The following is a 57671-nucleotide window of genomic DNA, read 5'->3' as shown; positions in this document are numbered from 1 at the left end:
GTAATTACTATAAGCTGGACGGCAGTGATGCTCATGCGGAAGAGGGTTGGTTTGAAACGGGCGATGTGGCGACCATAGACCAGCATGGGTATATGGCGATTACCGATCGCACCAAGGATGTGATCAAGTCTGGCGGTGAGTGGATCAGCTCGATTGAAGTAGAAAATGCTGCGGTGGGGCACCCGCTGGTAGCCGAGGCTGCGGTGATCGGACGGTTTCATCCAAAGTGGAGCGAGCGGCCGTTGCTGATCATAGTGCGTGACAAAGGTGGTGAGCACCTCACTGCGCCTGAAGTCCTGCAGTTTATGGAGGGGAAAATTGCCAAGTGGTGGATGCCTGAAGCGGTTGAGTTTATCGATGCCATTCCGCACACGGCCACCGGTAAGATTCAGAAAACCGAGTTGCGGGAAATCTTTAAGGACTTTGAATTCCAGTAAGCTGGCCGCTCAGGCCGACGCGCCCGGCACCCGTGCGGGCGTTGCTGGCCTCGAATAGTAGGGCCACTTAAGGGCGGCTGAATCGCGCACTATACACGCGGACTACCTGCGTGTTTCTCAAACCTGCTTTATTTGCATAAAAGCTAATCCCGATATAATAATTGGCACTATTCGTAGAATAGTACGCATATTTCTACGCATTTCTATTGTAATGCCCGTTACCAACCCCTACTATTGTCGCTCAATTTTGCCGACGGCGGTGCCGTCGTGCGGGCGGATAGCCAGCGGAGTGACAGCATGTCCCGGGTGCAGACCACAGACAGAACCATGGCGCAGGTAGTGCAGGCCGCGGCTGACCAGTTTGGCGGCCAGGTTGCTATCAAAGACGGCGCAGTTGCGCTGACCTACAACGAGCTCAACGCTGCGCGATTGCAGGTGTCAGCGGCCTGTCACGCGGCCGGATTGGTGCGTGGCGATCGTATAGCGATATGGGCGCCCAACGTATACCAGTGGATTTTGGCGGCTATCGGTGCCCAGAGCGTGGGCATTGTCTTGGTCCCAATCAATACACGTTGGAAAGGCTCTGAAGCGGCCTATGCTTTGAATACGAGCCGTGCAAAGTTGCTGTTTACCGTTGGCGAGTTCCTCGGTCAGAGCTATACCAAAATGCTCGAAGATGAGGATCTTCCTCATCTGGAAACTACCGTGCTGTTGCAAGGCGAGGCCGTGGGCTGTCTCAGTTGGGATCATTTTGTGGCGGCTGGGGCGACGGTTGCGGAAGCAGAAGTACTGGCCTTGAGTGCTGCGGTTAGTCCCGAAGACCCCCTCGATATAGGCTTCACATCGGGTACCACCGGCGCACCCAAGGGTGTGGTCACCGGGCATGCGCAGAATATTCGCGTTTACGAAACCTGGAGTGCGACGGTCGGGCTGCGCAGCACTGACAATTACCTGATTATCAGTCCGTTCTTCCATTCCTTTGGCTACAAAGCCGGTTGGTTGGCGGCGATTATTCGCGGCGCCCGGATCCTGCCGGTACTGACCTTTGACCTTGATGAAGTGTTGGCGCAGATCGAGCGTGACAAAGTAACCATGTTGCCCGGCGCGCCCACTATCTACCAATCGATTCTGGCGCATCCGCGACGGGAGGAGTATGACCTTTCCAGCTTTCGGCTGGCGGTAACCGGCGCTGCGCCAGTGCCGGTAGAACTGGTCAACCAGATGCGCAGCGTGCTGCAGTTTGAGACCGTAGTGACGGCCTATGGGCTTACGGAGTCCTGCGGTACTGTCAGCATCTGTGAGGCGGACGATCCGGCTGAAGTTATCTCGAGTACCTCTGGCAAGCCAATAGCCGGGGTTGAGGTCATTATTGTCGATAGTCAGGGTGACGAATTACCGCGCGGTGAGGCCGGGGAAATCTGGGTGCGCGGTTACAACGTGATGCAGGGTTATCTGGATAATCCCGAAGAAACTGCTAAAGCCATCAACAGCGACGGTTGGCTGATGACCGGTGACGTTGGTGTCATGGATGCAGCGGGCTATATCGATATCACTGATCGTATCAAGGACATGTTTATTGTCGGCGGTTTTAACTGTTATCCGGCAGAAATTGAGAATGCATTGTGCTCACTGCCCGGAGTCGCGCAGGCGGCGGTTATCGGCGTGCCCGACGAGCGCATGGGTGAGGTCGCCAATGCCTGGATTATTGTGCATCCTGATGCGGAGCTTGATTCTGCCGCAATCATAGCCTGGTGCCGCGAGAAAATGGCTAACTACAAAGTGCCGCGGGTGGTGCATTTGGTCGACAGCTTGCCGACCAATGCTTCCGGCAAAGTATTGAAGACCGAATTGAAAGCGATGGTTGCCAGCGCATGAGTCCGGTGGAATCAGCTGACAGCCTGGCCAGCCATATTGAGTTGGATGACGTGGATCAGCGGATTATTGAATTGCTGCGCGAAGATGGTCGTATGTCTTACCGGGCTATTGCGGCGGAAGTCGGTCTTACCGAAGCTACCACGCGTGCGCGCGTCAAACGTCTGGAAGAATCCAACACCATGAAGGTGGTAGCGGTCACTGATTTTGAAGCCGTTGGTTACGAAATGTTGCTGGCGGTGGGGGTGCAGGTAGAGAACCGTTCCCCGGCGGAGGTAGCGCATGATCTGGCACAATTCCCAGAAGTATTTTCCGTGAATGTGGTCATAGGTACCTACGATGTTGAGGCCTTGGTGGTAGCTGCAGACCAGACCGCGCTGGCGGACTTGATCAACAATAAGCTGGCGCGGTTGGAGGGTGTACGTTACCTAACTACTGCATTGGCGTTGGATGTACTGAAGAACCAGCCAGATTGGGTGCCTTTTCATGAGACCCCGGACAGCATTGGTTTCGACAGCAGTGAGTTTATACAGTGAGTAAGCGTCGTCTGGATGCAGTCGACAAACGTATCGTCGAGTGGTTGTCGCGGGATGCCCGCACTAGCAATCGGCATATAGCGGCTGAGTTGGGTGTCACCGAAGGTACGGTGCGGGCGCGCATCAAGCGTATGGAAGAGGAAAAGTTGATCCGGATTACCGCGGTCACCAACATTGACCGCTTTCGTGATGCAGCGCTGGCCTATATCTGGATTGAAGTAGAGCGTAGCAGCCAGGCGCGCGAAGTTGCCGAGCAATTGGCTGCGATGAAGGAATTGGGGTTTGTTGCCTTAATGATGGGTCGTTTCGATATTCTGGCTATCACTATGGTGCGCAACTACGAAGACCTGGCAGAGTTTGTTCATGCGCGTATTACCGGACTGGAGGGTGTGCGCCGTACGGAGAGCACGCTCGGTGTTAATTTTGTAAAACACGACTACCGCATGGCGCGGATAGTCGGCTAGAGGAGAGAAAATGGATAAGCAGATGACGGCAGCGGAAGTTGTCTCCCAGCTTGAAGATGGGATGACCATCGGTATTGGAGGCTGGGGGCCGCGACGCAAGCCCATGGCGCTGGTGCGAGAAATTCTTCGCTCGGATCTCAAGGACCTGACCTTGGTCTCATATGGTGGTGCTGATGTAGGCATGCTATGCGCCGCTGGCAAAGTTAAGAAGCTTGTCTTTGCTTTTGTATCGCTGGATTTTATTCCGTTGGAAGCGCATTTTCGCAAGGCGCGTCAGAGCGGCTCCATTGAAGTGATGGAGATCGATGAAGGCATGATGTTGTTGGGTCTGCGGGCAGCGGCCTGGGGCTTGCCTTTCATTCCTACGGAAATAGGTCTGGGTACTGACATTGTCACCAAGAACCCGGATATAAAGTTGATCGACAGTCCCTATGACGACAAGGAGTGGGTGGCTATGCCGGCGTTAAATCTGGACGCTTCGCTGATTCATGTCGATCACGCCGATGCGCGCGGTGTATGTCAGATCTCTGGCCCTGACCATTACATGGACGACATGTTTGCCCGTGCTGCCAAGAAGACCTATGTCAGCTGTGACGAACTGGTAGACAGCAGTTATTTCAATTCACCGGAGCAGGCGCGATTGGTGTTCTGGGAGCGCGCTGCCACAGCGGGCGTGGTGCACATACCCGGCGGGGCGCACCCGTCATCTTGTTCGCCACTGTATGGTTTTGATGTGCCGCACTTCAAAGAGTATTCGGCAGCGGCCAAGGATGAAGCAGGCTTTGGCGGTTACGCTGACAAGTATCTCGGCGCCAGCGAGGCAGACTATCAGACTGCTGTAGGCGGTCTAGACGCCATTCGTCAAATACCACTTCCCACTTACTGATTAGCCAAGGAGAACACGATGAGTAATGAATATACCCTGGCTGAGCTTTGCATTTGTGCGTCAGCTGAAGCCTTTCGTGATGACGGTGAAGTATTAGCGACCGGCATCGGAGTGATTCCACGTTTGGCCGCGAGTCTGGCCATGCAGAGTTTTAACCCGGACCTGATGATGACGGATTCAGAAGCCTGGATCCTGTCTGCGCCAAATCCGATTGGGCCGCGCGGTGATGATTTTGTGCCCGCGACAGAAAGTTGGATGGGCTTCTCGCGCATCTTCGACAATGTTTGGAGCGGCCGGCGTCACGCTATGCTGGGGCCAACTCAGGTAGATCGCTGGGGACAGTCAAATACCTCGGCTTTGGGCGGCACCTACGATGCACCCAAAACTATGATGCTGGGTGCCCGCGGCTTTCCCGGTAACTCCATCAGTCACCAAAACAGCTTTTTTGTTCCCGGTCACAGCGCTCGCGTTTTCATTGAAGGCGAGTGTGATTTCGTTTCTTCTATTGGCTATAACCCGGAGCGTTTACCCAAGGGACGTTCGCTGGATGATGTTGATATACGCCTGATTATCACTGATCTGTGTGTGATGGACTTTGGCGGCGCTAATCATCAAGTGCGGCTGCGTAGTCTGCATCCGGGCATTGCGCTGGAGCAGGTGCTTGAAAACACTGGCTTCCCGATCGAAGTGCCTGACTCTGTGCCGACTACTGCAGCCCCCACGGCTGAGCAGCTGGCGATTATTGCGGCGCTGGATCCACACAATCAGCGTGCTATGCAGATCAAGGACAATCCTGCGGGAGACCGTTCCTAGTGCTGAAGACACGGCTGACAGAGAAGCTGGGATGCCAGTACCCTATAGTGCAAACCGCTATGGGGTGGGTGGCCGACCCGAATCTGGTCGCGGGTAGTTGCAACGCCGGTGCCTTTGGCTTTCTTGCCGGCGCCACTATTCCGCCTGAGGAAATGGAGCGGGATATCCTGCGCGTCAAAGAACTGACGGATAAGCCTTTTGGAGTTAATTTCCACATGTACCAGCCCAATGCGGCGGCAATTGTGGATATGGTGATAGAGCACGGCGTGCGGGCAGTCAGTTACTCGCGCTCGCCGGGCAAGGAGATGATTACCAAACTCAAGGACGCCGGAGTGTCCTGTATGCCCACCGTGGGTTTGCCCAAGCATGCTATCAAAGCGGTAGAGTTGGGCGCGGATATCATCACCGTGCAAGGCGGAGAAGGTGGTGGTCATACCGGTGCTATTCCTACCACATTGCTGTTACCGCAAGTTGTTGCCGCGGTTGGTGACAAAGTACCCGTGGTTGCCGCTGGTGGTTTCAAAGATGGCGCTGGACTGATAGCGGCTATGGCGTTTGGCGCTGAAGGTATCGCTATGGGTACGCGCTTCTTGATGACCAAAGAAAGCCCGGTGCCCGAGCAGACGCTGCAACGTTATATAGACTGTAAAGACCCCGGCGTCATCATTCGCTCCGAAGCGATGGATGGTCTGCCCCAGCGCATGATTATGAATGAGCTACTGGGTGAACTGGAACGGGCGGGCAATTTGAAGAAACTGATACTTGCCGTACGCAACGGCTTGGCTTTCCGCAAATACACCGGAGCCAGTCTAATCGGTCTGCTTAAATCAGCGGTTGCCATGCAACGCGATGACGGGTTAACCGCGGCTCAGGCGATCATGTCAGCCAACGCCCCCATGATTATTCAGAAGGCTATGGTCGACGGTGAACCCAGTTTTGGTGTTCTGCCCAGTGGGCAGGTCGCTGGTGTAATTGATGAATTGCTGAGTTGCCAAGATCTGGTCAGCGCTATTGTGCTGCAAGCCGAACAACGTTTAACCGAGTTAGCGCAGCGCGCTAACCCCGCCTAGAGGACTTACAAAATGTCTAAGCCATTCAAGATCAGTGTTAACGAGGGCATCGCCGAGATGATTCTCGACCACCCGCCGGTCAATGCCTTCGATAGTCAGGGCTGGTTCGATATAGCCGCTGAAATCGATACGCTGGGTGCGCGCGAAGATGTGCGTGTGATCGTGATTGCCGGTGAGGGGCGCGGCTTCTGTGCCGGCGTTGATATCAAGGAATTGGCCGCTGATGGCAGCAAAATTCTGGATGTGAATCGGGGTAACTACGCTACCTTCAAAGCTATTCACCTCAACCCTGTCCCCGTGATCATTGGACTGCACGGCTTTGTGCTGGGTGGCGGCATTGGAATGGCGGGGGCTGCTGACGTTGTAGTGTGCTCAGAGGACGCCACGTTTGGTGTGCCTGAAATTGATCGCGGTGCGATGGGCGGCGGTGCCCACCTGCAGCGTTTGTTTCCGGTACAGAAGGTGCGCTACATGTATTTCACCGGTGATTTCATTGACGCCCATGAAGCCTATCGCCTGGGCTCGATTGAAAAAGTGGTACCACGTGATCAGCTGCTGTCCGCCTGTCGCGAGATCGCTGCCAAAATCGCCGAGAAGTCACCGGCTATGGTGATGCTGGCCAAAGAGGCTTTGACTGGTATTGAAGATGGCAATCTGGAAGACAAGTATCGCTGGGAACAGGGTTTTACGTTTGAAGCTTACACCATGGAAGATTCCCAGGAAGCCCGCGATGCGTTTGTAGACAAGCGGGACGCCAAGTTTGATTCCTGAGTTTTTTTGAGAGCAGGTTTTAGTGAACATTGATTGGCCGGAGTTTTCTGGTCGCGACAACTACGGTACAGATACTTTTGAGGCCCGCTGTGAATACATCCATGTACGCTCGCCGGGTTCATCCCTGAAACCGACGGTCTCAAAAGCACTGTTAGTTGTCGGTCGCGGATTGAACACTAGTTAGTTTGGCTGTCACCGGTCGCGTCCAGGCAGAGTACTGAAGTAAGAAGTTAGGAAGTAGTGGTTTTTCAAGAGGCAAAACAGCAAGACAAAAGCTGAGATACAAATTATGGATCTAAATTATACAGAGCAACAAAACGCCTTCCGTCAGGAAGTGAAGACCTGGTTGGCCGCCAATGCGCCGGCCCAGCCCCTGCAGAGCTTCGACACCGCCGAAGGGTTCCAGCAGCATCGGGACTGGGAGGCAAAACTCAATGAAGGTCGCTGGGGCATGGTCACCTGGCCCGAAGAACTCGGTGGCCGCGCCTGCGACTTGATCGAGTGGCTGATCTTCGAAGAAGAATACTATCGGGCACGAGCGCCGCTACGGGTCAACCAAAACGGCATCTTCCTGCTGGGTCCTACCCTTATGGAGTACGGCACCGAAGAACAGAAGGCGCGTATTCTGCCGAAAATGGCCAACGGCGAGGAAGTCTGGTCACAGGGCTGGTCGGAGCCCAATGCAGGGTCCGACATGGCTGCGATTCGTGCCAAAGCCGAATTGCAAGGTGACAAGTATATTATCAATGGCCAAAAAACCTGGTCGACGCGTGCCGTGTGGGCCGACTGGTGCTTCGGAATGTTTCGCACCGACCCCGACTCAGAGCGTCATCGCGGATTGACCTTCATACTCGTGCCGTTAAACACCCCCGGGATCACCGTGAGGCCTATTCCGCAGCTAGACGGGCTGCCGGGGTTTGCCGAAATATTCTTCGACAATGTAGAAGTGTCCGTCGACAACCGCCTCGGTGGCGAGGGCGAAGGCTGGGCGGTTGCCATGGCTACTGCAGGCTTTGAACGCGGCTTGATGCTGCGCTCGCCGGCACGGTTCCAGGAAACCGCGCGGCGTCTGGTAGAGCTGTATCGCGAGAATCAGGCCAGTGCCGATGCTGATCCATCGATCAAGAATGCGGTACTGCGTGCGTATATGGACGCAGAAAGCTATTGCCTGACCACCTACCAGACTGCCTGCCGGATTAATAAGGGCGGTAAAATTGGTGCCGAGTCATCTACCAATAAAATCTTCTGGTCAGAACTCGATCAAGCCATGCATGCGACGGCTATGAGCATCCTGGGTGCCCGCGCCGAGCTACTACCGCATGCGCCGGATGCGGCTGGTGTTGGTACCTGGTTGGACGGTTGGCTGTTTGCCCAGTCCGGTCCTATTTATGCTGGTACTAACGAAATACAGCGCAATATTATTGCCGAGCGCATGCTCGGAATGCCGAGGTAGCTGCAATGGATTTTACCTTTAGTGAAGATCAACTGTTGTTTCAGGAATCAGTACGCGACTTTCTGGTCAATGAAGTGACACCCGAGAAGATCCGGGAGTCTTGGGAAAGCGAGACGGGCCGGAGCCCCGAGCTGTGGGCGCAACTGGCAGAGCTAGGTTTAACCGGTATTACCGTGCCTGAAGCGTTGGGCGGGCTGGGTATGAGCGCGCTGGATTTTGTATTGCTGGCGCAGGAATGTGGCTATGTAGCACTGCCTGAGCCTTTAGTGCATACAGCACTGGTTGCCGTGCCACTGTTGACTGACATTGGTGGCGAACTGGCAGCGCAGTGGTTGCCCAAAATCGCCTCCGGTGAGGCGCGGGTAGTCGTGGGCCTGAGCCAAAATCTGTTAGTCGAAGATGCACATACCGCCGACCTGATTTTGCTGCAGCAGGGCGATGATATTCATGCGCTGACGCCGGGACAGTTCAATCTGCGTCACAACGAGTCGGTGGATCCTTCACGTAAGCTGTATGCCGTAGAAGCGACCGCCAGCAATATTGTCTGCAGTGATGTTGCAGTGATAACCGCTTGTCTGAACAGAGGTGCGTTAGGCAATGCAGCTCAGGCCCTGGGCCTGGCTCAGCGCATGGTTGATCTGGCGGTGCAATACACCAGCGAGCGTAACCAGTTTGGTAAGCCTATTGGTTCCTTTCAGGCGGTTAAGCATCATATGGCCAATGTGGCAGTGCAGCTGGAATACGCTAAGGCGCCAGTACACCGCGCCGCCTATGCGGTTGCCAATGACCTGAACTCGGCCAGTGAAAATGTTTCCCACGCTAAAGTGGTGGCTTGCGAAGCCGCTAATCTCGCCGCTAAAAACTGCATCCAGGTGCACGGGGCTATGGGTTATACCTGGGAAGTGGATTTACATATTTTTATGAAGAAGGCCTGGGCGCTCGCCAACAGTTGGGGCGATGCCGGTTTTCATAAGAACCGTATCAACGACTTTATTTTACGTGCAGACACTCCACTAGGGGCTGGCAACACGTTCCTTAATTAACTACAGAGGAAATACTCATGGCAGAAGCCTATATTGTAGACGCCCTGCGCACCCCGACCGGTCGCCGCAGAGGTGGTTTGGCCCATGTGCACGCCGCCGATCTTGGTGCACACGTACTCAAGGCGCTGGTAGAACGCAATGATATTCCCGATGTGGATTACGATGACGTGATTTTTGGCGCCGTCGATACCATCGGGCCACTGGCGGGTGATATTGCCCGCACGTGCTGGTTGGCTGCAGGATTGAGTCAGGAAGTGCCCGGCACGACTATTGATCGCCAGTGCGGTTCTTCGCAGCAGTCGGTGCACTTTGCTGCACAGGCGGTTATGTCTGGTATTAACGATGTCGTTGTTGCCGGTGGCGTACAGACCATGAGCTCGGTGCCTATATCCTCAGCGATGTTGGCCGCCGAGCCGCTGGGTTTTAGCGATCCGTTCTCCGGTTCACAGGGTTGGACTGCGCGTTACGGTGATACCCCCGTATCGCAGTTTAATTCTGCACAGATGATTGCGGATAAGTGGAATTTGTCGCGGCAAGATATGGAAGCGTTTGCCCTGGAGTCACATACCCGCGCGCTGAAGGCTATTGCGGAAGGTCGATTCAGTCGTGAAATCGTCCCCCTGGAGGGCGTCGACATGGATGAGACGCCGCGCGAAACCTCGCTGGAAAAGATGGCGGGCCTGGCACCACTGATGGAGGGCGGTACCATAACTGCCGCTGTCAGTAGCCAAACCTGTGACGCTGCGTCTGCCATGCTGATCGTTTCCGAGGATGCCCTGAAGCGTTACAACTTGACTCCCAGAGCACGTATCCATCATTTGAGTGTGCGCGCTGAAGACCCCATCTGGATGCTGACTGCGCCAATTCCAGCGACTGAGTACGCGTTGAAAAAGGCTGGCATGCGTATGGATGATATGGACCTGGTAGAAATCAATGAAGCGTTTGCGTCGGTGCCGATGGCCTGGCTGAAAGAGACGGGTTTCGACCCTGCCAAGACCAATGTTAACGGCGGTGCGATTTCGCTGGGTCACCCACTGGGTGCGACCGGTACCAAGTTGATGACAACCTTGTTACATGAGCTGGAAAGAACCCAAGGTCAATATGGCTTTCAAACAATGTGTGAAGGTGGCGGGCAAGCCAACGTCACTATTATTGAGCGCCTGTAACAAGACGGCAGCAGCCTAACCTTGTTGAGGTTCGGGTGACAAAGAATGGAATATGAGGAAAGTAGCATGAGTGGAATACTTGACGGAAGAGTGGCGATTATTACGGGTGCCGGTGGCGGCCTGGGCGCGGCGCACGCACGCGTGATGGCTGCCGAAGGCTGTGCGGTTGTGGTTAACGACATTAACACCGAGGCTGCTCAGGCAGTGGTTGATGAAGTCATAGCGGCGGGCGGTAAAGCTGCGGTGAACAGTTCTGACATCACCAACTACGATGACAGCCTGAATGCGGTAAAGCAGGCCATAGCTGAGTTTGGCGGCCTGGATATAGTGGTCAATAACGCGGGAGTTAACCGCGACCGTATGTTCGCGTCGATGACTGAGGCGGAGTGGGACACCATTATGTCCGTGCATTTGAAAGGGCACTTCTGTATCTCCTCACATGCGGTGCACTACTGGCGCGGTCAGGCCAAAGAAGGTCACACGGTAGACGCTCGTATTATCAACACCACTTCAGGCGCTGGCTTGCAGGGCTCTATTGGTCAGTCCAATTACGCCGCCGCCAAGGCTGGCATTGCTGCGCTGACACTGAATCAGGCAGCAGAACTGGGACGTTACGGTATTACTGTCAACGCGCTGGCGCCCAGTGCGCGCACGGGTATGACTACAGCAGTAGAAGTGATGGCCGAACGCATGAAGAAGCCCGACGACGGCAGCTTCGATCATTTCGCCCCGGAAAATGTTTCGACACTGGTGGCCTGGCTGGCGTCTGCGGAATCTGCTGAGGTGACGGGTCGAATCTTTGAATCTGAAGGTGGACGCATCTGTATTTGTGATGGTTGGCGCACCACCGAAGGTGTAGACAAAGATTCCCAGTGGGCACCTGCTGAGATTGGTGAGGCCATGAAAACCCTGTTGGCAAAAGAAGTTCCGGCCCAGAGTGTCTGGGGAAGCTGATTTAAACACGAGCACTTGAGTGATGGACTTTACGTTTACTGAAGAACAATTGATGATCCGCGATACGGCGGAAGCGTTTCTAGCTGAGGTTTCAACCAGCGCTGCGGTACGAGCGGCAATGGCGACTGAGCTGGGCTATGACGCTGAGCTGTGGCAGAAGATCTGCGATGAGATGTTTTGGCAAGCGATTCATATTCCTGAAGAATACGGGGGTATGGGGCTGGGCTACGTTGAGCTGGTTGCTATGCTGGAACAGATGGGGCGCTACCTATTGTGCTCACCCTTTTACTCTACCGTGTGTCTGGGTGTGAACAGCTTGCTGATCGCAGGAACGCCGGAGCAAAAAGCGGAATACCTGCCGCGGATTATTGAAGGCGCTACCGCGACGCTGGCCTATACCGGCAGCAATGGTCGTTGGGACGCAGAGGCGGTAACCGCTACTTACGTCCGCAGTGGTGACGAATATGTTCTCAATGGCAGTTGGCGTTATGTGCCAGATGGCCACAGCGCGCAGCTGTTGGTGGTCGCTGCGCGGGAGGAGGGCAGTAGCGGTACTTCAGGTATTACTCTGTTTATCGTCCCGGCTGACAGTCAGGGCATCACTCGCGAGTGGCTGCCGACCATGGACCAAACCCGCAAGCAGGCGCAGATTGTGATGGCCGATGCGGTTATGGCGCCAGAGTCGGTGATGAATGAGCCGGGTAATGCCTGGCAGCTGCTAGAGCGCATTATTGGTCTTGCCACGGTGGCGGTTGCTGCCGAGCAGGTGGGCGGTGCCCAGCAGGCCCTGGATATTACGGTCGCTTATACTCAGGAACGAGTGCAGTTTGGTCGCGTCATAGCCGGCTACCAGGCCATTAAACACAAAGCAGCAGACATGATGGTCAAAGTGGAGGCGGGACGTTCGGCAGCTTACTACGCGGCCTGTGTTGCCGATGAGACGTTACGCGGTGGCAGCTTGGCGTCAGAGTTGGGTGATGCGGCGAGTGTAGCTAAAGCCTGGTGCAGTGATGCCTTCTTTTTCAATGCGGGGTGCGGCATTCAGTTGCACGGCGGCGTTGGCTTTACCTGGGAGTACGATATTCAGTTGTACTTCAAACGGGCCAAGTCCAGCGAAACCTTTTTGGGCACTGGCGCCTGGCATCGCGATTCTATCGCCGCCAGTTTGCTTGATTAAGCCGGCGCGGGAGAGCAAAAGATGAAGTTAAGTTTCAGCGCAGAAGACGAACAATTTCGCGGCGAGATTGCGACCTGGCTAGAGCAGAACCTGTGCGGCGAATTTGAGCAATTGCGCGGCCGTGGCGGGCCGGGTGACGAGCACATGTATCCGGACGAACGCAAAGCCTGGGAGCGCAAGTTGGCTGAAGGTGGCTGGACCTGTATCGGGTGGCCACAGGAGTACGGCGGTCGCGGTGCCAGTATTGAGCAGCAGGTGGTGTTTCACGAAGAGTACGCACGGGCCGGTGGCCCTGGCCGCATGGGGCATATCGGTGAAGGCCTGACGGGTCCGACCTTGATTGCTTTTGGTAGCGAAGAACAGAAACAGCGCTTTCTGCCTGGTATTCTTGCGGGCACAGAGTTCTGGTGTCAGGGCTATTCAGAGCCGAGTGCCGGGTCTGACCTTGCCAACGTTAAGACGAAAGCGCATTTTGATGAGACAGCAGGTCAATGGCTGATTAACGGTCAGAAAGTGTGGACCTCCAATGCCCACGAATCTGAATACTGCTTTGTGATTGCCCGCACTGATCCAGAGAGTGTCGGCCACAAGGGGCTGGGGTTCTTTTTGTTGGCGATGGATCAACCCGGTATTGACGTGCGGCCGATCGAACAGTTGACCGGCACCAGCGAATTCAATGAAGTGTTTTTTGATGATGCTCACTGTAGCGCTCAGGATATTGTCGGCGCTCCAGGCGAAGGCTGGAAAGTGGCGATGGGGCTACTGGGCTTTGAACGCGGCGTGTCCACGCTGGGACAGCAGATGCTGTTCCAGAACGAACTGGATGAGATCATCCGCGTTGCCAAACTGAACGGTGCCGCCACCGACCCTGTGATAAGGCAACGCATTGCTGATGCCCATGTGGGTTTACGTATTATGCGCTTCAATAGCATGCGCACTCTGTCGGGCGGCGGTGATGATGGCACTTTGCAAAAGGAAGCCATGATCTACAAACTGTATTGGTCAACCTGGCACCGTAATCTGGGCAAGCTGGCCATGGATGTGCTGGGGCCGGAGTCAGAAGTGCTGGAAGCTGGACCTTACGAACTTAATCGTTTGCAGTCGATGTACCTGTTTACCCGCGCCGATACGATTTACGGTGGCACTAATCAGATTCAAAGAAATATTATTGCGGAACGGGCGCTGGGTATGCCCCGTGAACCGCGTGGATAATCAACCAGGCGCCGCTAGCGGTCGCAAGAGGAAGCACTCATGGCTCTAAAAGAACCACCACCCTATGTTGCAGGACACAATTTGCTGGCCGGTAAAAGCGTGCTGATTACCGCCGCTGCTGGTGCGGGTATTGGCTTTGCCGCTGCCACCCGTGCCGTTGAAGAGGGCGCGCGCGCAGTAATGATTAGCGATATACACGAGGGACGTCTGGAAAAAGCAGTCGCCGCTTTGAAATCTGAAACCGGTTTGGAGTCAGTCTATGGCAAGCTCGCCAATGTGACCGATGAGGCCGACGTACAGGCTCTGGTGGACGAGGCTGAAGCGACGATGGGTGGGGTGGACGTACTGATTAACAATGCCGGCTTAGGCGGCACCAAGCTGTTGGTCGATATGGAAGACGATGAATGGAGCCGGGTGCTGGATGTGACACTGACCGGAACCATGCGTATGTCTCGTGCCATGCTGAAGAAGATGCAGCCGCGCGGAACGGGTGTGATTGTTAACAACGCCTCTGTATTGGGCTGGCGGGCACAGAAAGAGCAGTGTCATTATGCTGCGGCTAAGGCCGGAGTTATGGCATTGACGCGTTGCTCTGCGTTGGAGGCCGCTGATCATGGGGTGCGTATCAATGCCGTTTCTCCCTCGATTGCGTTTCACGATTTCTTGAAGAAGACGTCTCCCATGGAACTGCTCGAAGAGCTGGCAGCGAAAGAGGCTTTTGGCCGCGCTGCCGAAGTCTGGGAAGTGGCTAACGTAATGATGTTCCTGGCATCGGATTATTCCGGCTATATGACTGGCGAAGTGTTGTCCTGCTCCTCTCAGCACGCCTGATTCCATAGCATTTATAGCGCGGTAGCGGTCATGGCCGTATACTGCGTTGATGCCTCCTATAGCGCTCCGCAAGAGTTACCCCGCCTTTGACTGATATCGATTGGCGCCAGGCTATTCTAAATCGGCGCATGCTGATTTGCGTGTTCACCGGGCTTGCCTCCGGAATGCCCTTGTATGTGCTGATACAGCTCATTCCCGCCTGGCTGCGGGACTCCGGCATTAGTCTGGTAGACATTGGGTTATTGTCACTGGTCACCATTCCTTACACGTGGAAATTTGCCTGGGCGCCGCTGCTGGATCGTTATGTGCCGCCATTTCTAGGGCGGCGTCGCGGATGGATGCTGGTCACCCAGGTGCTGCTGCTATTGAGTATCGGTTGCATGGGGTGGGCGCAACCGCAGGTTTCGTTCACTACCGTCAGTGTGGTGGCTTTTTTGATAGCGCTGTTTAGTGCCAGCCAGGATGTGGTGCTGGACGGTTATCGGCGTGAAATTCTGCTCGATTCAGAACTGGGTCTGGGTAACTCAATTCACGTACAAGCCTACCGCATCTCGTCGCTGGTGCCGGGTTCTCTGGCGCTGATTCTGGCCGACCATTTACCCTGGAGTACGGTGTTCTGGATTACTGGCGGGTTCATGTTGGTGGGTATTGGGCTGAGTCTTGCCGTCAGCGAACCAGAATCCGAATTGCCTGAAGCCAGCGGCCTGAAGGAGGCGGTGGTGGCGCCTTTTCGCGAGTATATCGGCCGTCGCGGCTGGAATGGCGTGTTTCTGGTAATCGGCTTTATGTGCCTGTACAAGCTCGGCGACAGCATGGCGACGGCGCTGTCTACGCCATTCTATATGGATTTGGGTTTTAGCATGACCGAGATCGGCCTGGTCGCTAAACATGCAGCGCTGTGGCCTTCCATTATCGGCGGCCTTTTGGGCGGCGTAGTGATGATCAAGTTGGGCATCAATCGCGCTTTGTGGATGTTTGGGGTAGTGCAGGTGGTTAGCATCTTTGGCTTCGCACTGCTGGCCGAGGCTGGCGCGGTGACCTGGCTGCTGGCAGCGGTGATCAGTTTTGAGTATCTGGGGGTAGGGATGGGTACTGCTGCGTTTACCGCGTTTATTGCCCGCGAGACCAGCCGCAAATTTGCCGCCACTCAGTTTGCTTTGTTCACCGCTCTGGCGGCCATGCCGCGGACTTTCGCCAATGCCAGTACCGGGGCGATTGTTGAAGCGGTGGGCTGGACTGAGTTTTTCTTGTTGTGTGCGCTGATTGCATTACCGGGTATGGCATTGCTGCACTGGGTGGCGCCTTGGCAGGAAAAGGCGTCAGCTGATGAGGCTCAGGGCCACCAATAGTCCTGACTGCGCAGGCGTCCTGCAGCGGTAAAAAACACCCCTTCTGCTTGCAGTCTTTGGCGCTGCTCCTCATAGGCTTCACCGCCGGGTGGCAATGATAATTTGCCCTGACTGTTGATAACGCGGTGCCAGGGGATCTGTGTGTCCCGCGGTAGACCGCGCAAGGCGTGGCCGGTGAGACGGGCGGCGCCAGCCAGTCCGGCCAGTTTGGCCACTCGGCCGTAGCTGCTGACGCGACCGGCCGGGATGGCGTGTACTACCTGCCAGATACGATGTTTGTTATCGGGCTCTGGCATTAGCTTTGCTGGGCAAGCGGCCGGTTACAACCGGATACCGCCGTCTATTTCAAAGACGCGACCACTCACGTAGTCGTTCTCAAGAATAAAGGCGGCAGCGTGCGCAATTTCGTCAGGGCGGGCCATTCTGCCGAGCGGGATTTGCGCCTCCATTTTTGCCAACGCCTCAGGCTTCATGCTGGCGACCATATCGGTGGCGACGAAACCGGGTGCGATAGCGGCGGTGCGAATGCCGTAGCGAGCCAGTTCCTTGGCCCATGTCACGGCCATGGTGGCTACGCCAGACTTGGCCGCAGAGTAGTTGGTCTGGCCCATATTACCGGCCCGAGATACTGACGAAATATTGATGATGACGCCTTCGGTGCCGAGCTCGATAAACTTGGTGGCAGCTTCGCGTCCGCACAGAAAGACCCCCGTCAGGTTTACGTCAATGACCGCCTGCCATTCTGCCAGGCTCATGCGCTTGACGATTTCCCCATCCTTGACCTTCAGCAACAGACCGTCCCGCAGAATGCCCGCGTTATTGACCAGTCCGTGCAAGCTGCCAAAATCTGAAACTACCTGAGCGAACAGTTCGGTGACTTCATCTTCCGCTGCTATGTTGGCAAGATAACCGCGTCCTTCGCCCCCGGCATCGACACAAAGTTGCGCAGTTTCGTCGAGTTTTTCCTGATTTAAGTCGACTAACGCCAGCTTGGCACCTTTGCTTGCCAATCCTACTGCTATAGCCCGTCCCAGACCTTGAGCACCGCCGGTGACAACTATGACCTTATCTTTCAAATCCATGCTGATAACTACCTTGTTTGGTTTTGGTGGCGCGCATTTTACACCAACAAACTGCGTTAGGCACCGCGCGCACTTGCAATGTCGGCGATCATCCCAATAATGTGGGTATGCCTTGGATATTTATATTGCTGCCCTGGCTGGAGCTATGGACTCTGATTGAGTTAGGCTCTGAGATTGGCGGCTTCGCGACCCTGCTATATGTAGCGGGAACACTGTTTCTGGGTTTGGGATTACTGCGCCGAAAGGGGCTGTCGATGCTACGGCAGATGCAGACACAGTATGGGGGGCGAGTGTTGGGCCCCCAGTTGTTATTGGATGATGCGGCGGTATTGGGTAGCGGCCTGTTACTGATGATTCCCGGCGTGATCACCGATATTCTGGCTCTGCTGCTCATGGTAGGGCCGCTGCGCCGAGGTTTGGCGAGGCTGATAGGTGGCTCTAATGGCGAGCAAGAAGGCCTTCAAGACCACCCGCAAGACCGCACACAAAATAGGGCCTTCGAGGCGCGGCAGCCGCGGGATCCTGGCCAGCAGCAGACATTGGAAGGCGAATTTCGGCGTCTGGACGACTAAATCCGCGCTTTGTTAGCCCCCGCGACCTAAATACGGCTTGACGAGCCGACTTTCCTGACTAAAATTAGCACTCCCAAAGGGAGAGTGCTAAAAAAGGTCACCTATTTTGTATCTTGAACCTTGAAATCCAGCGCTCAGGCCCCATCTAGTGAGGCGAGCCGGCATCCCGGTGCGTCGGTACGATAACCAACATAATTTTGGAGATGTGCAAAGATGAATATCCGTCCGTTATACGACCGTGTGGTCGTACGTCGTAAGGAAGAGGAAGAAACTACAGCAGGCGGTATCCTTCTGCCCGGTTCCGCCAAAGAAAAGCCCAACCAGGGTGAAGTCATAGCTGTTGGCGAAGGCAAAGTTCTCGAGAGCGGTGAAATCCGTGCGCTGGCAGTAAAAGTTGGCGATACCGTTGTTTTCGGCCAATACGCTGGCGGCAACACCATCGAAGTTGATGGCGAAGAGCTGATCATTATGGGCGAAAGTGAAATCTACGGCGTTATCGATTAATCGATACCCCTTCACCGTTCAATCGTATTTCAATATTCAAGAAAGGATTTAGATAATGGCTAAACAAGTTATTTTTGGTGATGAAGCTCGTCAGCGTATGCTGACTGGCGTCAACGTCCTCGCCGACGCCGTCAAGGCGACTCTGGGACCCAAGGGACGCAACGTTATTCTGGACAAGTCTTTCGGTGCTCCTACCGTGACTAAAGACGGTGTATCTGTAGCGAAAGAAATCGAGCTGAAAGACAAGCTCGAGAACATGGGCGCACAGATGGTCAAGGAAGTTGCTTCCCAGGCTTCTGATGCTGCTGGCGACGGTACCACTACCGCCACCGTATTGGCTCAGTCAATCTTGAACGAAGGTCTAAAGTCGGTTGCTGCTGGCATGAACCCAATGGACCTCAAGCGTGGCATCGACAAAGCTGTTGCTGCTGCCGTTGAGCAAATCCAGGCGCAAGCTACTCCTTGTGAAGACAGCAAAGCCATTGCTCAGGTAGGGACTATCTCTGCCAACAGCGACACTCAAGTGGGTGAGATTATTGCTGAAGCCATGGACAAAGTCGGTAAAGAAGGCGTCATCACTGTTGAAGAAGGTTCCGGTCTGGAAAACGAGCTGGAAGTTGTTGAAGGCATGCAGTTTGATCGCGGTTACCTGTCTCCTTACTTCATTAACAACCAGGAAAGCATGAGCGCTGATGTTGAAGCGCCTTTCATCCTGCTGGTTGACAAGAAAATCTCCAACATTCGTGAACTGCTGCCACTGCTGGAGCAAGTAGCCAAGGCAAGCAAGCCGCTGGTTATCGTTGCCGAAGACGTTGAAGGCGAAGCGCTGGCTACACTGGTTGTTAACAACATGCGTGGAATCGTCAAGGTTGCTGCTTGTAAGGCGCCTGGTTTTGGTGACCGTCGCAAGGCTATGCTGCAGGATATCGCTATTCTGACTGGCGGTACTGTGATCTCTGAAGAAGTCGGCCTTGACCTCGAGTCTGCGACTCTGGAGCACCTGGGTTCTGCCAAGCGTGTGACTATGGACAAGGACAACAGCACCATCATCGATGGATCTGGCGATCATGACGCAATCACTTCTCGCGTTAATGAGATTCGCGTGCAGGTTGAAAACACTTCTTCTGATTACGATCGTGAGAAGCTGCAAGAGCGTGTTGCCAAATTGGCTGGCGGTGTTGCAGTTATCAAAGTGGGCGCTACCACTGAGATGGAAATGAAAGAGAAGAAGGCACGTGTTGAAGACGCTCTGCACTCTACCCGCGCTGCGGTTGAAGAGGGTGTGGTTGCTGGCGGTGGTGTTGCACTGGTGCGCGCTGTTGACGCCATTCGCGGTCTTGAAGGTGACAACGAAGATCAGACTCACGGCATTAATGCAGCTATTCGCGCAATGGAAAGCCCACTGCGTCAAATCGTTGAAAATGCCGGTGATGAAGCTTCCGTTGTTCTGGACAAGGTCAAGAACGGCGGCACGGGTAATTATGGCTACAACGCCCAGACTTCCGAGTACGGCGACATGATTGAGATGGGTATTCTCGATCCTGCCAAAGTCACACGCACAGCTCTGCAAGCAGCTGGTTCTGTTGCTGGCCTGATGATCACCACGGAAGTGATGATTTCTGAAGAGCCGGACGATGGCGCTGGTGGTGGTGCTCCTGGCATGCCTGATATGGGCGGCATGGGTGGCATGGGCGGCATGATGTAAGCTTAGCCTCATCCTAAAGACCCCGCTTTATGCGGGGTTTTTTTTGCCTTCAAACTGGGCACTTGGCTAGCGTTAGCTGGCAGCCGCTGTTGCAGTAGTTACAATAGTTTTTGCAGAATGACGTTTATTAAACGGTGCCAAGGTCTTAGAATAGCGCCAAAGGTTTACTGTGAGCCTAATAACACCGTCAACACACTTGGGGAAATACTATGATTCTGGAATTTATCTTTCGTTGGGCGCACGTTCTGTTCGGCATCACCTGGATAGGCATGCTCTATTACTTCAACTTTGTCCAGACCGAGTACTTTAAGGAAGCTGAAGCGGACGCCAAGGCCGACGCCATCAAGAAGCTGGCGCCGCGTGCATTGTGGTGGTTTCGGTGGGGCGCAATGTTTACCTTCATTACCGGTATGTACTTGCTGTACGCCATAGGCGCGCATTCAAACCTGCTCGGACAGCCGGTTATTTGGGTTGGCGCCCTCGCGGGTATTTTTATGTTCCTCAATGTGTGGCTGATTATTTGGCCTAACCAGAAGGTAGTGCTGGGCCTGAAAGAAGGCGACGGACCTGCTTCTGCTGCCAAGGCCGGCCTGGCTTCGCGCACTAACACGCTGTTTTCGGGGCCTATGCTGTTTGGCATGTTGGGTTCAAAGCACCTGTATATCGATGCCAGCCCCACCGCAGTGTACGTCGCGCTGGGCTTGATCACTCTGCTCGAAGTCAACGCTCTGTTCGGTAAGACTGGTCCGATGACCAGCGTGAAAGGTGTGATTCACTGCAGTTTGGCGCTGACCATAGCGACTTGGGCGATTCTGGTTTACGTCTAAAGCTACTATCGGGCCGGGATATCATCCCGGCCCACCGCTCCACCGCATTTTACTAACGTTGTTACTATCCCATGCCGACCAGAGATGACTCTATTGATGATATCCCCTCCATCATTCCCCAGCGGGATGAAGGCGCGATAGGCACAACTACGCGTGGGCGAACGGCCTCCAGTAGTAGCGGCGGTGCGGGCCTTTGGGCGCGCCTGTTGATTACCCTTAGCCTGGTTGTGGCTGCCGTTGCCTGTGCTTGGGCCTGGCAGCTGCAGACAGCGCTGGAACGCTCAGATGAGGTACAGCTACGCTATGAAACGCGTATCGCAGACCTTGAGGACCGTTTATCAGATACTGATGAAGGTATGAGCCAGTCTGCGACGGCAATGGCGGTGAAGATCAAAGAGCTCTATTCCGAGGTGGATAAGCTGTGGGCTTCTGCTTGGCGTCGCAATAAAGCAAAAATAGCTGCGCTTGATAAATCAACAGCCAGCCACGGCAGCACGCTGGCGTCGTTACAAAAAACTGACAAAGATTATTCGGCCCAGCTGCAAACGCTGGCCGCGGACATGAAAGCGCTGCAGGCGGTTGCTGGTGACCTGGAGCGTATGCAGAATACAGCCAATGCCAGTGAGGCACAGCTGGAGCGCCTGGGTGACGACCTTAACCGCCTCAACCTTGAATTTGCGAAGTTACAGCGTCGGGTTGGTGTCGGCGAAGAGTGGGTGGAATCAAACAACAATTTCCGCCGTACGGTTAACCGTAATCTTTCTGAGATCAATACCCGCATGAACGAAATTCAGGGCGTTGCTACGCCCTGACACTTATCTTTAATCGCTCCGGTGCTAAAAGCGCGCCGGGCGTTTTTCCAAAAAGGCCTGCAGTGCTTCGCGTGCTTCGTCTGAGCTTAAGGCTTCTCTGAAATATTTCTGTTCCGCATCGTTGGCATCACGCAGGCTCTGTCGCAGCGGTTCGCGCAGCAGGTTTTTGGTGGCCCGCACTGAAGCCGGAGCCAGCTGCGCAAGGCGCTCCGCCTCGCTTGTGGCCATACCAATCACATCCGTATCGACGACAGCGTTGATCATCCCTATTTCGCGGGCGGTGTCGGCGCTAAATACGTCCCCCAGCACTAACAACTCCATCGCTTTCTGGTGTCCCACCAGGCGCGGCAGCAGTAGGCTGGAAGCGGCCTCTGGTACCAAGCCCAGTTGACTGAAGGGCAATCTAAACTTGCTGTTGCTGGCCGCGTAAATCAGATCGCAATGCAGTAACAAGGTGGTGCCAACGCCCACGGCGGGGCCTGCTACCGCTGCTACCAGAGGTGTCTGCGACTCTGTCAGCGCGCGGATCATCCGCAGTGCCGGTATTTCAGCGTAGCCCTCCTGATCGGGGTTCGCGAACGAGCTGAGATCGTTGCCTGCGGTAAAGCATTCCTCACTGCCGTAAATCAGCACGGCCCTTACTTGAGCATCCGTATCGGCATATTCAATGGCTTCTGCCAGTGCGGAGTACATGGCGTTATCGAGGGCATTACGCTTGCTGGCACGATTCAGCGTCACGTGCAGAACGTGATTTTGCAGGCGATAGACGACGCTGTCAGTGCAGGATTTGAGGTTCAGACTCATGCTGTTACATTCTCCAGGTTGGCAAGCGCTTTAGCATAGCAGCGGCCGCCAGAGTTGTAGAGAGCAGCAGGCGCGGTGCGGCACTTCTTGATGTACAATACCGGCCCTGTTTTTGTCACTTTTGAGGACTTTTAGCATGACGGTTATTCGTCAGGATGATTTCATCGACAGTGTTGCCGATGCCTTGCAGTTTATTTCCTACTTTCACCCGCTGGATTTTGTGAAGGCCATTCACGAGGCCTATGAGCACGAGCAGAATCCGGCCGCCAAAGATGCCATGGCGCAGATTCTTATCAACTCACGGATGTGCGCGCAGGGACGGCGCCCTATTTGTCAGGATACTGGCATCGTGACTGTGTTCTTGAAGATTGGCATGCAAGTGCAGTGGGAGGCAAAAATGTCTGTCACTGACATGGTCAATGAGGGCGTGCGCCGCGCCTATCTGAACCCGGACAATGTATTGCGTGCGTCCATCCTTGAAGACCCGGCCGGAGCACGTCGTAACACCAAAGACAATACGCCCGCGGTTATTCATATGGAAGTGGTAGAGGGCGACACCGTAGATGTCGCGCTGGCTGCGAAGGGCGGCGGTTCAGAGAACAAGTCGAAAATGGTCATGCTCAACCCGTCGGACAGTATTGTTGACTGGGTAGTTAAAACCGTTCCCACGATGGGGGCCGGCTGGTGCCCACCCGGTATGCTCGGCATTGGTATTGGCGGTACGGCCGAAAAGGCCGCTGTAATGGCCAAGGAAAGCCTGATGGACCCGGTCGATATTCATGATTTGCGCAAGCGTGGGCCGGCCAATCGGGCTGAAGAACTGCGACTGGAGATCATGGACGCGGTCAATAAATTGGGTATTGGTGCCCAGGGTTTAGGCGGCCTGACCACTGTCGTTGACGTCAAAATCAAGGACTATCCTACCCACGCAGCCTCTCTGCCCGTAGCGATGATCCCCAATTGTGCAGCCACTCGACACGCGCATTTTGTGCTGGATGGGAGCGGGCCCTCGCTGCAGACCCCGCCCAATCTGGACGATTGGCCCGATATTACCCGTGAAGCTGGCGATAACGTCAAACGGGTTAATCTGGACACAGTGACTGAAGCTGAAGCAGCCAGTTGGAAGCCCGGTGACACGCTGCTGTTGTCTGGCAAAATGCTGACCGGCCGAGATGCCGCGCATAAGAAAATGAAGGAGCTCATAGAAAGTGGCGAAGGCTTGCCAGCGGACGTCGATTTTAAGGGTAAGTTCATTTATTACGTGGGGCCAGTGGACCCTGTCCGTGACGAGGTGATGGGTCCGGCGGGCCCAACCACAGCCACGCGCATGGACAAGTTTACCGACTTCATTTTGGAGCACACCGGCCTGATGGGCATGATTGGTAAGGCAGAGCGTGGTCCCACCGGTATAGAGGCTATTCGCAAGCATAAGTCGACTTACCTGATGGCCGTGGGCGGCGCCGCCTATCTGGTTTCCAAGGCGATTACTCAGGCCCGGGTTGTGGCATTTCCAGAGCTGGGAATGGAGGCAATCTATGAGTTTGAGGTCAACGAAATGCCGGTGACGGTAGCCGTTGATGTCACCGGAGAGTCAGTGCATCAGACTGGCCCGGCTATCTGGAAGCAGAAAATTGAAGAGCAGGCGTTAGAGTTGATCTAAGCTGCCGGGGCGGCATGGGAGAAGCTGTGAAAGGAACCTTCTACTGGCACGACTACGAGACCTTTGGCACGGATGTCAGTCGCGACCGGCCGGTGCAGTTTGCCGGAGTGCGCACTGACGCTGATTTTAACGTCGTCGGTGAGCCGCTGATGATTTACTCACAGCCGGCGCGCGATGTGTTGCCGCAACCGGAGGCCTGTCTGGTGACAGGAATTACGCCCCAGCAGGCGCTGGCTGGCGGGGTCCCCGAACGCGAGTTTATTGCGCAGATTCACGCTGAAATGGCGCAGCCCGGTACGTGCTCAGTGGGTTACAACAGCCTGCGCTTTGATGACGAAGTCACGCGTTACACCCTGTATCGAAATTTTTACGATCCCTACGCCAGAGAGTATCGCGACGGTAACTCGCGTTGGGATATTATCGACATGGTACGCCTCACCCATGCGCTGCGCCCCGAGGGTATTGTCTGGCCGAAGCGAGAAGACGGGCTGCCTTCGTTCCGGTTAGAGCAGTTAACCGAGGCCAATGGAATCGGGCATGAGGCCGCGCATGATGCTTTATCGGACGTCTATGCCACTATCGCCGTAGCGCGTTTGATTCGGGAGCGACAGCCGCGTTTGTATGATTACGTACTGCAACATCGTGACAAGCAGTCTGCCGCACAATTGCTCGATCTGAGCGCACCGCGACCGGTGTTACACGTCTCCGGTATGTTTGGCGCGGCAAGGGATAATATTGCGCTGATCCTGCCTTTGGCCAAACATCCGACCAATAGTAACGAAGTCATCTGTTTTGATCTCGATAGTGATCCCGCTGAGCTACAGACGCTGGACGCCGACGCCCTGCGCGAGCGTTTGTTTACTCCGCTTGCTGAACAGACGGAAGGCTTGGCCCGGCTGGGTTTGAAGTCGGTGCGACTGAATCGCTGCCCGGTGCTGGTGACACCGAAGCTACTTGACGCCCCCACCGCTGAACGATTGCAGATAGACGTTACTCGCTGCCGCCAGCACCGCCAGCTTCTGGCCGGAATAGATGGCCTTAGCGAAAAGCTCCAGCAGGTTTACAGCGGTCGCCAGTTGGCACCCATTACCGACCCTGATCGGATGCTCTACAGCGGAGGTTTTTTTAGCGATGCTGATCGTCGTGTGATGAATCGTGTTATCGACTGCTCGCCGGAGCAACTGGCGCAGGAAAGCCTGGTTTTTGAAGATCGGCGGCTGCCAGAAATGTTGTTTCGCTACCGGGCACGCAATTATCCGCAGTCACTAACGTCAGAAGAAGCCGCGCAATGGGAGGAACAGCGTTTTGCCTACCTCACGGAAGCGGAGGCAGGTGCCAGTATCGTGATGGATGATTTTCTGGGCCGTATTGAGCAGTTACAGGCCCAACACGACGGCAATAGCGCCGCACAGGCCGTGCTGCAGGACCTCCTCGCCTATAGCGATCAGCTACTGGGCTGAATGCCGGGTTTGAGGCGGGGCCAGCGACTGAGAGGTTATCCCGTAATTGGTGTTATTTCCCTTCCACGGGAGTGGGCCGGGTCTATAATGGAGATCAACCAGCTAAGGAGGTGTTCGTGCAGTTCGCCGGCAGCCATATTCTCTCCGTTAATCAGTTTCAACGCCCCGATATCGAAGGTATATTTTCGGTAGCGGACCGTATGCGTCCCTATGCTCATCGTGAGAAAGTGACCCGCGTACTCGATGGCGCGATTCTTGGATCCATGTTTTTCGAGCCCAGTACCCGAACCCGCGTCAGTTTTGGCTGCGCGTTTAATCTACTGGGCGGTCAGGTGCGCGAGACCACAGGGTTTGAACATTCCGCCATCGCCAAGGGCGAGTCGCTGTATGACACGGCCCGTGTTATCTCAGGCTATAGCGATGTTATCGCGATGCGCCACCCCGAGTCAGGCTCAGTCGCTGATTTTGCACGGGCCAGCCGAGTGCCTGTCATTAATGGCGGTGATGGCGCCAATGAGCACCCCAGTCAGGCGTTGCTGGATCTGTACACCATTAAGAGTGAGGTGCAGGGGCGTGGCGGCTCTATCGATAATCTGCGCATTGCGCTGATTGGTGATCTGCGTTTTGGCCGTACGGTGCATTCACTGTGTCGGTTGTTGTGTTTATTCGATGACCTGACTGTTTATCTGATCTCGCCGCAAGAGCTACGCATGCCCGAGGATATTGTCGAGACGATGCGCAGTGCTGGGCATAAAGTCCTGGAAACTGACGAGCTTGAGGCCAATATCGCTCACGTGGATATCGCGTACTCTACCCGCATACAGGAGGAGCGTTTCGATTCCAAAGAGGAGGCGGCGACCTACCGGGGTCGTTTTCGTCTGAACCAGAATATATATACCCGTCATTGCGAACCCAACACAGTGATTATGCATCCGCTGCCCAGGGATTCCCGTGCTGGCGCTAACGAGCTCGATAACGACCTTAATGACAATCCTAATCTGGCTATTTTTCGTCAGGCCGATAATGGCGTCTTAGTGCGTATGGCGCTGTTTGCCATGATTCTGGACGTGGTTGACCAGGTGGACCGCGAGGCCCGCAGTGTCAGTTGGTATATCGGGTCACGGTACTGAGTCAATGGAACCTGAGTTTGGAGCAGAAGACGTCCGCATTCTGGAACAGCCCAGCGTCTTCTCCGGGTATTTTTCAGTGCGTAAAGTGGTGTTACAGCACCGCCTGTTTGCCGGTGGCTGGAGTCATCCCATCACGCGTGAAGTATTTGATCGTGGCGACGCAGTGGGGGTGCTGCCCTGGGATCCGGTTACCGACGAGCTGATTATGATTGAACAGTTTCGAGTGGGCGCAGTCCGTAATGAGAATAACCCCTGGATGCTGGAGCTGGTGGCTGGCGTTGTGGAGCCCGGAGAGAATGATGAAGAAGTGGCGCGGCGCGAAGCGATCGAAGAAGCCGCTTTGTCGATCACAGAATTACATCCGATTGCGCGGTTTTACCCCAGCGCCGGCGCCTGCAGTGAGCAGGTTAGGTTGTTTGTGGGTAGAGCGACGCGGCCGCAGCAATCCGGCGTATATGGCTGCGATGAGGAGGATGAGGATATTCGCGTGCACGTGCTGACACGGGCTGAAGTCATGGCTCTGCTCAATGCCGGCCGCATTGATAATGGCCACACGCTGATTGCGCTACTGTGGTTGCAACATCACGGTGATGCCCTACGTGAGCAGTGGCTGACATGACGGCCGGTCGCGCTTTTCCGCCAATACGCTGCCCGTCGACCTGGCGCTAGCGCACGTGGCCAATTCGGTGAACTCGGAGCAACCCGAAAAAAATCCCTCGGGACTATTGCGCTCTAGCGCAGTTTTCAGCGCCATGACCATGCTTTCGAGAGTACTGGGACTGGTTCGCGATATCGTATTTGGGGTGATGATAGGGGCGTCGGCGAATGCGGACGCTTTCTTTGTGGCCTTTAAATTACCCAATTTTCTGCGACGCCTGTTTGCTGAGGGGGCATTTGCTCAGGCCTTTGTGCCGGTATTGTCAGAGTATCGCGAAAACGGCTCGCGTGCCGCGGTGCTGGGCTTGATTGATCGCACGGCGGGCGTTCTGGGTGGCACACTGCTGCTGATTTGCAGTCTGATGATTGTCGGCGCGCCGGTGGTGACGGCATTATTTGCCCCCGGCTTTCTTGACGACCCCTTCAAGTATCAGCTGACGGTAGATATGGTTCGTATCACCTTTCCCTACCTGTTCCTGATTTCAATGACCGGTTTCTGTGGTGCGATTCTCAACAGTTACGGTCGCTTTGCGGTGCCCGCATTCACGCCGGTACTCCTGAATATCTCGCTGATCAGCGCAGCGATCTTTGCCACCCCCTATTTTGACGAGCCGGTCTTTGCCTTGGCCTGGGGTGTGCTGCTGGCGGGTGTCGCCCAGTTGTTGTTTCAATATCCTTTTATGCATCGACTGGGTGTGGTGCCGCGACCTATCTGGGACGTTCGTGATGAGGGGGTGCGCAGGATTATGGTCTTGATGGTGCCAGCTCTGTTTGGGGTGTCGGTGAGTCAGATCAACTTGATGCTCGACACCATTCTGGCCTCTTTTTTGCCCACTGGCAGTGTGTCCTGGCTGTATTATTCAGATCGGCTGACAGAATTACCCTTGGGTGTATTTGGGGTCGCGATTGCCACCGTGATTTTGCCGAGTCTGTCGCGCCTGCGGTCAAATTCCTCCGAGGACCGCTTTGCCCATACGCTGGACTGGGCGATGCGCGGCGTGCTGTTAATTGGATTACCGTCCAGTTTGGCATTGATTCTGCTGGCTGAGCCGATTCTGGTGACTCTGTTCCAATACGGTGCGCTGACGCCGTTCGATGTCAGTATGTCGGCTCTGAGTCTGCGCGCTTACTGCCTGGGCTTGCTGGCTTTTATGCTGGTCAAGGTGTTGGCACCGGGCTATTACGCTCGCCAGGATACGGCCACTCCGGTCAAAATTGGTATCCGTGCGATGGTGGCGAATATGGTGCTGAATTTGCTCTTTGTAGTACCTCTCTACCATTTTTGGAATATAGGCCATGTTGGCTTGGCGCTGGCCACCAGTGTTGCAGCTTGGCTCAATGCTGTCCTGTTGCTGCGTGGCCTGCTGCATGAAAAGGTATTTCGCTGGCAGCCGGGCTGGAAGCTTCTTTTGCAGCGCCTGCTACTGGCGTGTTTGCTGATGGTACTAATCCTGGTGTTGCTGACTCCGGATGTTCAGCAATGGCTGGACTGGGGTTGGCAGAGCCGAATTACCAGACTTTTGGTGCTGGTAACTGCAGGGATGAGCGTCTACCTGATCAGCCACTTTGCCAGCGGAACGCGAATTGCCGATTTTTACACCCCAAAACAAGCCTGAGTCCTATATAATGCGCGGCTTAGACCGGCATTGACCCCTACGGATATGGAGCTTATACGCGGACTTCACAATTTGCGCCCACACCATCGTGGTTGCGTGGCAACGATTGGCGCATTCGATGGCGTTCATCATGGCCACCGCGCGGTGCTGGGCCACCTGCTGGAAAAGGCCCAGGAGCTGCAGTTACCTGCCGTGGTGGTGTTGTTCGAGCCGCTGCCGCGTGAGTACTTTGCACCAACGCGAGCTCCGGCTCGGTTGATGAGTTTTCGTGAAAAGTTTGTGGCGCTTAAGGAGCTGGGCATTGACCGTGTGTTACGCATTCGGTTTGATCAAAAACTACAAACCATGAGCGCGCAGGACTTCATCAGCGAAATATTCGTCAAGGGGCTGGGGGTGCGCTATATCGTAGTAGGTGATGACTTGCGATTTGGTCATGACCGCGAGGGCGACTACTGGATGATGAAAGCGCAGGGCGAGCAGTTCGGTTACGAAACCATGCATACGTCAACACTGGGGTTTTCGGGCACTCGGGTCAGTAGCACTCGTATTCGGGAGGCACTGGAAAAATCTGATTTTGCGCTGGCCGAAGAATTATTGGGTCGTCCCTACGCCATTACCGGTAAAGTGGTATATGGGGAGCAGGTAGGTCGAAGTTTTGGTGCGCCTACGGCGAATATGGAACTGCATCGATTGCGACCACCTTTGGCAGGAGTGTATGCAGTAGAGGTACGCGGCGCGTTAGCCGGTGCAGCAGATAAATTGGTGGCAGGCGTGGCCAATGTCGGCACACGGCCGACGGTGAATGACAGTATTCGAGCCAATCTCGAAGTGCATTTACTGGATTTTGACGCCGACCTTTACGGTCGTACTATTCAGGTTATATTTCGGCATAAACTGCGCGATGAACACAAGTTTGAGTCGTTGGATCTGCTCAAGCAACAAATTCACAAAGACCTGGCCCAGGGGCGGGAATTTTTCAAACTATGAGCGACTATAAAGATACACTTAATCTTCCCAGCACTGGCTTTCCGATGAAGGCGAGTCTGGCGCAGCGTGAGCCACAACGGCTGAAGCAATGGCAGCAGCAGGACCTGTACGGACAGATTCGTGCAGCCAGTGTCGGGCGTCCAAAATTTATTCTGCACGACGGTCCTCCCTACGCCAACGGTGAGCTGCATATTGGCCACGCGGTCAATAAGATCCTCAAGGACATCATTGTTCGCTCCAGAACCTTGAGCGGGTTTGATGCGCCCTACGTTCCCGGTTGGGATTGTCACGGTCTGCCGATTGAACTCAATGTAGAGAAGAAAGTAGGCAAGCCTGGCGTTAAAGTCAGTGCCAGTGAATTTCGCCAGAAATGCCGTGACTACGCACTGCGTCAGGTCAACGGGCAGCGTGAGGACTTTGTGCGCATGGGTGTGTTGGGTGAATGGGACAATCCCTACCTGACCATGAGCTTTGATTTTGAAGCTAATATTATTCGTACCTTGGGTACTATCGCTGAAAAAGGCCATTTACATAAAGGTTTTAAGCCGGTGCACTGGTGTCTGGACTGCGGTTCGGCGCTGGCTGAGGCTGAAGTTGAATATCAGGACAAGACCTCGCCCGCCATTGACGTTAATTATCTGGCAGTTGAGCCCGCAGCGCTGTTAGCGGCGTTTGCTGTAGAACAGACTTATGACAGTGTCGGGATTCCCATCTGGACCACGACGCCCTGGACACTGCCCGCCAGTATGGCCGTCAGCGTACATCCTGCGCTGGAATACAGCCTGGTGGTACAGGGAGGAAAGGCGCTGGTGTTGGCCTCTGACCTGGTTGCCGCCGTAACTACGCGCATTGGCTGGAGCGATTTTTCCGTGGTGGCGCAGTGTCAGGGTGCGGCGCTTGAGGGTCTTTTGCTGCAGCACCCATTCTATGCGCGTCAGGTGCCGGTAGTGCTGGGTGAGCACGTGACTACCGAGGCTGGAACTGGCGCTGTGCATACTGCGCCCGGTCACGGGCAGGATGATTTTGTGGTGGGCACCAAGTACGGTCTGGAGGTGTTGAACCCGGTCGGCAGCAACGGCGTTTATCTGCCCGATACGGAATTGTTTGCTGGCCAGCATGTGTTCAAAGCTAATGATGTGATCGTTGAGCTGTTGCAGGACCGCGGTGCGTTACTATTCAGTGAAGCCTATAGTCACTCTTATCCGCATTGCTGGCGACACAAGACGCCGATCATTTTCCGTGCTACACCGCAGTGGTTTATCAGCATGCAGCAGGGTGGACTGCTAGGTGATGCACTGGCACAGGTGCAGACGGTGGAATGGATTCCCGAGTGGGGTAAGGCGCGCATTGAATCGATGCTGCAAGAGCGTCCGGACTGGTGTATTTCCCGGCAGCGTACCTGGGGCGTGCCTATCGCATTGTTTATTCACCGTGAAACGGCTGCTTTGCACCCTGATACGCCGCGTCTGATAGAGGAGGTGGCGAACCTGGTCGAGGCGGGTGGTATTGATGCCTGGTTTGAGTTAGAAGCGGAACAGCTGCTGGGCGCTGAGGCAGCCGATTACGAAAAGGTTACCGATACGCTGGATGTCTGGTTTGACTCTGGCGTTACCCATGCCTGCGTGCTGCGCCAGCGAGAGGGTTTGCAGTTTCCTGCGGACCTCTACCTGGAAGGTTCAGATCAGCATCGCGGTTGGTTTCAGTCTTCATTGCTGACATCTGTGGCCTGCAATGGAGTCGCGCCTTATCGCACGGTGCTGACACACGGCTTTACCGTCGATGCTGAAGGCCGCAAAATGTCGAAATCGATTGGCAACGTAGTGGCGCCCAAGCGCGTGATGAATGATTTGGGTGCTGATATTCTGCGTCTGTGGGTGGCGGCTACTGACTACCGAGGCGAGTTGGCAGTGTCCGATGAGATATTTAAACGCACTGCGGATTCCTACCGCCGTATTCGCAATACAGCGCGCTTTCTACTGTCTAATCTCACTGGGTTCGATCCGCAGCAGGATCTGATTGAGCCGCAGCAGTTGTTGGCGCTGGATGCTTGGGCCATGGATCGCGCCAGTCGTCTTCAAGATGAGATTACGGACGCTTTTGATGGCTATCACTTTCACTTGATCTACCAAAAATTGCACAATTTTTGTGTCAACGATATGGGTGGGTTTTATCTGGATATTGTTAAAGACCGGGTTTACACCACGCAGTCAGATAGCCACGCCCGACGTTCTGCACAGACTGCTATGTACCACATTGCCGAAGCGCTGGCGCGTTGGATTGCGCCGATATTGAGCTTTACCGCCGAGGAAATCTGGGAGCATCTGCCCGGCGACCACAGCCCCAGCGTCATGCTGGACCAGTGGTATCCATTGCCACAGACGCTGTCTGATGCAGGTCCAATGGGGGCTGAATACTGGAATCGCATAGCCGAGGTGCGCGATGCTCTGAACCGCGAGCTGGAAAGACAGCGGGCCGAGGGCACGCTGCGCGGGAGTCTGGATGCTGAAGTTGTGCTCTATTGTGAGCCTGCTCTGCTAGATGACCTGTCTGCATTGGGTGATGAACTTCGCTTCGTAATGATCACTTCAGCGGCGGCTATCAAACCGTTGTCAGAGGCTCCCGCTGCCGCGGCTGAGACTGCGTTGGAAGGATTGCGCATCGGCGCTCAGCCCAGCGGGGCAGAGAAGTGTGAGCGCTGTTGGCACCGCAGCGAGGAGTTGGGTCAAGACGAACAGCATCCCTCACTGTGTGGCCGCTGCGTAGAGAACGTGAGCGGGGCCGGGGAGACCAGACGCTTTGCCTGAGAAAATCGAATGGCACTGGTCACAGTTGCGTTGGCTGGCAGTCACACTACTGGTGTTGGTGCTCGATCAGTGGAGCAAATCTCTGGCGGAGTCCACGCTAAGTTATGCACGGCCGGTAGAAGTGTTGCCGATACTGAACATGACCCTGCACTACAATAGCGGCGCCGCATTCAGTTTTCTGGCTGACCACGGTGGTTGGCAGCGCTGGTTTTTTTCTGCGGTAGCAGCGGGGATGTCAGTGGTGCTGTTGGTGTGGCTGCTACGCTTGGTGCGCACGCAGTGGCTGCTGGCCAGTAGTTTGGCCCTGATACTCGGGGGCGCTCTGGGTAACTTACTTGACCGTTTGCAGCTTGGGCATGTGGTCGATTTTATTTCAGTACATTATGGCGGGTGGTACTTTCCCACTTTTAACGTGGCCGACGCGGCAATTAGTGTGGGCGCCGCGCTGCTGATACTGGACACTTTTATCAGTGCCCGTGGAGATAATTCATGACGCAGCCTACTGTTACAGTCAGCGAGGGCACTCGGGTGTGGCTGAACTTCTCGCTTAGTCTCGAAGACGGTTCCGAAATCGACTCGAATTTTGCCGGCGATGCTGTCGAATTTATGATTGGCGATGGCAGTCTGTTGCCGGGCTTTGAGCATCTGTTGTTTGGCATGTGCGGCGGTGAGCGAAAGATATTTACGGTAGTGCCAGAAGACGCTTTTGGCATGCCAAACGATAACAACGTGCAGGAAATTGAACGCGATCAGTTCGACGATGACGTGGAACTGGAAGTTGGTCTGGTGTTCTCGTTTGCCGATGCCAGCGGTGGTGAGCTGCCGGGTATGGTCGTCGCTTATGATAGCGATACGGTCACCGTTGATTTTAATCACCCTTTAGCAGGTCGCACCATTTTGTTTGACGTACTCATTCACCGGGTAGAGGCAGCGGAGCTGCACTAAGTAAAAACAGGTTCAGTTATGGCACTCAAAATACATATGGCTAACCCTCGCGGCTTTTGTGCCGGAGTAGACCGCGCGATTGATATTGTGGACCGTGCTCTAGACGTGTTTGGTGCACCTATCTATGTGCGGCACGAAGTTGTGCACAATAAGTACGTGGTCGATGGGTTGCGTAGGCGCGGTGCTGTTTTTGTCGATCAACTGGCTGAAGTGCCGGACGATAAAATTGTTATTTTTAGTGCTCACGGCGTCTCGCAGGCGGTTCGCAGTGAAGCGGAAACGCGTGGCCTCAAGGTATTTGACGCGACTTGTCCACTGGTGACCAAAGTGCACCTTGAAGTTTCGCAGTATTCCAGCCTGGGTCGTGAGTGTGTCTTGATTGGCCATCGCGGTCACCCAGAGGTTGAGGGCACCATGGGACAGTATAAAAGTGGCGCTGGTGGTGGTATCTATTTGGTTGAGGATGAGCAACAGGCGCGTGAGCTGCAAGTGCTGGACCCTGAGAATTTGTCGTATGTTACCCAGACTACGCTTTCGGTAGATGACACTGCCCGGGTGATAGACGCGCTGCGCGATAGTTTTCCAGCTATACAGGGGCCGCGTAAAGATGATATTTGCTATGCGACTCAGAACCGACAGGATGCGGTAAAACAACTCGCCTCCCAGTGTGACCTGGTACTGGTGGTTGGTTCGCCGAACAGCTCGAATTCCAATCGGCTGCGCGAGTTGGCCGAGCGCATGGGTGCGCAGGCCTATCTGATCGATAGCGCAGCAGACATTGTGCCGGAGTGGCTCTCAGGAAAACACGCGGTTGGCGTCACAGCTGGGGCATCGGCCCCAGAGACACTGGTCCAACAGGTGGTGGATGGATTACGTGGACTGGGTGCTGAGGCGCCGCTGGAGTTGCCCGGTCGCGAAGAAAATGTCACCTTCAGCATGCCCCGAGAGTTGCGCTTACGCGACGTTAGTTGAGCCTATGGCGTGACCAGACTGTACGGCTGTCTGCGCACCAAGGTTGGCCTCGGATATCCGGCGCAGAATGGGCTCTTGTCACAAAATGTGACTCGAGCCACACTTTTACGCTCATAGCGACCATTTATCTGCACATATTACCCATTGTCGGCTGGCGGTAGCATTCGATTATCGGAAATAATAGGTTATGACTATGAAATCGCTTTCCAAAAACCGTGGCCTGACCTTGATGGAGATGATGGTCACCCTGATGATCCTCGGGCTTATCGCCACTCTGGGCGCTCCGAATCTCAGTGAATTTATTGAAGATAACCGTCTTAATGCCGCTGTGGGTGACCTGGTGAGTTCCATACAGGCTGGCCGTGCCGAGGCCGTTGGTCGTAACGCCTACGTAACCTTATGTAAAAAGAACGCAGGCAGCACAGCGTGTGTTGCTGGAGGCGGCTGGCAGCAGGGGTGGATCACGTTTGTGGATGTTGACGGCGACGGGGTAATAGATGCTGGCGATGGTGATGAAATTGTCGCGATTCACGATGCCTTGCTAGGCTCGGTAACGCTGCACGGCACGGCTGGGGTCGCCAACCTGATTACGTTTCGCCCCAGCGGTCAAACCAGCATCATAACTATGCAGGCGATCATCGCCTGCGACTCCAGAGGTTTTGTGAGTGATTCTAAAGGCATGGTTATTTCTATTATGGGCCGTGCCAGCACCATGTCGGCAGCAGATACGGGGCAGACATCATGCCTGACTTCATGAAGCAATCCGGGCAGCCAGGGCAGAAGCGCTCTCTACAAGCGGGTTACACGCTAATAGAAGTGTTGATAGCGGCTCTGGTGCTGTCGGTCGGCGTGCTGGGAATAGCGGGTTTACAGATTACCTCGCTGAAAAACCTCCAGACCTCAAATCACATTGGTATTGCAGCGATGCTGGCCAATGGCATTGCCGATCGTATGTGGGTGAACCAGGGGCAGGTACTGGCAAATGCTTATGTGCATACTGCGGGGCCCGGTTCACCGCCTGATTGTGTGGCCTCGACCTGCAGCCCCACGCAGATGGCATCGTTTGATGTTAATGACTGGCAACAGCAAATTACCGGTTATACGCGGACGGGTGGAACCGCTATTCCCGCGTTATTACCGAGTGGGTCTGGCGCAATAGCACAGGTAGGCACCACACGTTCCTACAGGATTACGTTGCGTTGGGATGATGATCGTAGCGGTTCAACGGGAACAACGTGCCCGCCGGCGGCGGCTACGGACCTGGACTGTTACACGATGACAGTGACTTTCTGAGCGAATGGAACAGATGAGAAAAACAGTCCACAAAACGCAGTTTCCAGGTCGTCGTAAACAACGCGGCCTGGGCCTGGTAGAAATCATGATAGCCATGTTGTTAGTGGTCTTCATGTTCAATGGATTGATGGAGATATTTTTGTCTTCACGCCAGACCTATACGGCTACTGATAATCTGACTCGGCTGCAGGAAACGGGTCGCGCTTCAATAGATATTCTGGTCTCCGGACTGCGCCGTTCGGGCTACCTGGGAGGTAACTCGGATATAAGCTTTATAGAAGGCTCGCTGGGACCCTTTCCCGCGCGTACGAACTGCCCCAAAGCGAATAATAAATGGGGCCGAATGATTTCCCAGAGCGTGTTTGGTAAGGATGACACCCGGGGGGGCTACGGCTGTATTGATGACACCTATTTAAGGGGCGATATACTGACTGTGCGTTACGCCTCGCAGTGGGAGGTTGACACGGCGGATATGGTAGCAACGCGTATGTACCTGCGAAGTTCGCTGTTTGAGGGCAAGTTGTTTTTGGGCTCCGATCAGGCGAATACCATAAACACCGTCTATGATACTCCGCAGCGTCAGCACGAGTGGCAGGCGTTTTCTTATTACGTGGCCAACACTACACGCACCTGCAATGGAGCTCCCGTTCCCGCGCTATACCGGGAGCGTTTGAACGCCGTGAACAGGCCGGTTTCTGAAGAGTTGATTGCCGGGGTAGAGAACATACAGTTTCAGTACAATATCGGTAACCGCTACGTGAATGCCAGCAACGGATTGGACTGGAACTCTGTTATCAGCGTAAAGGTTTGGGTGCTGGTTAGGGCCGAGTGCCCTGAGACAGGTTATGTCGATAATGGCACCTATGTGATGGGCAACGTCAGCCCGGATTATACCCCGAACGATTCTTATCGACGTCAGTTGTATAGCACGGTAGTGGCATTGCGCAATTTATAGGTAAAACCATGAGCACACTATTGCATAAAATAAGTCCAGGGCAGCCGCGGCGCGAGGGCGGCGCGGCATTGATTATCAGCCTGATCATTCTGCTGGCGATGACCCTGATTGGGGTGAGCTCGATGGATTCAGCGATCATGGAGTTGCGTATGGCGGGCACAATGCAACAACAGGTGGTGGCGATGAATCGAGCCGAAGCAACGCTGTTGGCTGCCGAGGATCGCATAAACACGATGATTGCCGATGGCGCCGTGCACAATTTTGAAGCAACGAATGACGGGTTTTATCCCGCAGTGAATAACCTGAACCTTGAACAGGCCGACTGGGACAATATCGATAGTGAGGCGGGCCCTATATCCACTGCAAATAACGTCGACGATGATGATGCCTACGTGATCGAGTATCTAGGTGCCAAGCCAATTCCTGGTGAAAGCATTGTTGAAGACAACGATGGCAATATTATTGGTGGTGCCGTCCATACCTTTCGTAATACCACGCGAAGTTCCTCGGGACGTGATGTAGTTCGTATTGTCCAGTCGGTATACGTCACCCTTGACTCGCCTTAGCGCAAACGCGCTGCAGGAGGCCATATGATTGGCTCCGGATCGATCCTGACATGTTTGGTGCTACTGTTGGCTCTCGCGCAGACAGTGCATGCTACCGTTGTGACCGCCTCCAGAACTCCGTCAGTGCTGCCTGCCGTTGTGCTGAGACCGGCCTCTGATGCGGCTCCGGAAACCGTCTATACCGTGTCCCCATCAGGTGATGTGCTTGCCTGGAAGCCTCCTTCATTCGCCTTAGCGCAGCCGGCCGCCGCACTTACTCAAGGTTTACAGTGGTCAGCGCAAGAACGTATGCGCCGCGATCAGCTGACTACCGGCAAGGATTGGAGCACCCAGCGCAGTATATTCACCTGGGACCGCTCTGCGCGGACGCAAGTGGAGCTGCACTGGGAGCTGTTACCTGCCCATTTACAGCGGCAATTAATCAATAGTAGTCCGCATGCAGCTGAGCTAGGGAGCGCCGCATTAGTGAGTTATCTGCGCGGGGATCGTAGCAACGAGGGTGCTGGCGGCTTATTGCCGCAGCGCGAGTCATTGCTTGGGGATACGCGTAGCTCACAGCCGGTCTTCGTAGACGCTATCGACGGCACCCAAACGGCGCGGGTGTATGTAGGTAACCGCAGCGGTGTCCTGCATGCTCTGGATGCTGATACAGGGCAGGAAAACTGGGCCTATCTGCCTTCATCGCTAGTGTGTGTTGAGAAGCTGGCGCATGAGGAGGCTTGCTTGTCGCAGCCAGCACAAATGGCACCTGCTGTAGGCAAGGTGGAGGTGCTTGGTCAGTGGCGTAATGTTTTAGTGACTGGTTTGGGTGGGGCTGCTGCTGGCTGGTTTGCGCTTGATGTAACCGCGCTTGAGACTTCAGCTAGTGCACCCCAATCACCGACACTGGAATTACAGCAGCGGCAATATGGGCAACGGCCTATAGTTTTGTGGGAACTTGGTGCCGTGGAGGATCCCGGTATCGGACACTCTTATGGTAAGCCGGCGATCGCACGTTTGGGTGACGGGACGACCTATGTCATTACAGGTAACGGCTATAACAGTCAGCGCGGTGAGGCTGCGCTGTACCTGATTCGAATCTCTGACGGTCACGCGATACGCCTTGGTACCGGCAGTGGCACGCCAACCAACCCCAACGGAATGTCCGCGCCCGCGCTTATAGACAGTGATTTTGACGGTGTGGTGGATCGGGTTTATGCAGGTGATGCGTTGGGTCAGCTATGGAAGTTTGATCTGTCTTCTGCGCTTGCGCAGGACTGGAGCGTAGACGGGACAGAGCCCCTATTTTATGCCGGAACCACCCATCCGATTTTTCTGGCGCCGGAAGTGGCGGTGCGCCCAGACGGCGGAATCCTTGTCTATGTGGCTACGGGACATGCGGGCTTCACCCATGGAGGCATGGAAACCAGTCAGCAGCTGATCATAGCTGTGGGTGATTCGATAGTGCCTGCCGAGCCTGGAAACGCATTGGTTTTGTTGCCGGAAACCACTCTGGAGGCTGCGGGTATTGAGCAGCGCGTGCGTCAGCTCAAACAGCTTGATAATGCTGACCTCAACGCCATGCGGGCTTGGCAGGTGTACCTGCCTGCTGGACTATTGCCGGTCTCGCCTTTGCGTATGCGTGGCGGTCGCCTATGGGTGAGTCTGCATAATTTGGCGTTGCGCACGAATACGCAGTTGGCATTGGATTATCAACACGGCGATGCGCCAGCGAGCCCCAGTTTTGACCTGAATGATGACGGCAAAATCGACGCTGCGGATACTGATGATGCCGGCATAGCCCCGGTTGGAGTAGAACTGGGTACTGGCCTTTGGTCTGCGCCCGCAATCCGGCCACTGACTGCTGGGTATGATATGCACTTGCGCGTGAACATGTTGGAAGCTGGCAATGCAGAGCCGGTTGCGGGGCTGGCGCCGGTTGTTATCGTCGCTGGTGGCCGGAACTTTCAACCAGGACGCCGGAGCTGGATAGATATTACTGCCGACTAAGCCGGGACGGTTTAGGAAACTTTTTGGTACAAAAATGGGATAGATTGAGATGAAATTTGGGGATAGAAAAATAGCAGGTTTTACCATTATTGAAATGCTCATTGTGCTGGTCATTATGGGTATTCTCGCGGCCGCGGTACTGCCTACCTACCAGAGCAGTGTTTCCAAAGCTCGGCGAGCGGATGGAAAATCTGCGTTGCTGGATCTGGGTGCACGGTCGGAGAAGTTTTTTGCACAGAATAGTACTTACACCACAGAAATATCGGGCGGTTCGGGCTTGAACCTTGGTCGTACCACAAGCTCCGACGGCTATTACAACCTAAGCATCGCAGCCTGCGGCGGTGGTACTATCGCTCGTTGTTACCAGATTACTGCGGCCGCTACCGGCGCTCAGTCAGGAGATACCGAGTGTTCTCAACTGAGGTTGGATAATGTGGGCCGCAAAACATCGCTGAATTCCTCAGGTGGTGCCACCGAGTACTGTTGGAAGTAGGGTGCTATTGCTCACCATGCGCAGTCTGTAACCAGCCCATTGTCATCGTAGTGGGTGTAGGCGCGGCCCGCATGATTGATGACTATCTGTCGGAAGTTGGCGCGATTTCTGGAAGAGGGGCAATAGCTATAGCGCCCAAATTCAACGGCGCTGCCATCAACCCTGTAGCGCATATATTTTCTGCCTAGTGAACCCCGCCAGAGGCCGTGTCCCAAAGTCAATTGCAGTGACTGTGCGCGATGCAAGATATCGCTGCTATCTAGCTGACGATTCTGGTTAATATCGGTAAACACGAGGATACTGGTAGTACTTCCTGACCAGCTCTTGCTGCAGTGCTGTTGGTCCGCACTCAGGCAAAGCGTGGTGCGTTTGCCACTGGTAACGGCGGTTCTGCGGGCTAAAGTAAGCATCCGGGTCAACAGTTGGCCGAACTGCTGCGCCTCTGCTGATTCGCGACTGGCATTAAGCTTTGGCGCTGCAACTGTCGTCAACACCGACAGAATTGCTAGCACAGCAATCAGTTCCAGCAAGGTTTTCCCCTGCGCGCCACCATCCATGTGAACTGCCCCGGGTACGTAACTTCTATGTTACGAGAGCTGTTATGCTAGCAGACAGTAGGCCTGTTTAAGGCATCAAAAGCAGTCAATCACTGCTCCGATTAATCGTCCAGGTCGAGTTTTTTCAGGCGATAGCGCAGGCTGCGAAAACTGATCCCCAGCAGTTTGGCCGCCGATGTCTTGTTCCAGCGAGATTCCTCCAGGGCGCGGGTAAGAATCTCGCGCTCCATATTCTCCAAATAGCCTTCCATATCTCCAAACGCTTCTTCAGGGTTCCAGCTATTGGAGTTGGACTCCTTGCGAATTTTTGGGTTTGAGACTGCCGGTAAATACAGATCTGCGGTAACAATAATATCTTCACTGGACATGGCGCAGGCGCGTTCCAGAATATTTTCCAGCTGTCTGACATTGCCCGGGAACTGATAGCGGGTCAAGGCGCTCAAGGCGCTTGCATCCAGTTGCCGAAGCTGACCACCGTTGGCTTTGGCCAGTTTGCTGAGGAAGAAATCAGCCAGCAACGGAATATCCTCTGGTCTTTCGCGCAGGCCTGGCACTTCCAGACCGATTACATTGATGCGGTAGTAGAGGTCGTTACGGAAGCGCCCCTCCTCAACTTCTTCAGCGAGGTCCTTGTGGGTGGCGCTAAGTATGCGCACGTCGATGGGGATCTCCTCGTTACCACCCACTGGGCGCACGGCTTTTTCCTGAATTGCGCGCAATAACTTGACCTGCATGGCAAGCGGTAAGTCAGCGACCTCGTCCAGGAACAGCGTGCCTCCATGAGCGGCTCGGAACAGCCCTGGTTTATTTTCTGTGGCCCCGGTAAAGCTGCCTTTAACGTGACCAAAAAACTCGCTCTCCATTAGCTCTGGTGGTATTGCACCACAGTTAACCGGAATAAATGGCCCGCTGCTTAGTGGACCGTGGGAATGGATGAGGTGGGCGACGATTTCCTTGCCACTGCCAGATTCACCGCTGATATACACAGGCGCCTGACTGCGGGCCAGTTTGACAATGGCCTGACGTAGTTTTTCTATGGCTGGAGTCTTACCGATCAATGCACTGTGTGCAGAGTAGGCAACCTGATCCTCAGAGTGATCTAACTTGAGCGCGGTGGTCACCAGATTGCGCAACCGCTCAAGCTCTATGGGCTTGCTAATAAAATCGAAAGCGCCGGCCTTCAGAGCGGTTATGGCGGTATCGACACTGCCGTGGGCGGTAATCATGGCCACTGGCATATTGGGGTGGCTTTCTTGAATATGCTCGACCAGACTGATTCCGTTACCATCGGGCAGTTTCATATCAGTCAGACACAGGTCAGGCGGGTTGCCGCCGTCCAGAAAGCCTCTGGCTTCTCCCAGGTCAGCAGCACTTAAAGTGGTGAGGCCCATTCGGCTCAGTGTGATATCCAACAGTTCACGAATGTCTGGCTCGTCATCCACGATAAGGACGGTTTGTGTGCTCATACTGGGATATCCATCAGGAGTGGCGTGTCATAAGGACGCGGAAACAGCTTGCGCCGGTGCCGGTGCGACGATAAGTAAGCGAGGCCTGGTTGATCTCGCAGAGTTCTTTGCATAAATAGAGTCCGAGACCGGTGCCTTTGACCACGGTAGTATAAAACGGTTCGAACAATTTTGCCTGCTCGCTGGCGGCAATACCTTCGCCTTGATCAATCACATCAATATGCGCCTTGGAGGTAGGGGTTTCTATGCTGACGGCTATCGCCGCTGTCGCTTTACCCGTCTTCAATTCGCTGTGCCGAAGCGCGTTATCTAGCAAATTGTTCATCACCCTCTGTAAATTGTCAGCATCGAAACGTACGTTGATTTCCTCAGTACTGGGTTCTATCTGAATATCAGCTTCAAAATTAATGGTGGCTTTGTATTCCTCCACAAAATTCTTGATCCAGCGATTCAGTTTGAGTTCCTTCGGCTGGGGTGGTTGCCTGCGGCTAATCTGCATGACGCTTTCGATTATCGAGTTCATGCGTTGGGTGTGCTGCTGGATAATTTCAGAAAGTCGCTGATCGGGCTCGTTAAGTTCATCTGACTCACCCAGCAGTTGCGCGGCGTGACTAACTGCGCCCAGTGGGTTGCGTATTTCATGGGCGATACTGGCTGTGAGTCTCCCCAGAGAAGCTAACTTCAAAGATTGGGCGTACTGGGTTACGGGCGTGTAGTCCTCGATAAAGACCAGGGTTTGAGAACTATCTTCCCCCTTCAAGGTACGAAAGTGAGCGACAATCTTATTGTCATCCTCGCCAATACTGATAGGTCGCGGTTGATGTTGCTTGGTGTTGCGCCATTGGTGAAATTGCTCATAGACCTCGCTATTGTAGGTTTGTAAATCACGCCCCTGTTGCATCGGTTGAGGCTGCTCTGGGGCTAGTAGTCGGCTGGCGGCCTGATTCATAAGGCGTACTCTGTCATCAGCGTAAACCAGTAGAATGCCGGTTTGCATGTGCTGCACAATCTGTTCATTGAGGCGTTGCAGATTGTATAGGTCAGCGGCTCGTTTACGGGCGAGAGCTTCTGCTTTGCCGACCCTGCGGGCAACCGCTTGAATTAGGAGTGAAACGGTGAAAATGAGCATGCCCAGCAGGCCAGCAGGAAATAGACTATTGAGTTCCAGTACCTGCTCGTTGATCAGGCGCAGGGTATCGGCGAGCAGGGCAATAACGCTCAGTGCGGCGATTAGCGTAGCAATACTCCCATTGCCGATAATAATGGCACTGGCAGCTACAGTGATCATTAACAGTATCGGTAGACCACTGGCCATGCCGCCGCTGGCATCCGAGAGCATAACTATCGCCAGGATATCGACAAAAAACACCACGAACAGGAACGCTTGATTGCTGGCAAACGCTGAGCGCGACAGCGTTAACAGCAGCATGTTGATGATCAGATAACTTATAGCAACGTTGAAATAGAGTTCAGGGTTGAGTACCCCAACCACCTGACGCGTATCGTCGTTGATCAGGCCCAGTAACAATACAATAGACAGCAGGGCGCGGTAGCCGATATAAATCCTGAACAGGGTAGCGTTCTGCATATCAGCAGGTGGTTCTTTGGGCACGCCAGGTGTCGAAGCCGGTGCTTGCGCCTTGTTCATCAGATGCTGTTCTCCTTGTTGACCCCTAGTTTACTCGCAACCCAGCAGTGGTTGCATCTGTGTGAGCTTCACAGAGGTCACAGATTCTTTGCGAATATGCACCTAGTTCGGACAATACACTGACTGAGCTGGCTCGATTTAGCCTGTGTCGGCATCATTCAGGCCGATTTTTGGGAGCTTTCTCTGATTCCCGCAGCCTGTGGAATCGGCGAGCCGCGTTGGCCTAGTAGCCGGCGTCTTCTGGACGGTTATCAAACTCTGGTGGTTTGGGCTGGCTGACGAGTCCCAGCGTCAAGCGGTTGATGATAGAGCGCTGTGGCCCTTCCGCTGTGTAGTTACTAATAAAGTTGCCATTGTCGTCCAGCGATGAGTGCTCTGGATAGTTCAGGGCCAGCACGGCCAGTGAATTGTCGGCCAGCTCACTCAGCCCCATCAGGGTATAACCCTGCACCATTACCGCCAACCCATCGGCTACAGCAGGTGTCTGCTGAAAGTTCTCTACTACGAAGCGACCACGATTGGTCGCTGCCAGATAGGCACCGCGCTTGAAGTAGTAGTTGGCAATATTGATTTCGTTGCGCGCCAGCAAGTTGCGTAGGTGCACCATCCGTGCTTTGGCATCGGCGGCATACGAGCTGTCTGGATAGCGGGCCAACAGCTGGGCAAATTCGGCGAAAGACGTGCGGGCATGACCGGTATCGCGCTTGGTTTTGTCGCTGGGTATAAAACGATCGAGAAAGCCCTGGTCCAGTGTGTAGGAGGCGAGGCCTTTCATATAAAAGGCATAATCGACATTGGGGTGTTGAGGATGCAATCTTATGAAACGATTAGCCGCCTCGATTGCCGCTTCATGTTCGTAGTTGTTGTAGTGGGCGTAAATTAGCTCCAGCTGCGCCTGCTCAGCGTAGCGTCCGAAGGGAAAACGTGATTCCAGTAGCTGTAAACTCTGTACCGCCAACTCATAGTTGCCGCCGCGCAGATAACGCTGCGCAGTCTGGTATAGTTCGGCCTCAGAGGAGCTGGCGCCTGGTGGCAGGTTCAGCTCATCGTTGCTTGAACAAGCTGTCAGTAGCAGCGCGAGCAGACCAAAGATTAGGATTTTGAGCTGGGGCATGGAGTTTCCGTGGACGTGCTAATATACCCAATTGGGGCCATTAAAGGCCGCTATTTAAACACAGGATCATAGCTGAAGCCATGGCGGAGACTATTCAGGCAAGTGCAGTTGTTGCACCCGAGCAACATGGGCTGAGGTTGGACCAGGCGGCGGCAGAATTGTTTCCCGATTACTCGAGGTCGCGGCTACAGGAGTGGATTCGCAGTGGTGCGCTCAGCTGCGACGGCGAACAGGTGCGGCCGCGCGATAAAGTGCGGGAGGGCGCTGTATTGGAGCTACTCGCTGAGTTAGAGGCCGAAGTCAGCTGGCTGCCTGAGTCGATCAAGTTGGATATCGTTTATGAAGACGCCAGTATTCTGGTGGTCAATAAGCAGGCAGGGCTGGTGGTGCACCCGGCAGTCGGGCATCGGTCCGGCACCCTGGTAAACGCGTTGTTGTCTTATTACCCGGAGCTGGTCAACTTACCCCGTGCCGGTGTTGTGCATCGGCTGGATAAAGACACCTCCGGACTTATGGTGGTAGCGCGATCCTTGACGGCGCATGCTGACCTGGTGCGACAGCTGTCTGAGCGCACCGTTAAACGCGAGTATATGGCCGTATGTATTGGTGCCATGACCGGGGGTGGTCGCATTGATGTGCCGCTGGGGAGACACCCGCGGGATCGCAAGAAAATGGCGGTGGTGGCGGGCGGTAAAGAAGCGATTACCCATTATCGAGTGGCGGAGCGTTTTGGCCACCACACCGCTATTTCGGTGCGCCTTGAGACCGGTAGAACGCACCAGATACGCGTGCATATGGCTCATCAGCATTACCCGCTCATTGGTGACCCCACCTACGGTGGCCGCCCGCGCATACCACGCGGTGCAGAACAACCGTTGATTGACGGTTTGCGAGGCTTCCCGCGGCAGGCATTGCATGCGCGTGCGTTAGGTCTTATCCATCCGCAACAGCAGGAACTTTGCGAATGGGAGGTGCCGTTGCCGGCGGATATGGATGAGCTGCTGGGTTTACTGCGGCGTTTTGACCCGGTGGTGCCTGATGGCCCAGCTTATTGAGGCTGACTGGCCGGCGCCCGCCGGTGTCAGGGCATTTACCACCACTCGGCCACAGGATCAGTTCACTTCATTGGCGGAGCTGACGGGAGCGCGCAAAGCGGTTTTGGAGTTACAGCAAGTGCATGGGACCGGCGTGATTAGCGCTGGCGAATGGTGCCCTGAAGTATCGGCAGATGCCTGTATCAGCGACGTTGTCGACGTGGCATGTCGGGTGGTGACCGCAGATTGTTTGCCGCTGTTGATATGTAACCTGCAAGGTACTGAAATTGCGGCTGTACATGCCGGTTGGCGCGGCCTCTGTGCTGGGATTATCGAGACAACGCTGGCGGCGATGAAATCACCAAATTCCGAGCTAATGGTTTGGCTTGGTCCGGCTATCAGCCAGGCCCATTTTGAAGTAGGCGCTGAAGTACGTGAGCAGTTTCTTGACCAGGCCATTGGAGACACCGCTGCAACAAGTGATTGTTTCCTGCCCGGGGCCGCCGAAAAATATTTTGCTGACCTCTATCAACTAGCACGCATCCGCCTTGACCAATGCGGTGCCGGGTCCGTTTACGGCGGTGCCTATTGCACTTACGGTGCCCCCGAGCAGTTTTATTCTTATCGGCGCGACGGCGCTAGCCAGCGCATGCAATCGATTATTTATCAGCTCTAACAGGCGCTATCTCCACACTTGAAACAGGGTTTATCGACCCCATATATAGACTCAAGTGAAGGGCTTCGATGGAAGTCGCCGAAGGAGAATGCAAAATGAGAATGGATAAACTGACCAACTCGCTGCAGCAAGCATTGGCTGAAGCGCAGTCCCTTGCCGTAGGGCGAGACCACAATTTTATTGAACCAATACATCTACTGTTGGCGCTCTTAAGTCAGCGCGGAGGCACCTGTGGACCCTTGCTCAGCAAGGCGGGTGTGGATGTGCCAAGCCTGCAGAGTAAGACTGAAGCTGCCGTCGAAGGTTTGCCCAAGGTGAGTGGCGGGGAGGCTGAAGTACATGCTTCGGCTGATTTGGGGCGGGTCCTCAACCAGGCTGATAAACTGTCTCAGCAGCGCTCTGACGACTATATATCCAGTGAACTGTGTTTGCTGGCGATAGTGCAGGGCAAGAGCCCGGCCGCCTCGCTGTTACAGGATGCCGGCCTTACCGTGGCGCTACTTGAGACTGCTATCGAAGAGGTTCGCGGTGGCGAAGCTGTGAATAACCCTGACGCCGAAGAGTCCCGTCAGGCACTAGAGAAGTACACCATTGATCTTACTGAGCGGGCGGAGCAGGGTAAGCTGGATCCGGTCATTGGGCGCGACGATGAGATTCGCAGAACCATTCAGGTGCTGCAGCGCCGTACCAAAAACAATCCGGTGCTGATCGGGGAGCCTGGTGTGGGTAAGACCGCGATTATTGAAGGTTTGGCTCAGCGCGTGATTAACGGTGAAGTTCCCGAGGGACTGCGTGGCAAGCGTATATTGTCACTCGACCTTGGCTCGCTGTTGGCTGGTGCCAAGTTTCGCGGCGAGTTTGAGGAGCGTCTGAAGGCTGTTCTAAATGCGCTGACCAAGCAGGAAGGTCAAATTATTCTGTTTATTGACGAACTGCATACCATGGTTGGTGCGGGTAAGGCTGAGGGTTCTATGGACGCCGGCAATATGCTTAAGCCTGCTTTGGCAAGGGGTGAACTGCATTGTGTGGGGGCGACCACTTTAGACGAATATCGCCAATATGTAGAGAAGGATGCTGCCCTGGAGCGCCGCTTCCAGAAGGTATTGGTAGACGAACCGAATGAAGAGGACACCATTGCCATATTGCGTGGGCTCAAGGAGCGCTATGAAGTTCACCACGGGGTAGATATTACTGACAGCGCGATCATTGCGGCGGCAAAATTGTCGCAGCGCTATATCACAGAGCGCAAGCTACCGGATAAGGCGATTGACCTGATCGACGAAGCGGCGAGTCGGATTCGAATGGAAATTGATTCCAAACCAGAGTCTATGGATCGGCTGGAGCGGCGCCTTATACAGCTCAAGATTGAGCGTGAGGCGGTTAAAAAGGACACTGACCCGGCTGCGCAAAAGCAGGTGGATAAACTGAACGAGGATATCGAGCAAGTGTCGCGGGAGTATGCGGACCTGGATGAGGTCTGGAAAGCCGAGAAAGCAACCGTGCAGGGTGCTGCCCAGATCAAGAGTGAGCTGGAACAGGCGCGTATGGAATTGGAGGCGGCGCACCGTGCCAGTGATCTCACGCGTATGTCCGAGCTTCAGTACGGAGTGATTCCCGATCTGGAGAAACAGTTGCAGTTGGCCGATGAAGCCGACACCACCGAGAAAACCCTGCTGCGTAATAAAGTGACCGAGGAAGAAGTGGCCGAAGTCGTATCGGCCTGGACCGGTATTCCAATTTCCAAGATGCTGGAAGGTGATAGGGAAAAGCTGCTGCGTATGGAAGTAGCGTTGCAGGCGCGCGTGGTGGGGCAGGCAGAGGCGGTTACCGCAGTTTCCAATGCCGTCAGGCGTTCGCGCGCTGGGCTGTCCGATCCCAATCGTCCCAACGGATCGTTTCTTTTTCTGGGGCCCACCGGAGTGGGTAAAACCGAGTTGTGTAAGGCATTGGCAGCGTTTCTCTATGATAGTGAGCAGGCCATGGTGCGGGTAGATATGTCGGAATTCATGGAAAAGCATTCGGTGTCCCGTTTGATTGGAGCTCCGCCTGGATATGTGGGCTATGAAGAGGGAGGCTATTTGACGGAAGCCGTGCGCCGCCGTCCTTATTCGCTGTTGTTACTCGATGAGGTGGAGAAAGCGCATCCGGATGTTTTCAATATTCTGTTGCAGGTATTGGAGGATGGGCGTTTAACCGACGGTCATGGTCGTACCGTAGACTTTCGTAATACGGTGATTGTGATGACCTCGAACCTTGGTTCGGATCTGATTCAGGAACTGGCGTCTGAGAGTGATTACGCAGTGATGAAAAAGTCTGTAATGGGTGTGGTAGGTAATCACTTTCGACCGGAGTTTATTAACCGGATCGACGAGTCGGTAGTGTTTCACCCGCTGGGTAAAGAGCACATTCGCAACATCGCCGATATTCAGCTGGATGATCTGCGTAAGCGCTTGGCCGAGCGCGAGCTAAGCCTGGAGTTGGATGACGCCACGATCGATAGACTGGTTGAAGTTGGTTTTGATCCGGTGTACGGAGCGCGTCCACTGAAGCGTGCTATTCAGCAGGAGCTGGAAAACCCGCTGGCGCAGGACATACTGGCCGGTAAGTTTGCTCCGGGTGAAGTTATCCGAGGTAGGCTTGATGGCGAGCGGGTGGTGTTTGAGGTTGGCTGAAGCGGTGTTAGTGGGGTCTGCAGGTAGTGTCCGCTGCAGACTCCACGCTACCAGCTGTTGCTAGCGGTTTGCGTTGGGCAATAATTAATTACAGTGTACTGCGATCATGTCTTCGGCTTTGCGCCGCTGGGTGGCCTTTTCTTCCTCGGACAGAAAACGCATTTCACCGTCGTCATCACGAATACGAATACGGGCCACCGAATCCAGAGTATCAATATTGGCCTGAGCCTGTTGACAATACTCGGGGTTTTTCTCAATGGTAATTTGTTGCTGGGCTACGGTTTCTGTTGAAGCCTGTGGCTTTGGCATGGCGGGAGCGGCGCTGCCGCCGGGTGCAGCTTCTGCCGCTACTGATCGACTAATGCCGGTATCAGTTGATACAAATTTGTAGTCCGTGCCGGCCGGTGGCGGGCGATCCCCGAGATGGGTGCGCCCGCTGGTATCGGTCCACTTGTAATAGCCTTCTTCTGCGCACACATTACTGGCTAACACGGTAGTGCCAATCAGTACCAGTGCCGGTACTGCCTGTCGCAAAAATTTCGCCAGTCGTATAGTCAAGGAACCCACCTGTTACAGCCTCTTTAATAAGTCTCAAAGTACCCCAAATCCCTTGCCCTGCGCAATGCCAACTATGCACAAGTGGTTGACTTATAAGACAAAGGCGCAAACAATAGCGCGCTCAAGGCAGTGAGGAGACTTGGCGCGTATTGCACCCGGCGCTCCCCCTGATCGGCAAACGTGCTGACCCAGGCTGCTTTGTAATCGTCACCGGTGACTGTCGTATTGATAGCATCGAGGCCACACAGCTGCGCTATCTCGCAGGGCGACCGCAACACGGGTACGCCAGATCGGTTTCCTAAAGGGGGACCTGTGTGTACTTGTCACCGCCGGTTGTCGAGGATAGTGGAGCTTCTCAGGTTAAAAACCTCAGATCAGCCCCGCACACAGTCGGGGCCAATGGTTGGTTCCCGTAAGTCATGAGCTTGGGAGACTGACAAAATGGAAATGTTATCCGGTGGCCAAATGGTCGCTCGCGCGTTGGAAGATGAAGGGGTTGAATTTATTTTCGGCTACCCGGGCGGATCTGTTCTGCACATCTATGACGCACTCTTCAATGAATCGAAAATACCGCATATTCTGGTGCGCCATGAGCAGGCAGCTACGCATGCTGCTGATGGTTATACCCGTGCGACCGGCAAGACTGGTGTCGTTCTGGTGACGTCTGGTCCCGGCGCAACTAATGCGATAACCGGTATTGCCACTGCTTACATGGACTCCATTCCCATGGTAGTGCTATCGGGTCAGGTGCAGTCGCACCTGATTGGAGAGGATGCCTTCCAGGAAACGGACATGGTCGGTATATCGCGGCCTATCGTCAAACACAGCTTTCTGGTGAAGAAAGCTGAGGATTTACCGCGCACGATTAAGAAGGCGTTTCATATCGCTGCCACAGGTCGTCCCGGCCCGGTCGTTATCGATATTCCCAAGGACATCACCAAGCCGGAAGAGAAATTTGAGTATCACTACCCAGAGTCGGTCAAGCTGCGCTCCTATAACCCGTCGCAGCGCGGTCATGCGGGGCAGATAAAGAAAGCCGTCAAGTTGCTGCTGTCTGCTAAACGTCCAGTCATTTACTCCGGCGGTGGAGTGATACTGGGTAATGCCAGCGAACTGCTGACCGAGCTGGCGCAAACTCTTAAATACCCGGTGACCAATACACTGATGGGTTTGGGTGCATACCCGGGCAGTGATCCTCAGTTCTTGGGTATGCTGGGTATGCATGGTTTTTATGAAGCCAACATGGCGATGCACGAGAGCGATGTCATTCTCGCCGTAGGTGCTCGCTTTGATGACCGGGTCACTAATTCTCTGGATCGGTTTTGCCCGGGTGCCAAGATCATTCACATTGATATTGACCCGACGAGCATCTCTAAGACAGTACCGGCGGATATCCCCATAGTGGGTCCGGTCGCTTCGGTTTTGACCGATATGCTGAACCAGGTCAGGGCTCAACGCGAGCAGGATGCCGCGCTGCCAGACGCTGACGCGCTGGCAACCTGGTGGCAGCGGATAGAAGGCTGGCGTGAAAGTCATGGTTTGTGGACTGCGCCGCGCTATCAGCAAGGCGACGGGATAATGCCGCAGCAGGTTATTGAGTCGCTGTATCGCGCCACTGCTGGTGATGCTTTCGTAACTTCTGATGTTGGCCAGCACCAGATGTTTGCCGCTCAGTATTATCGGTTCAACAAGCCGAGACGTTGGATCAACTCAGGCGGGTTGGGCACCATGGGCTTTGGGTTCCCATCGGCGATGGGAGCCAAGCTTGCGTTTCCTGATGCAGACGTCGCTTGTGTTACCGGCGAGGGCAGTATCCAGATGAATATTCAGGAGATGTCTACGTGCACTCAATACGAGATACCGGTGAAGATTATTAATCTGAACAATGGCTACCTTGGGATGGTCAAGCAATGGCAGGACATGCAGTACGAGGGCCGTTACGCTGAAAGTACCTATGCCGACTCGCTGCCGAATTTTGTGAAGCTGGCCGAGGCCTATGGTCATGTCGGCATGAAGATTGAGAAGCTTGCTGATCTCGATGCGGCTATGGACGAAGCTTTTGCTATGAAAGACCGGCTAGTGTTCATGGATATTCTGGTGGATCCCTCAGAGCATGTTTATCCGATGCACATCGCGCCTAATGGCTCGATGGCGGATATGTGGCTGAGCAAAACGGAGAGAACCTGATGAGACGCATACTATCGATTCTGCTGGAAAATGAACCGGGAGCCCTGTCACGTATTGTCGGTCTTTTCTCGCAGCGCGGGTACAATATTGAAACGCTCAACGTGGCTCCTACCGATGATATCTCCCTATCGCGTTTGACCATGACCACTGACGGTGATGACAAGGAAATTGAGCAGATTACCAAGCAGCTGAACAAGCTGGTAGATGTGGTCAAAGTGGTAGACCTCACCGAGGGGGCGCACATTGAACGTGACTTAATGCTGATCAAAGTCCGCGCACTGGGACCGGACCGAGCTGAGATTAATCGCTGTGTGGAAATCTTTCGCGGGCAGGTCGTTGATGTTGGCCCTAGCGTTTATACCATTATGTTGTCTGGCACGGCGGCAAAGCTTGATTCGTTTATTGAGGCACTTGGTGATACTACGGTGTTGGAAGTGGTGCGCTCCGGTGTGGCGGGTATATCGCGCGGTGAGCGGGTCTTAAGTCTTTAGTCTTTATAAACTAAAGCGGGGCAGCTAGCTGCCCCGAGTATTCATTGAACCTGCCGCAGGCGTTGCGCCCGCGGCAGGCATCATCTAGATGATGGACTTCATTGCTGTCATGTGGCCGCGCAGCACTTTACCCACCTGCTCAACAGGGTGTGAGCGGATCGCCTCATTGATAGCAATCAGTTCCTGGTTGTCGACACTGTTGTCGCTACCCATACCTTTGCCAATAATGTCGGTATCTACTTTGGTCATGAAATCTGCCAGCAGCGGACGACAGGCATGATCAAACAGGTAGCAGCCGTACTCCGCCGTATCTGAAATCACCACGTTCATTTCATAAAGCTTTTTGCGAGCGATAGTGTTGGCGATCAGCGGCGTTTCATGGAGTGACTCGTAGTACGCAGACTCGGCGATGATGCCGGCAGAGACCATAACTTCGAACGCCAATTCAACACCCGCTTTACACATAGCTATCAGCAAGATGCCGTGGTCGTAATATTCCTGCTCGCTGATTTCCTCGCTGGTATTCTGCGCCTTCTCAAATGCGGTTTCTGCAGTCGCCGCGCGCCAACCCAACAGGTTGGCATCATCATTGGCCCAGTCTTCCATCATGGTGCCGGAAAAATGGCCGCTCATGATATCGTCCTGATGCTTTTCATACAGGGGGCGCATGATGTCCTTGAGTTCTTCTGCCAGATAATAGGCGCGTACTTTTGCCGGGTTGCTCAGGCGATCCATCATATTGGTGATACCGCCGTGCTTGAGCCCCTCTGTGACTGTTTCCCAGCCATACTGAATCAGTTTGGAGGCATAGCCGGGTTCCAGGCCCTTTTCGACCATTTTGTCGAAGCAGAGAATGGCGCCAGTCTGCAGCATGCCGCAGAGAATGGTTTGTTCACCCATCAAGTCTGACTTCACTTCGGCGATAAAGGACGACTGCAGTACGCCGGCGCGGTGGCCGCCGGTGCCCGCCGCGTAGGCTTTGGCAAGCTCAAGGCCATCGCCGCGGGGGTCGTTTTCAGTGTGCACTGCAATCAGTGTCGGTACACCAAAGCCGCGCTTGTACTCTTCGCGCACCTCGGTGCCAGGACACTTGGGCGCTACCATGATAACGGTGAGGTCTTCGCGTATTTTCATGCCTTCTTCAACGATATTAAAACCGTGAGAGTATGACAGGCAGGAGTCTTGCTTCATCAGCGGCATAACTTGTGCAACGACACTGGAGTGCTGCTTGTCTGGAGTCAGGTTTAAAACTACATCGGCGGTGGGAATCAGTTCTTGATAGGTGCCAACGGTAAAGCCATTTTCGCTGGCATTCTTCCATGACTGGCGTTGTTCGGTGATAGCAGCGTCACGCAAGGCATAAGATACGTCGAGACCACTGTCGCGCAGATTCAGTCCCTGGTTCAGTCCTTGAGCGCCGCAGCCGACGATAACCAGCTTTTTACCCTTGAGTTTTTCTACGCCGTCGGTGAATTCACTGCTATGCATAAAGCGGCATTTACCCAGTTGTTCCAACTGCGAACGCAACGGTAAGGTATTAAAGTAGTTCTGGCCCATGATCAGGTCTCCTTGGCTGGCGTTTGACCAGCACGATTGTGTGAAAAAATAGGAGGGCAATGTAGCGGAAATTCAATGTTGCGTAAAACGAAATAATATAGATACACTGTTGCGATAAGTGCAATACAATAGAGAAATGGATACGCGTTCACTGCAGCTTTATCTGACGCTGGCCGAGACCCTGAGTTTCAGTCGCACGGCAGAGCTGCGCCATATCAGTTTATCTGCGGTTAGTCGCTCGCTGCTGAGGATAGAAGAAGAAGTGGGGCAGCGACTCCTGGAGCGCGATCGGCGCAGCGTCAGGCTTACCCCTGCCGGGCACCAGTTTCGCGACTATGCTCAGGCTGCGCTAGGTGACTGGCAGCGCATAGTCACGGAGTTGCGGCCCGACAATGCCGTTTTAGGCGGAGAAATCCGTGTCTATTGTTCGGTAACGGCCAGTTATAGCGTACTCAGTCCTATCCTTGAACAGTTTCGCGAGGATTACCCTGGTATTGAAATATTGCTGCATACTGGCGACTACGCGGATGCCGTAAGCCGCGTGCAGTCCGGTGCTGATGATGTGTCGGTTGCCGCCGGACCGGATCTCTTGCCCAAAAACCTACGCTACCAGACTTTGCAATTATCGCCGTTGCGTTTTGTAGTACCGGCTTTTAGCTGCGCGGTTGCTGATCAGGTCAGGGCTCAAGTAGGGTCCGAGGGTACCGTCGAAGACTGGGCTGATATTCCCTTCATCGTTACCGAGCGTGGTCTCAGTCGCGAGCGCCTCGATACCTGGTTTCGCGGGCGGCCGGGTAAACCACGAATTTATGCGCAGGTAGCCGGGCACGAGGCCATCGTAGCGATGGTAGGGCTGGGGCTAGGTGTAGGTGTGGTACCTGATCTGGTGTTGGACAACAGCACATATCGGGATAAGCTAGAGATCGTGCCGGTGTCTGCTGCCCTGGGAACTTTCCCGGTGGGCCTGTGTGCATTGGTGCAACGATTGGAAAACCCGCTGGTGCAAGCGTTCTGGCAGACTGCGGCACGCGCCTATGCGGGCACTCAAATAACTGGATAAAGGTATGAACGAAGACAAACCAACAGAACCTGAAAATTCCACGAGTATCGATCTTGATATTCTCGTTGACGAACATGAGGAAGAAATATCGGTAGGCGGTAAGACGGAGCGCCATCGCGGCGTGTATTTGTTGCCGAACCTGTTTACCACTGCCGCTCTGTTCGCAGGTTTCTATGCCATTATTGCTGCGATTCGCGGAGAATTTGAGGCTGCCGCTATCGCCATTTGTTTCGCCGGATTTTTTGATGGACTGGATGGCCGGGTGGCACGTTTGACCAACACCTCAAGCAAGTTTGGTCAGGAGTACGATAGTCTATCGGATATGGTGTCCTTCGGTGTGGCGCCGGCTCTGGTGGTATTCACCTGGGGCTTGGGTGAACTGGGAAAATTTGGATGGTCGGTAGCGTTTATCTATGTCGCCTGCGCGGCGCTGCGTCTGGCGCGTTTTAATGCGCAGATCGAAGAGGCAGACAGCACGTGGTTTACCGGGCTTGCCAGTCCGGCGGCGGCGGGTGGTATCGCAGCCACGGTTTGGGTCTGTCATGATTTGGGTTGGTTGGGTGCCAATGTGCCCTTTGAAGCGTCCGTCGCCGTAGCTATATTGACCGCTGTGATTGGCTTGTTGATGGTTGTGAATGTGCCTTATTTTAGCGGTAAGGGTTTGGACTTCAGTGGACGAGTGCCGTTCGCCGCTATCTTGGTCGTTGTTTTTCTGTTCTCGCTGGTAACACTGGACCCGCCTAAAGTGCTGCTGGCGACATTTGTTATTTACGCATCCTCAGGGCCTTTGATGCTGTTGATCAAGGGGCGACCGAAGGCGCCAGCCTAAGACGCCGATAAGCCGAGCCGCGCGATGTGGAACTTTGCCGGGGTTCTCTGTCTAATCCCCTGTTAACTCGCTACGGATATCAACATGCGCAAGAAAGCTCCTTATCAGCCTCCCTCTATCCCGTCGTCGGAAATCACCAGTGAATCGGTCTGGTTAAAACGACGACACTTTATGTCAGTCGCCGCTGGCGGGTTGATTGCGGGTGCCCCGCTGGGACGCGCACTAGCCGCTTCGGGTTCGCTGAACTATGCTGCTGCGTCTAACGCTAGCCCGGGTGGTTTTTATACGGGAGAAAAACAGACTCCCTTTGATGACGTTACACGCTACAACAACTTTTACGAGTTTGGCACTGGCAAGGATGATCCGGCGAGCTATGCCCACGAGATGTCCATTGATCCCTGGTCGTTGCAGGTCGATGGAGAGGTCGAAAAGCCCGGTACGCTCAATCTAGAGGATATTCAGAGTGGCTTCGATCTGGAAGAGCGGGTCTATCGCTTGCGCTGTGTCGAGGCCTGGTCGATGGTGGTGCCGTGGGTTGGATACTCGCTGGCAGATTTATTGAAGCGCTTTCAGCCTACTTCAAAGGCCAAATATGTGCAGTTCTATACTCTGCAGGACCGCAAACAGATGCGCGGGCAGCGCTCTTTTACCAGCACTATAGATTGGCCGTATGTAGAAGGCCTGCGTATGGACGAAGCGATGAATCCGCTGACGTTTATGGCAACCGGTTTATACGGCAAAGATATACCCAATCAAAATGGTGCGCCCATCAGACTGGTAGTGCCTTGGAAATACGGCTTCAAAAGCATCAAGTCTATCGTGCGTATTCGTTTGACGGAAAGGCGCCCTAAAACCACGTGGGAAATGTTGGCGCCACAAGAATATGGCTTCTATGCCAACGTCAATCCGCAGGTCGATCATCCGCGCTGGAGTCAGAAGACCGAACGTCGACTGCCGTCTTCCCTGTTTTCGCCTAACCGCATAGATACCCAAATGTTCAATGGCTACCAGGAGCAAGTGGGACATTTGTATGCGGGTATGGACCTTAAGCGCTTCTACTAGTGCAGCGCGCTATTAAGCCCTTGGTGTTTCTGCTGTGCCTCGCGCCAGCAGTCGCTCTATTTATCGCCGCCCTGCAAAATCAGCTGGGGCCGGACCCCGCTGAGGCCTTGCTGCTGGAGACCGGTGAGTTCGCACTTCGCTTTCTTATAGTCACCTTGATGATGTCGCCGCTACGCAGCTGGCGCGGATGGTCGTGGCCATTAAGGTATAGGCGTATGTTTGGCCTGTTTTGCTATTTCTACGCGTGCCTGCACCTGCTGCTATTTCTGCAGTTCCATTTGGGCTGGGAGGGAGCTCGGGTCTTGGAAGAGTTGCTAGAAAGGCCCTACATCACAATGGGTTTCGGCGCCTGGCTACTTATGTTGCCGCTGGCGCTGACATCTACCCGTGCTATGCAGCGTCGCTTGGGACGCAACTGGCGTCGTCTGCATCGGTTGGTGTACCCGGCGCTGATGCTCGGGTGTCTGCATCTGGTATGGCAGTCGCGTTCTGATATCGGCGAAGCCCTTGTTTACAGCGTAATAGCGGCGATCCTGCTGGGTTTTCGGTTGGTCCCGGCGCTGCGCCAGCGCAAGGCGGCCGCGCAGGGTTAGCTAAGCCTGACTAGCTGACGCCAATAACTGTCTAGTTGCAGGCATTAATAGACCCGAATAACGCTTTAGCGGCGCCGAAATACAAGGTATTGCATGGGCGCAAGCAGCGCCGTTTCAGGCGCTGCGGATTAAATACAAATATAAATACTAAATCGCTTGCAGGCGGGTCCGCGATACGTATAATACGCCTCCTTGGTTCGGGGCAATCCCTGAATCGAACTGCGGTCCCAGAGGCTTGCAGAGTTGTTTAACAAGAAGATAAAGACAGATGTGTGGGCACTTGTGGAGTGTATTTCTCTT

General features: G+C 54.6%; 55 protein-coding genes (1 of these 55 running past the window's edge). 46 read left to right on the top strand and 9 right to left on the bottom strand.

From position 1 onward, the window contains the following. The 16 genes from EYC98_RS20505 to EYC98_RS20430 form a co-directional block, all read left to right on the top strand. A protein-coding gene (locus tag EYC98_RS20505) for a long-chain-fatty-acid--CoA ligase (protein WP_279247276.1) crosses the window boundary here: on the top strand, window positions 1-437 show its end. 1189 nt of this gene lie to the left of the window's left edge; the window shows 437 of its 1626 coding nt (coding positions 1190-1626); its start codon lies off the left edge, out of view; the stop codon is at window positions 435-437. A gap of 297 nt (window positions 438-734) precedes the next feature. Then, window positions 735-2312 carry a FadD3 family acyl-CoA ligase gene (locus tag EYC98_RS20500; protein WP_279247275.1) on the top strand — a complete coding sequence of 526 codons (1578 nt, stop codon included), beginning with the start codon at window positions 735-737 and terminating at the stop codon, window positions 2310-2312. Beyond that, entirely contained in the window at window positions 2309-2845 is a 537-nt protein-coding gene (locus tag EYC98_RS20495) for an Lrp/AsnC family transcriptional regulator (RefSeq protein WP_279247274.1), read from the top strand. The genes EYC98_RS20500 and EYC98_RS20495 overlap by 4 nt, the downstream gene beginning before the upstream one ends. After that, a complete protein-coding gene (locus tag EYC98_RS20490; protein ID WP_279247273.1) occupies window positions 2842-3309 on the top strand; it encodes an Lrp/AsnC family transcriptional regulator in 468 nt (155 codons plus the stop codon). Before EYC98_RS20495 ends, EYC98_RS20490 begins: the two co-directional genes overlap by 4 nt. Window positions 3310-3319: 10 nt before the next feature. Further along, window positions 3320-4195, top strand: coding sequence for a CoA transferase subunit A (locus EYC98_RS20485; protein WP_279247272.1), 876 nt, complete (start codon window positions 3320-3322; stop codon window positions 4193-4195). Between the two features lie 18 nt (window positions 4196-4213). After that, on the top strand, window positions 4214-5008 hold the full coding sequence (locus tag EYC98_RS20480; RefSeq protein ID WP_279247271.1) for a CoA-transferase subunit beta: 795 nt from the start codon (window positions 4214-4216) through the stop codon (window positions 5006-5008). Then, on the top strand, window positions 5008-6078 hold the full coding sequence (locus tag EYC98_RS20475; protein ID WP_279247270.1) for an NAD(P)H-dependent flavin oxidoreductase: 1071 nt from the start codon (window positions 5008-5010) through the stop codon (window positions 6076-6078). Before EYC98_RS20480 ends, EYC98_RS20475 begins: the two co-directional genes overlap by 1 nt. A gap of 12 nt (window positions 6079-6090) precedes the next feature. Next, complete coding sequence (locus EYC98_RS20470) at window positions 6091-6849, top strand: enoyl-CoA hydratase family protein (RefSeq protein WP_279247269.1); 759 nt, start codon at window positions 6091-6093, stop codon at window positions 6847-6849. A gap of 289 nt (window positions 6850-7138) precedes the next feature. Continuing rightward, on the top strand, window positions 7139-8302 hold the full coding sequence (locus EYC98_RS20465; protein WP_279247268.1) for an acyl-CoA dehydrogenase family protein: 1164 nt from the start codon (window positions 7139-7141) through the stop codon (window positions 8300-8302). Window positions 8303-8307: 5 nt separating this feature from the next. Continuing rightward, on the top strand, window positions 8308-9345 hold the full coding sequence (locus EYC98_RS20460) for an acyl-CoA dehydrogenase family protein (protein WP_279247267.1): 1038 nt from the start codon (window positions 8308-8310) through the stop codon (window positions 9343-9345). A gap of 17 nt (window positions 9346-9362) precedes the next feature. Continuing rightward, complete coding sequence (locus EYC98_RS20455) at window positions 9363-10511, top strand: acetyl-CoA C-acetyltransferase (RefSeq protein ID WP_279247266.1); 1149 nt, start codon at window positions 9363-9365, stop codon at window positions 10509-10511. A gap of 66 nt (window positions 10512-10577) precedes the next feature. Next, the gene (locus EYC98_RS20450; protein ID WP_279247265.1) at window positions 10578-11465 is read left to right on the top strand and encodes an SDR family oxidoreductase; all 888 of its coding nucleotides are present in this window, start codon (window positions 10578-10580) and stop codon (window positions 11463-11465) included. 22 nt (window positions 11466-11487) lie between these two features. Further along, window positions 11488-12642 carry an acyl-CoA dehydrogenase family protein gene (locus EYC98_RS20445; RefSeq protein ID WP_279247353.1) on the top strand — a complete coding sequence of 385 codons (1155 nt, stop codon included), beginning with the start codon at window positions 11488-11490 and terminating at the stop codon, window positions 12640-12642. A gap of 21 nt (window positions 12643-12663) precedes the next feature. Then, complete coding sequence (locus tag EYC98_RS20440) at window positions 12664-13854, top strand: acyl-CoA dehydrogenase family protein (protein ID WP_279247264.1); 1191 nt, start codon at window positions 12664-12666, stop codon at window positions 13852-13854. Between the two features lie 39 nt (window positions 13855-13893). Beyond that, window positions 13894-14685: an SDR family oxidoreductase gene (locus EYC98_RS20435; protein ID WP_279247263.1), complete on the top strand. Its 792-nt coding sequence runs from the start codon at window positions 13894-13896 to the stop codon at window positions 14683-14685. An 86-nt stretch (window positions 14686-14771) separates the two neighbouring features. Next, on the top strand, window positions 14772-16034 hold the full coding sequence (locus tag EYC98_RS20430; protein ID WP_320415568.1) for an AmpG family muropeptide MFS transporter: 1263 nt from the start codon (window positions 14772-14774) through the stop codon (window positions 16032-16034). On the opposite strand, the gene EYC98_RS20425 is transcribed toward EYC98_RS20430, so the two are convergent. Both EYC98_RS20425 and EYC98_RS20420 read right to left on the bottom strand, forming a co-directional pair. Beyond that, window positions 16019-16330, bottom strand: coding sequence for an MGMT family protein (locus tag EYC98_RS20425; RefSeq protein ID WP_279247262.1), 312 nt, complete (start codon window positions 16328-16330; stop codon window positions 16019-16021). The two genes, EYC98_RS20430 and EYC98_RS20425, sit on opposite strands and share 16 nt — an antisense overlap. Window positions 16331-16354: 24 nt before the next feature. Beyond that, complete coding sequence (locus EYC98_RS20420) at window positions 16355-17116, bottom strand: SDR family oxidoreductase (RefSeq protein WP_279247261.1); 762 nt, start codon at window positions 17114-17116, stop codon at window positions 16355-16357. 107 nt (window positions 17117-17223) lie between these two features. Here EYC98_RS20420 and EYC98_RS20415 point away from each other — a divergent pair, with 107 nt between their 5' ends. From EYC98_RS20415 to EYC98_RS20395, 5 genes are all read left to right on the top strand, one after another. Continuing rightward, window positions 17224-17688: an FxsA family protein gene (locus tag EYC98_RS20415; RefSeq protein WP_279247260.1), complete on the top strand. Its 465-nt coding sequence runs from the start codon at window positions 17224-17226 to the stop codon at window positions 17686-17688. Between the two features lie 213 nt (window positions 17689-17901). Continuing rightward, entirely contained in the window at window positions 17902-18192 is a 291-nt protein-coding gene (locus EYC98_RS20410; RefSeq protein WP_279247259.1) for a co-chaperone GroES, read from the top strand. Between the two features lie 52 nt (window positions 18193-18244). Further along, window positions 18245-19897 carry a chaperonin GroEL gene (gene groL, locus EYC98_RS20405; protein ID WP_279247351.1) on the top strand — a complete coding sequence of 551 codons (1653 nt, stop codon included), beginning with the start codon at window positions 18245-18247 and terminating at the stop codon, window positions 19895-19897. 209 nt (window positions 19898-20106) lie between these two features. Next, entirely contained in the window at window positions 20107-20724 is a 618-nt protein-coding gene (locus EYC98_RS20400; RefSeq protein WP_279247258.1) for a urate hydroxylase PuuD, read from the top strand. 71 nt (window positions 20725-20795) lie between these two features. Continuing rightward, entirely contained in the window at window positions 20796-21536 is a 741-nt protein-coding gene (locus EYC98_RS20395; RefSeq protein ID WP_279247257.1) for a hypothetical protein, read from the top strand. A gap of 24 nt (window positions 21537-21560) precedes the next feature. Here the strand turns inward: EYC98_RS20395 and EYC98_RS20390 are convergent, their stop codons facing one another. Next, a complete protein-coding gene (locus tag EYC98_RS20390; RefSeq protein WP_279247256.1) occupies window positions 21561-22340 on the bottom strand; it encodes an enoyl-CoA hydratase in 780 nt (259 codons plus the stop codon). 136 nt (window positions 22341-22476) lie between these two features. Between EYC98_RS20390 and EYC98_RS20385 the strand changes: the two genes are divergently transcribed. The 16 genes from EYC98_RS20385 to EYC98_RS20310 all read left to right on the top strand — a co-directional run bounded on the left by EYC98_RS20385 (window position 22477) and on the right by EYC98_RS20310 (window position 39867). Then, the gene (locus EYC98_RS20385; RefSeq protein WP_279247255.1) at window positions 22477-24000 is read left to right on the top strand and encodes a fumarate hydratase; all 1524 of its coding nucleotides are present in this window, start codon (window positions 22477-22479) and stop codon (window positions 23998-24000) included. 26 nt (window positions 24001-24026) lie between these two features. Next, window positions 24027-25460 carry an exodeoxyribonuclease I gene (gene sbcB, locus EYC98_RS20380; protein ID WP_279247254.1) on the top strand — a complete coding sequence of 478 codons (1434 nt, stop codon included), beginning with the start codon at window positions 24027-24029 and terminating at the stop codon, window positions 25458-25460. A 116-nt stretch (window positions 25461-25576) separates the two neighbouring features. Then, window positions 25577-26590, top strand: a complete 1014-nt coding sequence (locus tag EYC98_RS20375; RefSeq protein WP_279247253.1) for an aspartate carbamoyltransferase — start codon at window positions 25577-25579, stop codon at window positions 26588-26590. A gap of 4 nt (window positions 26591-26594) precedes the next feature. After that, window positions 26595-27209, top strand: a complete 615-nt coding sequence (locus EYC98_RS20370) for an NUDIX domain-containing protein (protein ID WP_279247252.1) — start codon at window positions 26595-26597, stop codon at window positions 27207-27209. Between the two features lie 55 nt (window positions 27210-27264). Beyond that, window positions 27265-28863, top strand: coding sequence for a murein biosynthesis integral membrane protein MurJ (gene murJ / locus EYC98_RS20365; protein WP_279247251.1), 1599 nt, complete (start codon window positions 27265-27267; stop codon window positions 28861-28863). Between the two features lie 45 nt (window positions 28864-28908). Continuing rightward, window positions 28909-29850, top strand: coding sequence for a bifunctional riboflavin kinase/FAD synthetase (gene ribF, locus EYC98_RS20360; protein ID WP_279247250.1), 942 nt, complete (start codon window positions 28909-28911; stop codon window positions 29848-29850). Continuing rightward, window positions 29847-32654 (top strand): isoleucine--tRNA ligase, encoded by a 2808-nt coding sequence (gene ileS / locus EYC98_RS20355; protein WP_279247249.1) that lies wholly within the window; start codon window positions 29847-29849, stop codon window positions 32652-32654. The genes ribF and ileS overlap by 4 nt, the downstream gene beginning before the upstream one ends. Further along, window positions 32647-33147, top strand: a complete 501-nt coding sequence (gene lspA / locus EYC98_RS20350) for a signal peptidase II (protein ID WP_279247248.1) — start codon at window positions 32647-32649, stop codon at window positions 33145-33147. Before ileS ends, lspA begins: the two co-directional genes overlap by 8 nt. Further along, window positions 33144-33599: an FKBP-type peptidyl-prolyl cis-trans isomerase gene (locus tag EYC98_RS20345; protein WP_279247247.1), complete on the top strand. Its 456-nt coding sequence runs from the start codon at window positions 33144-33146 to the stop codon at window positions 33597-33599. Before lspA ends, EYC98_RS20345 begins: the two co-directional genes overlap by 4 nt. A gap of 18 nt (window positions 33600-33617) precedes the next feature. After that, window positions 33618-34571: a 4-hydroxy-3-methylbut-2-enyl diphosphate reductase gene (gene ispH / locus EYC98_RS20340; RefSeq protein WP_279247246.1), complete on the top strand. Its 954-nt coding sequence runs from the start codon at window positions 33618-33620 to the stop codon at window positions 34569-34571. A gap of 193 nt (window positions 34572-34764) precedes the next feature. Next, window positions 34765-35328, top strand: coding sequence for a GspH/FimT family pseudopilin (locus EYC98_RS20335; RefSeq protein ID WP_279247245.1), 564 nt, complete (start codon window positions 34765-34767; stop codon window positions 35326-35328). Next, window positions 35313-35864 (top strand): type IV pilus modification protein PilV, encoded by a 552-nt coding sequence (gene pilV, locus EYC98_RS20330; protein WP_279247244.1) that lies wholly within the window; start codon window positions 35313-35315, stop codon window positions 35862-35864. The genes EYC98_RS20335 and pilV overlap by 16 nt, the downstream gene beginning before the upstream one ends. A 13-nt stretch (window positions 35865-35877) precedes the next feature. Next, a complete protein-coding gene (locus tag EYC98_RS20325) occupies window positions 35878-36819 on the top strand; it encodes a PilW family protein (RefSeq protein WP_279247243.1) in 942 nt (313 codons plus the stop codon). A gap of 8 nt (window positions 36820-36827) precedes the next feature. Continuing rightward, window positions 36828-37385: a pilus assembly PilX family protein gene (locus EYC98_RS20320; protein ID WP_279247242.1), complete on the top strand. Its 558-nt coding sequence runs from the start codon at window positions 36828-36830 to the stop codon at window positions 37383-37385. A 24-nt stretch (window positions 37386-37409) separates the two neighbouring features. Then, window positions 37410-39374: a pilus assembly protein gene (locus EYC98_RS20315; RefSeq protein ID WP_279247241.1), complete on the top strand. Its 1965-nt coding sequence runs from the start codon at window positions 37410-37412 to the stop codon at window positions 39372-39374. Window positions 39375-39423: 49 nt separating this feature from the next. Then, entirely contained in the window at window positions 39424-39867 is a 444-nt protein-coding gene (locus EYC98_RS20310; RefSeq protein WP_279247240.1) for a type IV pilin protein, read from the top strand. A gap of 11 nt (window positions 39868-39878) precedes the next feature. Here EYC98_RS20310 and EYC98_RS20305 read toward each other — a convergent pair whose 3' ends face one another. The 4 genes from EYC98_RS20305 to EYC98_RS20290 form a co-directional block, all read right to left on the bottom strand. Then, complete coding sequence (locus EYC98_RS20305; protein ID WP_279247239.1) at window positions 39879-40424, bottom strand: GspH/FimT family pseudopilin; 546 nt, start codon at window positions 40422-40424, stop codon at window positions 39879-39881. 101 nt (window positions 40425-40525) lie between these two features. Then, window positions 40526-41890, bottom strand: a complete 1365-nt coding sequence (locus EYC98_RS20300; protein WP_279247238.1) for a sigma-54-dependent transcriptional regulator — start codon at window positions 41888-41890, stop codon at window positions 40526-40528. A 13-nt stretch (window positions 41891-41903) separates the two neighbouring features. After that, window positions 41904-43538 (bottom strand): sensor histidine kinase, encoded by a 1635-nt coding sequence (locus tag EYC98_RS20295; protein WP_279247237.1) that lies wholly within the window; start codon window positions 43536-43538, stop codon window positions 41904-41906. A gap of 223 nt (window positions 43539-43761) precedes the next feature. Next, entirely contained in the window at window positions 43762-44652 is an 891-nt protein-coding gene (locus EYC98_RS20290; RefSeq protein WP_279247236.1) for an outer membrane protein assembly factor BamD, read from the bottom strand. 80 nt (window positions 44653-44732) lie between these two features. Here EYC98_RS20290 and rluD point away from each other — a divergent pair, with 80 nt between their 5' ends. From rluD to clpB, 3 genes are all read left to right on the top strand, one after another. Next, on the top strand, window positions 44733-45707 hold the full coding sequence (gene rluD, locus EYC98_RS20285) for a 23S rRNA pseudouridine(1911/1915/1917) synthase RluD (RefSeq protein WP_279247235.1): 975 nt from the start codon (window positions 44733-44735) through the stop codon (window positions 45705-45707). Continuing rightward, on the top strand, window positions 45691-46362 hold the full coding sequence (pgeF, locus tag EYC98_RS20280; RefSeq protein ID WP_279247234.1) for a peptidoglycan editing factor PgeF: 672 nt from the start codon (window positions 45691-45693) through the stop codon (window positions 46360-46362). The genes rluD and pgeF overlap by 17 nt, the downstream gene beginning before the upstream one ends. A gap of 95 nt (window positions 46363-46457) precedes the next feature. Beyond that, window positions 46458-49034: an ATP-dependent chaperone ClpB gene (clpB, locus tag EYC98_RS20275; protein ID WP_279247233.1), complete on the top strand. Its 2577-nt coding sequence runs from the start codon at window positions 46458-46460 to the stop codon at window positions 49032-49034. An 84-nt stretch (window positions 49035-49118) separates the two neighbouring features. Here the strand turns inward: clpB and EYC98_RS20270 are convergent, their stop codons facing one another. Further along, window positions 49119-49592, bottom strand: a complete 474-nt coding sequence (locus EYC98_RS20270) for a DUF4124 domain-containing protein (RefSeq protein ID WP_279247232.1) — start codon at window positions 49590-49592, stop codon at window positions 49119-49121. A gap of 441 nt (window positions 49593-50033) precedes the next feature. Here EYC98_RS20270 and EYC98_RS20265 point away from each other — a divergent pair, with 441 nt between their 5' ends. Both EYC98_RS20265 and ilvN read left to right on the top strand, forming a co-directional pair. Then, on the top strand, window positions 50034-51779 hold the full coding sequence (locus tag EYC98_RS20265) for an acetolactate synthase 3 large subunit (protein WP_279247231.1): 1746 nt from the start codon (window positions 50034-50036) through the stop codon (window positions 51777-51779). Further along, window positions 51779-52270, top strand: a complete 492-nt coding sequence (gene ilvN / locus EYC98_RS20260) for an acetolactate synthase small subunit (RefSeq protein ID WP_279247230.1) — start codon at window positions 51779-51781, stop codon at window positions 52268-52270. The genes EYC98_RS20265 and ilvN overlap by 1 nt, the downstream gene beginning before the upstream one ends. Window positions 52271-52354: 84 nt before the next feature. Here the strand turns inward: ilvN and ilvC are convergent, their stop codons facing one another. After that, window positions 52355-53827, bottom strand: a complete 1473-nt coding sequence (gene ilvC / locus EYC98_RS20255; protein WP_279247229.1) for a ketol-acid reductoisomerase — start codon at window positions 53825-53827, stop codon at window positions 52355-52357. Between the two features lie 118 nt (window positions 53828-53945). Between ilvC and ilvY the strand changes: the two genes are divergently transcribed. The 4 genes from ilvY to EYC98_RS20235 all read left to right on the top strand — a co-directional run bounded on the left by ilvY (window position 53946) and on the right by EYC98_RS20235 (window position 57371). After that, complete coding sequence (gene ilvY / locus EYC98_RS20250; protein ID WP_279247228.1) at window positions 53946-54887, top strand: HTH-type transcriptional activator IlvY; 942 nt, start codon at window positions 53946-53948, stop codon at window positions 54885-54887. Window positions 54888-54891: 4 nt separating this feature from the next. After that, entirely contained in the window at window positions 54892-55716 is an 825-nt protein-coding gene (gene pssA / locus EYC98_RS20245; protein WP_279247227.1) for a CDP-diacylglycerol--serine O-phosphatidyltransferase, read from the top strand. A gap of 84 nt (window positions 55717-55800) precedes the next feature. After that, window positions 55801-56778 (top strand): protein-methionine-sulfoxide reductase catalytic subunit MsrP, encoded by a 978-nt coding sequence (msrP, locus tag EYC98_RS20240; protein WP_279247226.1) that lies wholly within the window; start codon window positions 55801-55803, stop codon window positions 56776-56778. Then, complete coding sequence (locus EYC98_RS20235) at window positions 56778-57371, top strand: protein-methionine-sulfoxide reductase heme-binding subunit MsrQ (RefSeq protein ID WP_279247225.1); 594 nt, start codon at window positions 56778-56780, stop codon at window positions 57369-57371. Before msrP ends, EYC98_RS20235 begins: the two co-directional genes overlap by 1 nt. Window positions 57372-57671: the final 300 nt, after the last annotated feature.

It is taken from the genome of Candidatus Litorirhabdus singularis, from assembly GCF_026262625.1.
Lineage (GTDB): Bacteria > Pseudomonadota > Gammaproteobacteria > Pseudomonadales > Halieaceae > Litorirhabdus > Litorirhabdus singularis.
The sequence above is the reverse complement of the archived record's forward strand: the minus strand, read 5'-3'. Positions and strand labels throughout refer to the sequence as shown.

Coding starts and splice junctions, on each gene's coding strand:
- EYC98_RS20485 (WP_279247272.1), top strand. CDS start 3,320: ATGGATAAGCAGATGACGGCAGCGGAAGTTGTCTCCCAGCTTGAAGAT.
- EYC98_RS20445 (WP_279247353.1), top strand. CDS start 11,488: ATGGACTTTACGTTTACTGAAGAACAATTGATGATCCGCGATACGGCG.
- EYC98_RS20390 (WP_279247256.1), bottom strand. CDS start 22,340: ATGAGTCTGAACCTCAAATCCTGCACTGACAGCGTCGTCTATCGCCTG.
- EYC98_RS20450 (WP_279247265.1), top strand. CDS start 10,578: ATGAGTGGAATACTTGACGGAAGAGTGGCGATTATTACGGGTGCCGGT.
- EYC98_RS20335 (WP_279247245.1), top strand. CDS start 34,765: ATGAAATCGCTTTCCAAAAACCGTGGCCTGACCTTGATGGAGATGATG.
- EYC98_RS20495 (WP_279247274.1), top strand. CDS start 2,309: ATGAGTCCGGTGGAATCAGCTGACAGCCTGGCCAGCCATATTGAGTTG.
- EYC98_RS20420 (WP_279247261.1), bottom strand. CDS start 17,116: ATGGATTTGAAAGATAAGGTCATAGTTGTCACCGGCGGTGCTCAAGGT.
- EYC98_RS20480 (WP_279247271.1), top strand. CDS start 4,214: ATGAGTAATGAATATACCCTGGCTGAGCTTTGCATTTGTGCGTCAGCT.
- EYC98_RS20385 (WP_279247255.1), top strand. CDS start 22,477: ATGACGGTTATTCGTCAGGATGATTTCATCGACAGTGTTGCCGATGCC.
- EYC98_RS20305 (WP_279247239.1), bottom strand. CDS start 40,424: ATGGATGGTGGCGCGCAGGGGAAAACCTTGCTGGAACTGATTGCTGTG.
- EYC98_RS20310 (WP_279247240.1), top strand. CDS start 39,424: ATGAAATTTGGGGATAGAAAAATAGCAGGTTTTACCATTATTGAAATG.
- pgeF (WP_279247234.1), top strand. CDS start 45,691: ATGGCCCAGCTTATTGAGGCTGACTGGCCGGCGCCCGCCGGTGTCAGG.
- EYC98_RS20300 (WP_279247238.1), bottom strand. CDS start 41,890: ATGAGCACACAAACCGTCCTTATCGTGGATGACGAGCCAGACATTCGT.
- EYC98_RS20415 (WP_279247260.1), top strand. CDS start 17,224: ATGCCTTGGATATTTATATTGCTGCCCTGGCTGGAGCTATGGACTCTG.
- EYC98_RS20315 (WP_279247241.1), top strand. CDS start 37,410: ATGATTGGCTCCGGATCGATCCTGACATGTTTGGTGCTACTGTTGGCT.
- EYC98_RS20400 (WP_279247258.1), top strand. CDS start 20,107: ATGATTCTGGAATTTATCTTTCGTTGGGCGCACGTTCTGTTCGGCATC.
- ribF (WP_279247250.1), top strand. CDS start 28,909: ATGGAGCTTATACGCGGACTTCACAATTTGCGCCCACACCATCGTGGT.
- EYC98_RS20320 (WP_279247242.1), top strand. CDS start 36,828: ATGAGCACACTATTGCATAAAATAAGTCCAGGGCAGCCGCGGCGCGAG.
- ilvC (WP_279247229.1), bottom strand. CDS start 53,827: ATGGGCCAGAACTACTTTAATACCTTACCGTTGCGTTCGCAGTTGGAA.
- ispH (WP_279247246.1), top strand. CDS start 33,618: ATGGCACTCAAAATACATATGGCTAACCCTCGCGGCTTTTGTGCCGGA.
- pilV (WP_279247244.1), top strand. CDS start 35,313: ATGCCTGACTTCATGAAGCAATCCGGGCAGCCAGGGCAGAAGCGCTCT.
- pssA (WP_279247227.1), top strand. CDS start 54,892: ATGAACGAAGACAAACCAACAGAACCTGAAAATTCCACGAGTATCGAT.
- clpB (WP_279247233.1), top strand. CDS start 46,458: ATGAGAATGGATAAACTGACCAACTCGCTGCAGCAAGCATTGGCTGAA.
- ilvN (WP_279247230.1), top strand. CDS start 51,779: ATGAGACGCATACTATCGATTCTGCTGGAAAATGAACCGGGAGCCCTG.
- EYC98_RS20290 (WP_279247236.1), bottom strand. CDS start 44,652: ATGCCCCAGCTCAAAATCCTAATCTTTGGTCTGCTCGCGCTGCTACTG.
- EYC98_RS20470 (WP_279247269.1), top strand. CDS start 6,091: ATGTCTAAGCCATTCAAGATCAGTGTTAACGAGGGCATCGCCGAGATG.
- EYC98_RS20460 (WP_279247267.1), top strand. CDS start 8,308: ATGGATTTTACCTTTAGTGAAGATCAACTGTTGTTTCAGGAATCAGTA.
- EYC98_RS20425 (WP_279247262.1), bottom strand. CDS start 16,330: ATGCCAGAGCCCGATAACAAACATCGTATCTGGCAGGTAGTACACGCC.
- EYC98_RS20325 (WP_279247243.1), top strand. CDS start 35,878: ATGAGAAAAACAGTCCACAAAACGCAGTTTCCAGGTCGTCGTAAACAA.
- rluD (WP_279247235.1), top strand. CDS start 44,733: ATGGCGGAGACTATTCAGGCAAGTGCAGTTGTTGCACCCGAGCAACAT.
- EYC98_RS20465 (WP_279247268.1), top strand. CDS start 7,139: ATGGATCTAAATTATACAGAGCAACAAAACGCCTTCCGTCAGGAAGTG.
- EYC98_RS20265 (WP_279247231.1), top strand. CDS start 50,034: ATGGAAATGTTATCCGGTGGCCAAATGGTCGCTCGCGCGTTGGAAGAT.
- msrP (WP_279247226.1), top strand. CDS start 55,801: ATGCGCAAGAAAGCTCCTTATCAGCCTCCCTCTATCCCGTCGTCGGAA.
- EYC98_RS20410 (WP_279247259.1), top strand. CDS start 17,902: ATGAATATCCGTCCGTTATACGACCGTGTGGTCGTACGTCGTAAGGAA.
- EYC98_RS20395 (WP_279247257.1), top strand. CDS start 20,796: ATGCCGACCAGAGATGACTCTATTGATGATATCCCCTCCATCATTCCC.
- EYC98_RS20435 (WP_279247263.1), top strand. CDS start 13,894: ATGGCTCTAAAAGAACCACCACCCTATGTTGCAGGACACAATTTGCTG.
- EYC98_RS20295 (WP_279247237.1), bottom strand. CDS start 43,538: ATGAACAAGGCGCAAGCACCGGCTTCGACACCTGGCGTGCCCAAAGAA.
- EYC98_RS20345 (WP_279247247.1), top strand. CDS start 33,144: ATGACGCAGCCTACTGTTACAGTCAGCGAGGGCACTCGGGTGTGGCTG.
- EYC98_RS20440 (WP_279247264.1), top strand. CDS start 12,664: ATGAAGTTAAGTTTCAGCGCAGAAGACGAACAATTTCGCGGCGAGATT.
- EYC98_RS20500 (WP_279247275.1), top strand. CDS start 735: ATGTCCCGGGTGCAGACCACAGACAGAACCATGGCGCAGGTAGTGCAG.
- ileS (WP_279247249.1), top strand. CDS start 29,847: ATGAGCGACTATAAAGATACACTTAATCTTCCCAGCACTGGCTTTCCG.
- EYC98_RS20455 (WP_279247266.1), top strand. CDS start 9,363: ATGGCAGAAGCCTATATTGTAGACGCCCTGCGCACCCCGACCGGTCGC.
- EYC98_RS20370 (WP_279247252.1), top strand. CDS start 26,595: ATGGAACCTGAGTTTGGAGCAGAAGACGTCCGCATTCTGGAACAGCCC.